At 65.7% G+C, this 50,752-nt stretch carries 43 protein-coding genes and 2 pseudogenes; 20 read left to right on the top strand and 25 right to left on the bottom strand.

The window, feature by feature from the left end:
- Positions 1-54 precede the first annotated feature (54 nt).
- Both QZH52_RS34865 and QZH52_RS34870 read right to left on the bottom strand, forming a co-directional pair.
- Complete coding sequence (locus QZH52_RS34865; protein WP_301815845.1) at positions 55-2,856, bottom strand: hypothetical protein; 2,802 nt, start codon at positions 2,854-2,856, stop codon at positions 55-57.
- Between the two features lie 425 nt (positions 2,857-3,281).
- A complete protein-coding gene (locus QZH52_RS34870) occupies positions 3,282-4,457 on the bottom strand; it encodes a DNA-binding protein (RefSeq protein ID WP_301815846.1) in 1,176 nt (391 codons plus the stop codon).
- 323 nt (positions 4,458-4,780) lie between these two features.
- Between QZH52_RS34870 and QZH52_RS34875 the strand changes: the two genes are divergently transcribed.
- Together QZH52_RS34875 and QZH52_RS34880 are read left to right on the top strand one after the other, a co-directional pair.
- A complete protein-coding gene (locus tag QZH52_RS34875; RefSeq protein WP_436411664.1) occupies positions 4,781-5,914 on the top strand; it encodes a site-specific integrase in 1,134 nt (377 codons plus the stop codon).
- Between the two features lie 179 nt (positions 5,915-6,093).
- Entirely contained in the window at positions 6,094-6,498 is a 405-nt protein-coding gene (locus QZH52_RS34880; protein ID WP_301815847.1) for a hypothetical protein, read from the top strand.
- Between the two features lie 309 nt (positions 6,499-6,807).
- On the opposite strand, the gene QZH52_RS34885 is transcribed toward QZH52_RS34880, so the two are convergent.
- On the bottom strand, positions 6,808-7,551 hold the full coding sequence (locus tag QZH52_RS34885) for a VOC family protein (RefSeq protein ID WP_301815848.1): 744 nt from the start codon (positions 7,549-7,551) through the stop codon (positions 6,808-6,810).
- A gap of 511 nt (positions 7,552-8,062) precedes the next feature.
- On the opposite strand from QZH52_RS34885, the gene QZH52_RS34890 reads away from it, so the two are divergent.
- Entirely contained in the window at positions 8,063-9,421 is a 1,359-nt protein-coding gene (locus tag QZH52_RS34890; RefSeq protein ID WP_301815910.1) for a class II 3-deoxy-7-phosphoheptulonate synthase, read from the top strand.
- A 36-nt stretch (positions 9,422-9,457) separates the two neighbouring features.
- Here the strand turns inward: QZH52_RS34890 and QZH52_RS34895 are convergent, their stop codons facing one another.
- The 6 genes and pseudogenes from QZH52_RS34895 to hppD form a co-directional block, all read right to left on the bottom strand.
- Positions 9,458-10,444 carry a Bug family tripartite tricarboxylate transporter substrate binding protein gene (locus QZH52_RS34895; protein ID WP_301815849.1) on the bottom strand — a complete coding sequence of 329 codons (987 nt, stop codon included), beginning with the start codon at positions 10,442-10,444 and terminating at the stop codon, positions 9,458-9,460.
- Between the two features lie 28 nt (positions 10,445-10,472).
- Entirely contained in the window at positions 10,473-11,573 is a 1,101-nt protein-coding gene (locus tag QZH52_RS34900) for an alkene reductase (RefSeq protein WP_301815850.1), read from the bottom strand.
- A gap of 148 nt (positions 11,574-11,721) precedes the next feature.
- Positions 11,722-12,381, bottom strand: a pseudogene (locus QZH52_RS34905) (LysR substrate-binding domain-containing protein); the annotation flags it as partial.
- A 295-nt stretch (positions 12,382-12,676) separates the two neighbouring features.
- Positions 12,677-13,609: a phenylalanine 4-monooxygenase gene (phhA, locus tag QZH52_RS34910; protein WP_301815851.1), complete on the bottom strand. Its 933-nt coding sequence runs from the start codon at positions 13,607-13,609 to the stop codon at positions 12,677-12,679.
- A gap of 22 nt (positions 13,610-13,631) precedes the next feature.
- Complete coding sequence (locus QZH52_RS34915; protein WP_301815853.1) at positions 13,632-13,937, bottom strand: 4a-hydroxytetrahydrobiopterin dehydratase; 306 nt, start codon at positions 13,935-13,937, stop codon at positions 13,632-13,634.
- Positions 13,938-13,966: 29 nt separating this feature from the next.
- Positions 13,967-15,055 (bottom strand): 4-hydroxyphenylpyruvate dioxygenase, encoded by a 1,089-nt coding sequence (gene hppD, locus QZH52_RS34920; protein ID WP_301815855.1) that lies wholly within the window; start codon positions 15,053-15,055, stop codon positions 13,967-13,969.
- A 148-nt stretch (positions 15,056-15,203) separates the two neighbouring features.
- On the opposite strand from hppD, the gene QZH52_RS34925 reads away from it, so the two are divergent.
- Positions 15,204-15,683 (top strand): Lrp/AsnC family transcriptional regulator, encoded by a 480-nt coding sequence (locus tag QZH52_RS34925; protein WP_301815856.1) that lies wholly within the window; start codon positions 15,204-15,206, stop codon positions 15,681-15,683.
- 204 nt (positions 15,684-15,887) lie between these two features.
- Here the strand turns inward: QZH52_RS34925 and QZH52_RS34930 are convergent, their stop codons facing one another.
- The 9 genes and pseudogenes from QZH52_RS34930 to acs form a co-directional block, all read right to left on the bottom strand.
- Positions 15,888-16,271 carry a LysR substrate-binding domain-containing protein gene (locus tag QZH52_RS34930; protein WP_436411665.1) on the bottom strand — a complete coding sequence of 128 codons (384 nt, stop codon included), beginning with the start codon at positions 16,269-16,271 and terminating at the stop codon, positions 15,888-15,890.
- A 280-nt stretch (positions 16,272-16,551) separates the two neighbouring features.
- Entirely contained in the window at positions 16,552-17,682 is a 1,131-nt protein-coding gene (locus tag QZH52_RS34935; protein ID WP_301815859.1) for a transporter substrate-binding domain-containing protein, read from the bottom strand.
- Positions 17,679-17,969, bottom strand: a complete 291-nt coding sequence (locus tag QZH52_RS34940) for a hypothetical protein (protein ID WP_301815914.1) — start codon at positions 17,967-17,969, stop codon at positions 17,679-17,681. The genes QZH52_RS34935 and QZH52_RS34940 overlap by 4 nt, the downstream gene beginning before the upstream one ends.
- Before the next feature lie 1,244 nt (positions 17,970-19,213).
- Positions 19,214-19,552 carry a PRC-barrel domain-containing protein gene (locus QZH52_RS34950; RefSeq protein ID WP_301815861.1) on the bottom strand — a complete coding sequence of 113 codons (339 nt, stop codon included), beginning with the start codon at positions 19,550-19,552 and terminating at the stop codon, positions 19,214-19,216.
- 624 nt (positions 19,553-20,176) lie between these two features.
- A complete protein-coding gene (locus QZH52_RS34955) occupies positions 20,177-20,458 on the bottom strand; it encodes a hypothetical protein (RefSeq protein ID WP_301815864.1) in 282 nt (93 codons plus the stop codon).
- 93 nt (positions 20,459-20,551) lie between these two features.
- On the bottom strand, positions 20,552-20,788 hold the full coding sequence (locus QZH52_RS34960; protein WP_436411666.1) for a hypothetical protein: 237 nt from the start codon (positions 20,786-20,788) through the stop codon (positions 20,552-20,554).
- A gap of 90 nt (positions 20,789-20,878) precedes the next feature.
- A pseudogene (locus QZH52_RS34965) lies at positions 20,879-21,334 on the bottom strand (helix-turn-helix domain-containing protein); the annotation flags it as partial.
- A gap of 91 nt (positions 21,335-21,425) precedes the next feature.
- Positions 21,426-21,827, bottom strand: coding sequence for a hypothetical protein (locus tag QZH52_RS34970; protein WP_301815866.1), 402 nt, complete (start codon positions 21,825-21,827; stop codon positions 21,426-21,428).
- 806 nt (positions 21,828-22,633) lie between these two features.
- Positions 22,634-24,637, bottom strand: coding sequence for an acetate--CoA ligase (gene acs, locus QZH52_RS34980; RefSeq protein WP_301815868.1), 2,004 nt, complete (start codon positions 24,635-24,637; stop codon positions 22,634-22,636).
- A gap of 264 nt (positions 24,638-24,901) precedes the next feature.
- Here acs and adh point away from each other — a divergent pair, with 264 nt between their 5' ends.
- Together adh and QZH52_RS34990 are read left to right on the top strand one after the other, a co-directional pair.
- Positions 24,902-26,422, top strand: coding sequence for an aldehyde dehydrogenase (gene adh / locus QZH52_RS34985; protein WP_301815870.1), 1,521 nt, complete (start codon positions 24,902-24,904; stop codon positions 26,420-26,422).
- A gap of 11 nt (positions 26,423-26,433) precedes the next feature.
- Positions 26,434-26,841 (top strand): DUF779 domain-containing protein, encoded by a 408-nt coding sequence (locus QZH52_RS34990; protein ID WP_301815872.1) that lies wholly within the window; start codon positions 26,434-26,436, stop codon positions 26,839-26,841.
- A 21-nt stretch (positions 26,842-26,862) separates the two neighbouring features.
- On the opposite strand, the gene QZH52_RS34995 is transcribed toward QZH52_RS34990, so the two are convergent.
- Positions 26,863-27,705: a type 2 periplasmic-binding domain-containing protein gene (locus tag QZH52_RS34995; protein ID WP_301815875.1), complete on the bottom strand. Its 843-nt coding sequence runs from the start codon at positions 27,703-27,705 to the stop codon at positions 26,863-26,865.
- Positions 27,706-27,714: 9 nt separating this feature from the next.
- Positions 27,715-28,140, bottom strand: a complete 426-nt coding sequence (gene pedF / locus QZH52_RS35000) for a cytochrome c-550 PedF (protein WP_436411667.1) — start codon at positions 28,138-28,140, stop codon at positions 27,715-27,717.
- Positions 28,141-28,496: 356 nt separating this feature from the next.
- On the opposite strand from pedF, the gene QZH52_RS35005 reads away from it, so the two are divergent.
- The 13 genes from QZH52_RS35005 (at position 28,497) to QZH52_RS35060 (ending at position 41,988) form a co-directional block, all read left to right on the top strand.
- Positions 28,497-30,623: a sigma-54-dependent Fis family transcriptional regulator gene (locus tag QZH52_RS35005; protein WP_301815879.1), complete on the top strand. Its 2,127-nt coding sequence runs from the start codon at positions 28,497-28,499 to the stop codon at positions 30,621-30,623.
- Positions 30,624-30,888: 265 nt separating this feature from the next.
- Positions 30,889-30,963: a pyrroloquinoline quinone precursor peptide PqqA gene (gene pqqA / locus QZH52_RS38835; RefSeq protein WP_081781751.1), complete on the top strand. Its 75-nt coding sequence runs from the start codon at positions 30,889-30,891 to the stop codon at positions 30,961-30,963.
- Between the two features lie 72 nt (positions 30,964-31,035).
- A complete protein-coding gene (gene pqqB / locus QZH52_RS35010) occupies positions 31,036-31,968 on the top strand; it encodes a pyrroloquinoline quinone biosynthesis protein PqqB (RefSeq protein ID WP_301815881.1) in 933 nt (310 codons plus the stop codon).
- Entirely contained in the window at positions 31,965-32,744 is a 780-nt protein-coding gene (gene pqqC, locus QZH52_RS35015; protein WP_301815884.1) for a pyrroloquinoline-quinone synthase PqqC, read from the top strand. Before pqqB ends, pqqC begins: the two co-directional genes overlap by 4 nt.
- A complete protein-coding gene (gene pqqD, locus QZH52_RS35020) occupies positions 32,741-33,016 on the top strand; it encodes a pyrroloquinoline quinone biosynthesis peptide chaperone PqqD (RefSeq protein ID WP_301815886.1) in 276 nt (91 codons plus the stop codon). The genes pqqC and pqqD overlap by 4 nt, the downstream gene beginning before the upstream one ends.
- Positions 33,013-34,200, top strand: coding sequence for a pyrroloquinoline quinone biosynthesis protein PqqE (pqqE, locus tag QZH52_RS35025; RefSeq protein ID WP_301815887.1), 1,188 nt, complete (start codon positions 33,013-33,015; stop codon positions 34,198-34,200). The genes pqqD and pqqE overlap by 4 nt, the downstream gene beginning before the upstream one ends.
- Positions 34,194-34,907, top strand: a complete 714-nt coding sequence (locus QZH52_RS35030) for an ATP-binding cassette domain-containing protein (protein WP_301815889.1) — start codon at positions 34,194-34,196, stop codon at positions 34,905-34,907. The genes pqqE and QZH52_RS35030 overlap by 7 nt, the downstream gene beginning before the upstream one ends.
- Positions 34,908-34,932: 25 nt before the next feature.
- Entirely contained in the window at positions 34,933-35,910 is a 978-nt protein-coding gene (locus QZH52_RS35035) for a PQQ-dependent catabolism-associated beta-propeller protein (RefSeq protein WP_301815891.1), read from the top strand.
- Positions 35,903-37,084, top strand: coding sequence for a type 1 periplasmic-binding domain-containing protein (locus tag QZH52_RS35040; protein WP_301815893.1), 1,182 nt, complete (start codon positions 35,903-35,905; stop codon positions 37,082-37,084). The genes QZH52_RS35035 and QZH52_RS35040 overlap by 8 nt, the downstream gene beginning before the upstream one ends.
- Positions 37,081-37,920: an ABC transporter permease gene (locus tag QZH52_RS35045; RefSeq protein WP_301815894.1), complete on the top strand. Its 840-nt coding sequence runs from the start codon at positions 37,081-37,083 to the stop codon at positions 37,918-37,920. The genes QZH52_RS35040 and QZH52_RS35045 overlap by 4 nt, the downstream gene beginning before the upstream one ends.
- On the top strand, positions 37,917-38,894 hold the full coding sequence (locus QZH52_RS35050; protein WP_301815896.1) for a Bug family tripartite tricarboxylate transporter substrate binding protein: 978 nt from the start codon (positions 37,917-37,919) through the stop codon (positions 38,892-38,894). The genes QZH52_RS35045 and QZH52_RS35050 overlap by 4 nt, the downstream gene beginning before the upstream one ends.
- Positions 38,895-38,899: 5 nt before the next feature.
- Complete coding sequence (locus QZH52_RS35055) at positions 38,900-41,002, top strand: 4Fe-4S binding protein (protein WP_301815898.1); 2,103 nt, start codon at positions 38,900-38,902, stop codon at positions 41,000-41,002.
- A complete protein-coding gene (locus tag QZH52_RS35060; RefSeq protein ID WP_301815899.1) occupies positions 40,999-41,988 on the top strand; it encodes an FAD:protein FMN transferase in 990 nt (329 codons plus the stop codon). Before QZH52_RS35055 ends, QZH52_RS35060 begins: the two co-directional genes overlap by 4 nt.
- A 10-nt stretch (positions 41,989-41,998) precedes the next feature.
- Here QZH52_RS35060 and QZH52_RS35065 read toward each other — a convergent pair whose 3' ends face one another.
- The 5 genes from QZH52_RS35065 to QZH52_RS35085 form a co-directional block, all read right to left on the bottom strand.
- Positions 41,999-44,533 carry a TonB-dependent receptor gene (locus tag QZH52_RS35065; RefSeq protein WP_301815900.1) on the bottom strand — a complete coding sequence of 845 codons (2,535 nt, stop codon included), beginning with the start codon at positions 44,531-44,533 and terminating at the stop codon, positions 41,999-42,001.
- 107 nt (positions 44,534-44,640) lie between these two features.
- Positions 44,641-45,276 carry a response regulator gene (locus tag QZH52_RS35070; RefSeq protein ID WP_301815901.1) on the bottom strand — a complete coding sequence of 212 codons (636 nt, stop codon included), beginning with the start codon at positions 45,274-45,276 and terminating at the stop codon, positions 44,641-44,643.
- Positions 45,273-46,166: a sensor histidine kinase gene (locus QZH52_RS35075; protein ID WP_301815902.1), complete on the bottom strand. Its 894-nt coding sequence runs from the start codon at positions 46,164-46,166 to the stop codon at positions 45,273-45,275. Before QZH52_RS35075 ends, QZH52_RS35070 begins: the two co-directional genes overlap by 4 nt.
- A gap of 8 nt (positions 46,167-46,174) precedes the next feature.
- Entirely contained in the window at positions 46,175-46,516 is a 342-nt protein-coding gene (locus QZH52_RS35080; RefSeq protein WP_301815903.1) for a high-potential iron-sulfur protein, read from the bottom strand.
- Between the two features lie 14 nt (positions 46,517-46,530).
- On the bottom strand, positions 46,531-48,324 hold the full coding sequence (locus tag QZH52_RS35085) for a PQQ-dependent methanol/ethanol family dehydrogenase (RefSeq protein WP_301815905.1): 1,794 nt from the start codon (positions 48,322-48,324) through the stop codon (positions 46,531-46,533).
- A gap of 253 nt (positions 48,325-48,577) precedes the next feature.
- Between QZH52_RS35085 and QZH52_RS35090 the strand changes: the two genes are divergently transcribed.
- Entirely contained in the window at positions 48,578-50,617 is a 2,040-nt protein-coding gene (locus tag QZH52_RS35090; protein WP_301815907.1) for a S9 family peptidase, read from the top strand.
- The last annotated feature ends 135 nt before the right edge of the window (positions 50,618-50,752 follow it).

A 50,752-nucleotide genomic window follows, 5' to 3' on the forward strand; every position in this document is an offset into this window, starting at 1 on the left:
AATCCTCATACCCCCACCGCTTAAAAAAGCAGCAGGGTAGGCTGAACACCCGGGTCAAATTTGAACCGGCACAACCCTCACAGGTGGGTCAAATTTCGGCCGGCGCCAACACCTGTGGGCGATGTCAGCCACCTGAGTGGCCTCCTTGGACACCTTGCCGGGCCTTGCGACGGCCGCTTTCGCCGCCTCACGCGTTCTCGTGTGCAGGTATGCTTCGACCCAGTCCTCGCCCGGAGAGCGGATCAGCTGACGGGTCTTCCTCAGCCGATTGATGAGCTTGCGCATTTGCCGAGAGTGACGGATCCGGCTCCATCCGGACTGGGCCATCAGAATGCCCAGCGGTTGTCCATCCGGCAGGAACGCCTTGACGTGCCGCATGTCGTCGCTGTCGATGTGGACCGTCACGGGCCGGCCTATCAGCGAAGGGCAGTTGGCCAACATCTGGTTTGTGTACATGACGTCGTCGACCCGCACGTACGGGCGACGACCTTGCGCCAGATCGCCACGCACGGGCCTCGATTCGGTGTCGACGTGCATATCCGCCTTCGAGCAGGCGAGGGGAGGCAGGTAGCGGGGCAAGTAGCCGCAGTTCGGGCTCTGGGTTCGTTCACGCAGCAGTTGGAGCGGGCTGCGATAGCCAAGCGACTCCAGCGCCGTGGCGTTGTAGGTTGCGAGGGCGACATCGATGAGGTAGATCAGCTCGCTGTAGTCGATTTCATCCTTGATCGCGCGTTGTTCTGGCTGTCGACGACGGGGATCCTTGGGGCCGCAGCCTGTGGTGCTCGGCAGTCTTTGGAAACCCGCTTTCTCCAGCACGCTGAACACGCCCTCCACCACAAAGCGGCGCGTCCAATCGCCAACGGGTCCCCAGTTCACCGCGCAGCCGATGCGATTGCGAATGCGCTCGGCGATCAACGCGCTGGTATACGCGGTGTCGTTGTCCAGGTAGTGGGTGGCCCAGGCCGCACCGGCAAGTTCGGGGATCACTCCGGATGGGAATCCCGCGCCGTCTGGATAGGAGATCAAGGGCGCGTCCAACTCGAGCGGCTTCCACTTGCTCAATGCGTGTTGGACCGCAACCAGCGCGTCTTGCGCAGAAATGCGACCCAACAGGCACACGCTGTAGCCCAGGATCGCCTTTGTTTCCACTTCGATGACGACCTGCAGGGCCAAGCGGCAGATGGGGATGCGTCGACTGCCCTTGGGATGCGGGATGCGAATCGATCCGATGACGTCGAGGGAGTGCGCATCCTGCTGGACCGCATCGTAGGGTTCGGTGTGACGCAACAGGGGTTCATAGCCACTGTGAAGCTTTGAGCGCTTGGCGGCGCCTCGGCCTCCGAGGAGGGCGGCGCTGCGAGTGAAGTGTGACTCGCGCACGGCCTTGAAGAACCGGTAGATGCTCCGGAGTGCTTGGGTCGAGCTGTTGAACGGGTACTGATCTCGCGCCAGTCCACGGGCGGCGCACAGCTTCAGAAACGCGGAATGCGCGCGCCGCACGGAGACGTGTGACTCCTTCGTGTCGTCGGGGCCGCTCTGTTGGAGGATGACCGCGACAAGGCTGTCGTGGATGTCCGCATGCCGAGCGAAGAGCTGCTGCAATGCGCCGGCGAATCCGCCGCCGCGCGGGCCTCGAAGGACGGGGGCAGATCTTTGGTATCCGTGGTGGTGATACCCGTACAGGAGTGCTCGCCATCCAACGATGCCGCCTGCGGGATGAGGCTCGAGCGCGCGATTGAGGAGGCGCAGAACTTCGGAGCGCGAGATCCGGTGGGCCTGTTCCAAAAGCCGAACAGGCGCACCCGCCAGGTAGCCGCAAAGCGCTGCGCGCAAGCGCAGGGCCCGTTCGCGCGCTTCGGCGTTCTCGTGCGCGTCCAGGTCGGCCGAAGGCCAGGACGCGGGATCGCCGTATTCAGGTGGAATGTTCTTGCGGGTGTACCAGTCGGGCACCTGTCCTCGTTGAGCGCGCTCCAGGGTGGACGCCATGGCCGCGCGGGCGTCCGCCGTGCGTTCGATGCGGCGCTTGGCGCTCGAGCCTTCCGTCCGAGGCGTGGCTACACCCCTGTCGCGATCGTTGCCCTCGGCGACGGTTGCCAAGGAGCCCGCGGCCGGCGTGGCATCGCCGTTGTCGACCCAAAGGCGCGTGCGCTTGCCCCAGCGGTGCTGATGGAGGTCTGAGCTCAGCTCGCCGCGGCCGACTGCGCGGAAGACTGCCGCGAGGAAGAGGGCATGCTCTTCGGATCCAACGTGCGCAAGCAGGTCCTCGACGGTCCACACCGGGCTGCGTCTCATGAGAGCCAGGAGGCTGGCGTGCTGGCTCTCGGTGGAATGATCTCTCGCGGCTGCGAGCGTTGCCGTGGCGACCTTGGCGTTGGCAACCAGGAGGTCGTTGGCCCTGAGCTGAGCAGGGCCGACTCGGCAATAGGAGCAGCCCAGGGAAGATGCAACCTTCTCATGCACGTCGGCTTCCTTGCGGGCCTTCTCGCCGCCCGTACCCGAGAGGTCCAAGTCGTCTGACCGGACATCTCGCAGCTGGGTCGTTTCATCGGACAGCTTCACCGTTGCGGTGAACGAGATATCCGGGAGGGAGTCCACCTTGCTCTTCGGCACGGGGCAAGCCAGCGAGTACTGTCGCACGCTCGGATCCAGCTCTCTCCACCAGACGTCCATCGCCTGTGCATCGCTTGAAACGACCAAGTCGCTGCCGGCCTTCGGGCCGTAGAGATACCAGAGGTTGTACGCGCGCTTGCCCCGTTTCAGCGCCTCATCAGCCAGAGGCCCAAGCGGCCGAAATCCCTTGGTGCGTGAGCGAGGCGACCCACTGTCAGTGCGGCCACCAGATCGAATCTTGGGCATGGCGAAGCTCCGTGAATCGTGGAGGCTCCGGCGAGGCGTTGGTGTGCGAGTCCCTCAGCGAGCCAGCCCCGAGCAGCCGCATTCGCTGTGTTGCCGGGGGAAGCTGACGGCGTGCCGGTGCAGAACGTCAGCAACGATTTTCCGTGGGAACGATCGCCGGTCATCGACGAAGTGTTTCGGTCATTCGGATGGAAACCCACCGAGGAAGTGTTGTTTGCCCAAGATTTGCCGAACAGCGGCATTGCGATATTCGGCGCGATGCAGCGCGCGTTTGCTCACGCCAACCTCGTCCTGAGCAAGCGCGTCACCGGGGATCGCTGTGCTCCACGATCGCCTCGCGACCGGATCGTGGATGCTTCAAATCGAGCGCTTTGTTACGCGGGGCACCTCCTGCGTGCTCTGCGCGCAGACGTGCCGTCCCTCGATCAGCCAGAAGGCTTTTTTCCTCGCGGTGGCCGGCCGGACGACTTTTTCCCGGTATCGACTTCATCACGCGGCTCTCGCGGCTCTCGCGCCTCAAGCTGCCGCAGCGCGGCGGTTGTCGCTGCGTGGCTATCGCGCAGCTGTGCCATCTCGCGCTCGACCTGCGCCTGCTGGTGCATCAGCTGCGAAGCAAGGTCGCCCGCTCGTTGCTCGGCTGCGCCGGCGCGCTCTCGAAGCGTGGCCAACTCGATCTGGGTCGCCTGCTCTTGACGCGACCAGGACGCGGCGGCATCGGTGCGCGCGGCCTTCTCAGCCTGGAGTGCCTGTCGTGCTGCCTCCAGCGCCGCGCGCGAGGCGTCCTGTTCGGCAGAACGCGCACTCTGCTCCTTCTTCAGGTCGGCCACGGCCTGGCGCGCCGCCACCCGCTCGCGATCGATGTCAGCAAGGAGCCGGCGCGCGCGTGCGTCGTGGCGTTGCTCCGCTTCCTTCGCGTCGCGTTGCGCAGCGCCGAGCGCCATCTCGGACTTCTCGCGCAGGGCTTCCTTGCTGGCCAAAGCTTCTTCCTGCGCTTTGCGCAGGCGCCGCACTTCGGCTGCTGTTTCGCTCAAGATGCGTGCGGACTCCTGCTGCTGCGCATGCAACTCCGCCTCCTTCGCGGCAAGGCGCTGCTCGGCGACGGCCAGCGCCTTGTCGAGGTGGGTGCGGGCTTGCTCGAACGTGGCCTCGCGTTGCTGCAATTGCGCTTGCTGGTGGGCGAGGGCGTCGCGCTGGAGTTCGATCTCGCGCCGGTCGGCCTCGCCCTTCTGGACCTGGACCTGCTCGGCTTCGCGCCGGGCGACGTCCCAGAACTGCTCGGCGGCCTGAAGCACGGCGAGCGGTGGGCCGTCGAGCTGGGGGCGCGCCTGCGGCGCGGCCAGACCCGCCAGACGCTGCGGGAGCCGCTCGAACCAGACATCGAGCATGGGACTCACGGTGTTGGGCGAGCCGCTGCCCAGGTGTTGGCGCACGCGCTCGATCGTGGGCTTCTGGCCCTTGGCCACGATCTCGTCGGCCGCGGTGAGCACGTCCTCGAGCTGAACGCCACGCGTGCTGGGCCGACGCGTGAAGCGGTTCGTCGAACTTGGCGCCGCCGGCAAAGACGGTGAAACGGAAACCGGGGTGTTGTCAGTCGTGGTCATTTGGGCTCACACCTTCCAAGCTCGGGGGAATCTGTGACCTAAACGGCCAACATTTCTGCAGGCGTGGCCGAGATCCGCGGATGTTGGACGTTCACGTCGCAGATGTTGGAACTTCATGTCACCCAGGTGTTGTTGCTCGAACTTTTCGGATCCATGCCGGCTTTTCTTGCAATCTATTACTTGCGATAATAATAGATTATCGGAAGTGATGTAGAATGTACGTAAGACATCATACATGCCACGTGTGATACATAACAAAAAGACGACTGCGGACTGACTGCGCGCGCCGTCGTCCCGTCAACCCATGCTGCTGGAGCTCGCCCATGAAATCTGCTGAAAAAGTGTCGCCATCCAAGGTGTCCAAGGCCTTGGTGCCTCTGAAAAGCGACCACGCGCTGCTCGACCCCAGCCAGTTGTCCGACATGGCGGAGGAAGCCGCGCACGACCTGATGGCCGAGGGCGACTCGGACAACACCCGGCTGGCGTACCGCGCCGCCATGCGCTACTGGGCCGCCTGGTTCGGCGCGCGCTATGGCCAGCAGATGGCGCTGCCGGTGGCCGTCCCCGTGGTCGTGCAGTTCATCGTCGACCACGCGCAGCGCTCGACCAAGGCGGGCCTCGAGCACCAGTTGCCGCCCGAGATCGACCAGGCGCTGGTCGAGGCCGGCTTTAAAGGCAAGCTCGGGGCGCCGGCGCTGAACACCTTGATGCACCGGATCTCCGTGCTCTCGATGGCCCACCACGTTTCCAAGCAGCCCAATCCGTGCGTCGACCCTGCCGTGAAGGCGCTGCTGAGCAAGACCCGAAAAGCCTACGCGAAGCGCAACGCCCTGCCCCACAAACAGCGCGCGCTGACCAAGGAGCCGCTGGAGGCGGTTTTGCAGACCTGCGACGACTCGCTGAAGGGAAAGCGCGACCGCGCCCTCCTCCTCTTCGCCTGGGCGTCGGGCGGGCGCCGGCGCTCGGAAGTCTCAGAGGCTGTGTTCGATAACCTGCACCGCGGGGATGAAGGCGCCTATCTGTACACCTTGGCCAGTTCGAAGACGAACCACAACGGGAAGATCCGCCCGGAAGACGTGAAGCCGGTGGTGGGATCGGCCGCCGTGGCGCTCGAGGACTGGCTCCAGGCCAGCGGCATCAGCTCGGGCCCCCTCTTCCGGCGGATTCTCAAGAACGGGAAACTGGGCACTGACGGGCTCTCGGGGACGGCGGTGCGGGACATCGTGAAGGCGCGGTGTGCGCTCGCGGGGGTGGGAGAGGATTTCTCGGCGCATTCGCTGCGATCGGGGTTTGTCACCGAGGCCGGACGGCAGAACATGCCGCTGCAGGAGACGATGGCCATGACGGGGCATCGGAGCACGGATACCGTCGCGGGATACTTCCGCACTGGAGCCGCCCAGGTGAGCGCGGTGGCGAGGATGATGGACTCGGGCAAGCAGAAGTCCGACAAAGCTTGAGTGGCGCTATGTGCCCGGAGATGTCCGGTGTTCAACGCCGAAGCTGGCGGAGCCAGGCGTCGACAGAGACGTTAGACCGATAATCGAATCAGTCCATTTGTGCGCGCCATCGGGCCTCGCCGGGTCGAGGCCGGGAAGCAAGAGCCGTTCGGCGCGAACGCCAACCGATGGTGACAAAGATGAGCATTCCAGTCGAATTGCAAAACCTGGCGGAGGTCATGACGCGGTACCGCTTTGCCTACCTGCTGACGGCCAGCGCGCATGGCGCCCCGCATGCGGTCGCAGTGGTGCCGATGCTCGAAGGTAGCGTATTGGTGATTGACGGCATCGGCCGCCGCACACGCAACAACCTGATCCAGCAGCCCGCCGTCGGGCTCATCTGGCCGCCACGGGAAGAGTCCGATTACTCCCTGATCGTCGACGGGCAAGCAGTCCCGGATGGCGAAATGCTGCGGATCACGCCGAGCCGAGCGGTGCTGCATCGACCCGCGCGCCGACCCGACCCGATCGAACAGGGGGCCTGCGGTTCGGATTGCGTAGAACTGAAGGTGCCAACCGTTGCTACAGACGTCGGCCTCCCCTGATTCCGGCGCCGCCGCAGCGCCGTGCGCCGCGGGCACGGTCCATCGATGCAACTCCAGCCGCGACGGCCATGCCTACCAACGGGATCACGATGCGCCAGATACGCCAGGCTTTGCGCGTGCTGCCTGAGGTCGGCCTGAGTTACGCCCAGGTCGCCCGCGCCGTCGGAATCGGCAAGTGAACCGTTGGCAAGCTCATGCTGCTGGCGCGCGCCGCCGGCGTGGACTCGGGCGTTGCCTAGACCCTCTCGGACCTCGAGGCCCGCCTGCACTGGCCGACCGTGCCGCGTTCGAGTCGCCAGTTCGAACCCCTCACCCCTTCGCCCTGGCGGTCGTCCAACGCTGCAGCGCGTCGCGCGCGCCATTGGTCGCCGGGTCCATCAAAGCATCGTGACGGTCACGCTTGGCGCACAACTCGATCACGTAGCCGTTGGGATCGCGGAAGTAGATGGAGTCGATGAAGCCGTGGTTCGAAACACCGCGCGTCTCGATGCCCTGCGACTTGCCCTTTGCCAACATGTCGGCCAGCACCGGCGCGTCGACCTCCAGTGCAATGTGCAGATCGAAGTCATGCTGGGGCTTGAAGTCGAAGGGCATGTCGGGCGCCTCGAAGAAGGCCAGGTGTGAGCCGTCATCGAGCCGATAGAAGGTATGCAGCACCTGGGTCGCGCGGCCGGTCTTGGTCTCGCGGATCTCCAGGCAGCCGACCAGGGGCAGGCCCATGAAATTCTCATAGAAGGCGCGAGTCTGTTCGGAATCGCGGCAGCGGTAGGCGCTGTGGTGCAGTTTGCGGATCATGGCAAGCGCTCCTCGGGTCTGGGGGGTCTCGTCGGCGGAAAACCTGCGGCAGCGGGCGGACACGATGAGCTTCAGGCCCGCCACCTGCAAGAGGGTCAACCCGGCCCATTGAACCAAATTGGCGTACTCGAGGCCGCGACAAGCGGCGTCGAAGTGTTCCGAAAGCTCGGCGAGTCCATGCAGCGCCCGAAAAGAAGGGCATCGATAAGCTCCACGACGCGTACACCAAGGGGATCTGCCGCGCCGCGTGGAGTCCATGAAGGGCCTGGCCGGAGTAATCGTAGCTTCGGTGGAGTTTGATACGGTCGGAGCCAGCACCCCAAGGCACGACAACCACTTAGTCGCGGCTCACGTCTGCGCCAAAACTGCGCGGGTAAGTTGTTGATATTCAAAGGGAAGTTTCTCGCAACCGTATCAAATCGCACGTTAAGTACGATTACCCCAATGAGAAGTTGTCTCACGCGTCTACCTTGCGCATCGCATTCGAAGCGTGGCCAGCGCTCGAGCTGGACGCGGCGGTCGCTGCCAAAGGGCACCATCGTGGAAATACTTTTTCCCCCCAAGGGTAGGAGGGGTTGGTGAACACCCTGCCCTGCGGTGCGAACCCTTCCATACCGCTGCTCTCGAGGTGGGACGAACGTCGTTGCCGTGACAAGAAGATCTATCGCGATAGGCGTGATCGAAGTAGAAGAGCAGAGCACCTCGTTCGCCTCACACCATGCCGTCAGCAGCCAGCCCTGATCTAATCGACCGCAACTGGAGCCAGATGATGCCCTTCCAAAACGTTTGGAGCCCCGACGCCTGGCGCGCCCGACCCGCGATGCAACTGCCGACCTACGCTGACCCGGTTGCGCTGCGCGAGGCGGAAGGCCGGCTTTCGGGCCTGCCCTCACTGATCTTCCCGGGCGAAGTCTCGCAGTTGCGCTCAAGGCTCGCCGCCGTCGCCGGCAGCAAGGCCTTCCTGCTGCAGGGCGGGGATTGCGCCGAGAGCTTCGACGAGTTTGGACAGCAACCCGTGGAATCGACGTTCCGGGTGATTCTTCAGATGGCCGTGGTGCTGACCTATGCCGCGGCATGCCCCGTCGTGAAGGTCGGGCGCATCGCAGGCCAGTTCGCCAAACCGCGATCCTCCGAGATCGAGGTTCAGGATGGCAAGTCGCTTCCCTCCTACCGGGGAGACATCATCAATGGCAGTGCCTTCGATGCGAAGGATCGCCAGCCCGACCCCTCGCGCCTGCTCAGCGCCTATTCGCATTCCGCAACCACCTTGAACCTGCTGCGAGCGCTTTCGCAGGGCGGGTTCGCTGACCTGCATGAGGTGCATCGATGGACTGCAGATTTCGTTCGCTCGAGCCCCCAAGGCGAGCGATTTGAGGAACTGGCGGACCGCATCACGCAATCCCTCGCCTTCATGGCGGCCTGTGGGTTCGACGCCGAGCGTGCGCCGCAGTTGCACGCGGTGGAGTTCTACACCTCGCACGAGGCCTTGCACCTTCACTATGAGGAGGCGCTGACACGACTCAACGAGCGGACCGGTCGCTGGTACGGCGGCTCCGCCCACATGCTGTGGCTGGGCGAGCGGACTCGCCAGCTCGACGGTGCGCATGTGGAATACCTGCGCGGCATCGAGAACCCGATCGGGGTAAAGTTGGGCCCAACGGCCAGCCCGGACGACGTCCTGCGATTGATCGATGTGCTGGACCCCGATGCCGGCGACGGCCGTCTGGTGTTGATCACTCGCATGGGGAGCGACGCTGTGGCCGAGCGTCTGCCGCCGTTGTTGCGTGCCGTGCGTCGTGCCGGGCGAACGCCCGTGTGGTGCTGTGATCCCATGCACGGCAACACCGTGACCTCGTCCAATGGCTACAAGACCCGAGACTTCGGGCGTATCCTTCTGGAACTGCGAGGCTTCTTCGCCGCCCACGCGCAGGAAGGCACCTATCCGGGGGGTCTTCATTTTGAAATGACGGGTCAGGACGTCACGGAATGCCGTGGAGGCGCGCAAGCGTTGACTGACGAGGCGCTGTCCGCGCGCTACCGCAGCGCCTGCGATCCCCGATTGAACGGCTCGCAGAGCCTGGAGCTCGCATTCATGATCGCCGACGTTCTCAAGGCTGCGCGGCAATAGCGTAGGGCATGGCGGCGATGCGCCTTTGGCATTCGTCTAGTCGGAGGTCACGCCCGCCTCGCGGATCATCACTTCACGTTCCGATCGGGCGACTCGCATCCTCTTGATGTACTCGTCCGTGCTTCCTGGCAGCGCCACCATGCCGTTCTGCTGGATCACCTTCTGCACGCCAGGATCGGCCAAGGATCGCTGAACCTCGTCATGAAGTCGTCGCACGATGGCCACCGGCGTGCCGCGCGGGACCGCGAGGCCCATGTCCACCGTCGCCATGCCCACCTTGGGATAGGTCTGCGCAACGGTTGGGGTGCCGGGCAACAGCGGGAACGACTCGAACGAGGTCAGGGCGAGAATCCTCAGTTTGCCGGCCTCCGCCATCGGCGTCACGCTGGACGGCATTCCGAACAGTACGTCGACCTGGCCGCCGATCAGGTCTGTCATGGCGTTCGCGGTGCCCTTGTAGGGAACGTGTGTCCATGTGATGCCGGTGGCCTTCCCAAGCGCTTCGGCGATCAACTGGTGCGGCGTTCCGATCCCGGGCGATGCGTAGCTCAGAGGTGTCTTGCTTTGCTTCGCGAACGTGATCAAGTCCTTCAAGGTCTTGGCCTGCATGCGATTACTCGCACTCACGGCCACGACCACCGGTGCACCCACGATGTTCGCGACCGGGCTCAAATTGGCCAACGCATCCTCGGCCGGCTTGCCCTTCAGCGCGGGATTGATTGTGTAGATGCTGTCGGCATTGAGCAGTAGCGTGTACCCGTCCGGCGGCGCTTTCGCGACGAAGGCAGCGGCGATCTGGCCAGCGCCGCCCGGCTTGTTGTCGATCACCACGGGCTGGCGGAGCGATTCGCTCAGGGTCTTGGCGACTGCCCGAGCGATCACGTCGGCACCGCCACCAGGGCTGTAGGGGACCACAAACGTGATGGCGCGCGTCGGATACTCCGGCGCTGCGCTCTGAGCCATCGTCGAGACGCCCGTTGCGCACAGCACCACGGACAACGCAAGTTGATGCAGAAATTTCATGATGTCTCTCCTACTTGTTGGGTCGTTGCTAGGCGGCGGTTGCCGGCTCGTCCGCCAAGGCGGGATAGTCGGTATAGCCGCGGTGGTCCGATGTATAGATACTGTCCGCGTTCAAGGGATTGAGAGGCGCATTCAATGTGAAGCGGCGGACCAGATCGGGATTGGCGATGTAGAGGCGACCGAACGAGATCAGATCGGCGCGACGTTCCTGGAGTGCCTGTTCGGCTCGCGCTTGAGTGAACGCGTTGTTGGCGATGTACAGGCCGGTGAAGTGCTTTCGCAGCCTGCCGTAGTCCAGTTCGTGCGTCGCAGGCATGGCGTTCGACGATCCTTCAACCATTGCGACATAGCAGATGCCCAGGCGACTCAGCTCCGTCAACGCCGTGACCATGAGCAACTCGGGATCGGAATCGACCAACTGGTAGTTCGAGGGGCTGACGGGAGAGAGTCGCACGCCGACGCGTTCGGCCCCCCAGATTTCCGCCACTGCGGTCACCACCTCGATCATGAGCCGGCATCGGTTCAGCGGCGCCCCCCCGTATCGATCGGCGCGCAGGTTGGAAGAATCCTTGAGGAACTGGTCGAGCAGATAGCCGTTTGCGGCATGAACCTCCACGCCGTCGAAGCCCGCTGCCATGGCGCGCCGCGCAGCGGCCCGATAGTCGTCGATCAAGCGACCGACCTCATTGGCTGGCAGTTCCCGTGGCACGTGCAGCGGCAGTCGACCTTCGCGCGTGCGCACGGTCCCCGTCGGCTGCACCGCCGACGGTCCGATGGGAGCCTGTCCATGGGGCTGTGTCAGTGGATGCGAGTTGCGGCCGCAATGCCAGAGCTGGAGGAACATGCGTCCACCACGCTGATGCACGCCGTCCGTAACGCGCTTCCAGCCCGCTTCCTGTGCGTCCGTGAAGATTCCAGGCGTCTCGGGCCATCCGAGACCTTCCGCGGAGATCGCAGTCGATTCCGAGATGATGAGCCCAGCGGTTGCGCGTTGTGCGTAGTACTCGGCGTTCAACGCATTCGGTAATTCGTTGGGCGAACGGTTGCGCGTCATGGGTGACATGACGATTCGGTTGGACAGTCGGTAGGGGCCGAACTCGATCGGTTCGAGCAGTATTGACTTGGTCATTGGCTGGTCATTGGCTGGTCTGCGGGCTGGCGCAGCGTGTCTCCTTGCAGCGGCCACTCTAGCCGCCATCAACAGGAGCTACCAGCGATGCTTTGGCACCGGAACGGTTCCAATTGGGAATGTCTGTGCGGCGCCCGCACTCGACTGGCTACGTCGGTTCGCTGCGGGCCGCTCTGACACGCTTAGGCGCCAATGCCTGCAGATGCGCAGCCAACGCCTTGGCTGCAGGTGACAGTCGCTTTTCGTCGTAGAAGCAAATGGCAAAGCTGCGCTGCGCCCAGGGATCAGTCAGCGGCAGCACCTTGAGCCCGTAGGTCGAAGCCAAGGGCTCGGCGACCTCGCGCGGATCGACCGCGATGCCGAGGTTGGCCCGAACACAGTGCAACGACGCATCGAAGGTCGAGACGACCGCCCGGTAGCTGATCGGCTTGCCGATGATCGCGGCAGCGCGCGCCAACATCGTGTGCACGGCAGTGGGCGCGGGCAGGCCCACATGGTCGTGGTCGAGTGTCTCCTCGAACGAGCACCGCTTCTTGCTCGCGATCGGGTGTGAGGGGCCGGCGATGATCGAGAGATGGTCGTTGCGATAGGGCCGTGTCTGCAATCCCTCGAGGTCCGCGGCGTCCCAGCAGACCGCCAGAGGCGCCAGGCCTTCCCGCAAGCCGCTGACCACGTCTCGACGGAGCGCCACCTCGATGTCGATCCGGATCTCCCGGTGTTCCGGGACCTGCAGGAACGAGGCGATGTCGTCAGGCAGGTACTCGGCAATGGAGGAGACCGTGGCGAGAACGCGCACCTGGCCCTTGAGCTCGTCGCGGTTGGAGACGGCGCCGATCGCGGCCGAAAGGTCTTAAGCGCCCCACGTCACACCGGCAAGGCGAGGTGTGGGCTCGAAGTCGTGCATCCTCAGCACCGCCTGGGGCGTTTGCCGAGAGGACTTCGCCAGCCTGCAGCAGGTTCGCTCCGACAACAAGATGCGCTCCCCTGACTGGGAATTCGCTGTCCCAGCTGACGGATTGCTGGTCCACCAACACCAGCTGTGCGCCCCTGTCAGCAAAGCTCTTCGCCACGACGTGGCCCCAGGTTGCCCGCGGCGCCCGTGATCAGGACTGTCTTGTCGCGGAAGTTCCTCCTTGCTCGATTTCCTGCTTTTGTCGGTGATAGCGCCCGGATCCTCGGGACAGGATTCGATCGGTCGCCAGTACCGTTCCCGGCTGGTGCTCGGGAAGGCCTTTGATGTGCTCGTAGACTGGAGCGAAGTCGATGCGTGCGAGCGCAAGAAGCTCATCAAGGTTGTCGATCACAAAATAGCTCTCCTGGAAATCGTCGATGCGGTAGTGCGTGCGCATCACGCGTTCGAGGTCGAAGCCGATGCGATTGGGTGACAGATCGTCAAGCGCGAATACGCTTTCGGTGAAGGACGACGCAATGCCCGCGCCATAGATCCGCATGCCATCGGCCTGCTTGACCAGTCCGAATTCGACCGTGTACCAATAGACGCGCGCCAGCTTGTCGAGCACTCCCAGTTCCTTCGCGCGAAGGCCGCCCAGACCATAGGCCTGAATGTAGTCACCGATGACAGGATTCATGAGCATCGGGACATGACCGAACACGTCATGGAAAACATCTGGCTCTTCAAGGTAGTCCAGTTCGTGGGGCTTGCGGATAAAGTGTCCAGCGGGAAATCGCCGGTTCGCCAAGTGGTCGAAAAACACATCGTCCGGGACGAGACCAGGGACGGCAACCACTTGCCACCCGGTCTTCTTCATGAGCACTTCGCTCAATGCCTCAAAGTTCGGGATCTGTTCCGGGCCAATTGGCAAATTCTTCATGCCCTCCACGAACTCGTCGCAAGCGCGCCCTGGCAGCAGTTTGCTTTGACGGTCGAAGAGCGTCCTCCAGACGGCATGTTCTTCGACCGAGTAGTTCGACCACCCCTGATCGATGGTCCAGTCGGGCCGGTGAGGCTGTACGTCGTCAGCGGCGAGGCCATGCTTCTTTGCCTCGCCAGACTGTTCATTGAGTTGTCGCTGCATGAGAGTTCTCCGGTTTCTGTCTTCAGGACGCCGCGATGGCTTCGTAAAGCCGTGCTGCCAGGCGGGCCATCTCGATGTCTCGCATCGAGATGCCGCTGACGTCGTGTGTGGTCAAGGTGATGTCCACGCGGTTGTATACGTTGAACCATTCGGGATGGTGGTTGACCCTTTCCGCCGCGAGGGCCAAGCAGGTCATGAAGCCGAACGCCTGGCTGAAGTCGGCAAAAACAAGCTCGCGCTTGATCAGGCCCCCACGGGTGTCCTCGCAGCGCCACCCCGGAAGATCTGCAAGCAGTTCAGTGGCATGGGAAATCTCGAGTCTGTTCATGACATGCTTCGAAGATCAGGCGAAGACGCTCAACTTGTAGCAAGAACGCCGCGGCGCACCTGGTCGCGCTCGATCGACTGGAAGAGGGCCTTGAAGTTGCCTTCGCCGAAGCCCTCGCTGTAGTCGCCCTTGCGCTGGATGAACTCGAAGAAGACCGGACCCCCGAAGGCCGTCTCGGAGAAGATCTGGAGCAGCAGGCGCGGCGTGCCGCCCTCGGTGGTGCCGTCCAGCAAGATGCCGCGCGCCTGCAGTTCGCCGACCGGCTCGCCGTGGCCCGGCAGCCGCGTCTCGAGCATCTCGTAGTAGACGTCGTTGGGTGCGGTCATCAGCGGCACGCCGGCCAGCCCCAGCTGGTCGATGGTGTCGATCAGGTTGTCGGTGAGCAGCGCGATGTGCTGGATGCCCTCGCCGTTGAACTTCATCAGGTACTCCTCGATCTGGCCCGAGCCCTTGGCCGACTCTTCGTTCAGCGGGATGCGGATCTTGCCGTCGGGCGCCGTGAGCGCTTTCGGGGTGAGGCCCGTGTATTCGCCCTGGATGTCGAAATAGCGGATCTCGCGGAAGTTGAAGAGCTTCTCGTAGAAGTTGGCCCAGAACGCCATGCGGCCGCGGTAGACGTTGTGGGTCAGGTGGTCGATCACCTTCAGGCCGTGGCCGGCCGGATGCCGCTCGACGCCTTCGACGAACTCGAAGTCGATGTCGTAGATCGACTTGCCATCCTCGAAGCGATCGATCAGGTAGAGCGGTGCGCCGCCGATGCCCTTGATCGCAGGCAGACGCAGCTCCATCGGGCCGGTGGCGATCTCGATCGGCTGGGCGCCGAGTTCCAGTGCCCGCGCGTAGGCCTTGTGCGAATCCCGGACGCGAAACGCCATGCCGCAGGCCGAAGGGCCGTGCTCGGCGGCGAAGTAGGCCGCCGGGCTGTTGGGTTCGCGGTTGACGATGAAGTTGATGTCGCCCTGCCGGTACAGCACCACGTCCTTGGAGCGGTGCCTGGCCACGAGCTGGAAGCCGAGCTTCTCGAAGAAGGGCTCCAGCGTGTCGGGCGTGGGCGAGGCGAACTCGACGAACTCGAAGCCCATCAGGCCCATTGGGTTTTCAAAGAGGTCGGTGGTCATGGTGGATGCTCCAGGGCGGTTGATAGGGGTTCGGGACCGCATGCGGGCCCCGTCGTGGTTCATCACTGTAGGCAAATTCGCCCGCAGGGATTGTGCGTATCGAGGCGGATTCGCGCCATCTACGCACGATTCATGTGACAATCTGCCTATGTCGATAGAAACGACGCTCGATTCGATAGATCAGCGCATTATTTCGGTCCTGCAGCTAAACGGCAGGCTGTCGTACGAAGAACTTGGAACGCAGGTGGGGCTCTCCGCCTCGGCGGCGCTGCGGAGGGTGAAGCGACTCGAGGAAACGGGAGTCATTGCGGGCTACGTGGCCTTAGTGAGGGCCAAGAGGATTGGGCTGGGCCTGACCGCCTACATCAACGTCCGGATGGAGAAGCACACGGGCGGCGACAAGCGCAGCCCCATGGATCTCTTCGCGGCCGCCGTGCAGACCTGGCCGGAAGTCATCGACTGTGTCTCCCTGACGGGAGAGATGGACTATCTGATGCGCATCGTCGTGGCGGACATGGACCACTACACACGCTTCGTGATGGACACGCTGCTCAAGCATCCGAGCGTTCAGGACTGCAAGACTAGCTTCGTGATGCGGCCAGTCAAAGCAACGATGACACTCGTGTGACTGACGCACGAATGTCTCCCGGATAGGGCACGCTAGACCCCGTCAATCGGAAGCACCAGTAGTGTGTTTCGGCCACATGAAGATGCCAATCTGGAATGGCAGAATGCCATCGTCGCAGCGCTCGCCGCTGTACGCGTGTCGATGTCGAAAGGGCGAGAAATCGGTGCTCGAGTGCGCTCCGAGAACGCACCTCTACCCTCGGCGTCACGTGGCGTCCCGGCGAGTCGTCGCCAACGCCTGCAGATGCGCAGCCAACGCCATGGCCGCAGGTGACAGGCGCTTCTCGTCGTAGAAGCAGATGGCGAAACTGCGCTGCGCCCATGGATCGGTCAGCGGCAGCACCTTCAGTCCATAGGTCGAAGCCACCGGCTCCGCGACCTCGCGCGGAACGACCGCGATCCCGAGGTTGGCGCGGACACAGCGCAACGAGGCATCGAAGGTCGAAACGACGGCGCGATAGCTGATCGGCTTGCCGATGATGGCGGCGGCGCGCGCCAGCATCGTGTGCACGGCCGTCGACGCGGGGAGACCGACATGGGGTAGTCGTACCTTCGGTGGAGATTGATACGCTCGGAGCCGGAAATCCAATGCACGACAACCACTTATGGGCGACGCACCTCTGCGCGAAAACCGTCTGGCGTAAGTTGTTGATATTCAAAGGGAAATTTCTCGCAACCGTATCAAACCGCACGATAAGAATGACTACCCCGACCCGTGGGACAACGCCATCTCCGGCACCATCCGAACGGTGACGATCAAGCACAAGGACTAGCTGAAAACGGTATGCCAACGCAGGCGGCTTCGCTGTATGAGATCTTTCGCGGTGGCATGCGTGCTTTGGTACCGCGAACCTCGCGCCGTTCGCCGCTCACCTCTGCTTCAAGAACCACTTGGCGCGCAATCGTTCGTAGGTGCCGTCGTCATAGATCTTCAGCAATGCTTCATTGATCGGCTTGCGCAGCGCGCTGCCTTCGGCAACGGCGATGCCGTACTTCTGGGGCCGAAAGATCGGCCCCACCACCTGCACGGCGCCGCTCGCCTGAGTCGCGGCCAAATACTGCAGCGTCGGTGAATCGTAGACAACAGCCACCACGTCACCGTGCGACAGCATGCGCACGGCATCGCCCAGGTCGCTTGCGGCCACGAAAGGCAGGCCCCGCTGCGTCAGTTCGTCGCCCGCCACTGTTCCGGCGACGCTTGCAATCTTCTTGCCCGGAAGGTCGTTGACATCCCGGATGCTCGACTCCAACCGCTCGACAGTTTGGGTCGCGGTGACGGTGGCCGTCATCTGCGCGACCAGCAAGACGCCCAGGAACCACATGGCGGCCACAGCGATTCGCTTCCACACGCGCGGGGTATCGCGGTCTCCGTGCTCGCCCGTGGAAAAGATCAGCATGATTCCCCAGATTCCTTCTCCGACGGCCCTCCAGTAGGGTTTGCGAAAGCTCGGGTTGGCTTGACGCTTCTCGATCACCATGAGCACGTTGGCCAGCACGAATATCAGGACGCTCGCGAAGGCAAACAGCTCGCCGAGCGCGAGCCAGGGAAAGGAACGCAATGAGGCCAGGATGGCGCCTTGGTGCGCAGCGCCAATCATGATCTGCAGCCCGGAGTCGAAGTATGGAAATGAAAAATCCAGAAGCTCCTCTCGCTCCGGTGTGATCGAGATCGCGGCGACAGCCACGTCCGCGTCGCCTGTGCGCACGGCTTGCAGCAACTCGGGCACCGTGGGGACGACGAGCCATTGGTATTGCACATTGATGCGCCGCGCGACCTCGGCCCAGAGATCGATGCTGAATCCGGCTGGCGGATCCGTGTCCGGCAGAACGAAGGGCGCGATGACCTTGGTGACAACGCGCAGAGGTCTGTCAGGAAGCCTCGAAGTGGTCTCGCACAGTGCCGGCGATGCCAGCATTGCCGAAATCGCCAGCGCAACGGCCATGGCAAGCGCAAAAGGCTTCGCGCGAACTTGTCCTGAGCAGCCAGCAAGACGATTCATGGCCAGGAAATCATCGTGCAATCGTCGTGCAGAGACAAGCGTGGCGTCGCCGCGTCCATGCAGGCCCGTCGCCGAACAGAGCTGAAAGACTTGGGGCCTAGGAAGTAGGCGTCGACATCGAGACCCCCGCACGAGGCAGGCGGCATCCAGCGCGCGAGCAATTCCACGTCGAGGCGGCCGATTGCATGCCCGACATGCGAGGGCAATGCTTCGTCATAGCAGTAGTAGCGCGCGAACTGCGGATGCATATCGGCGAGCGCATCGATCGATTCCCGGAGAGCATCCATTTCCTGGGGGTGTGCGTTGCAACAAAAGTCCAGGGTAGGACGACTTGCCCTGCCACTTCGCAGCCGCCCGACCGTGAGTGGTTCTATGCTGCACCGCACACCCCCAACTTCTGGATGCTCTCCATCCTCAAGAACGGCAAGGTCGGCACCGACGGACTCTCGGGGACGGCGGTGCGGGACATCGTGAAGGCACGGTGTGCGCTGGGGGGGTGGGAGAGGATTTCTCGGCGCATTCGCTGCGGTCGGGGTTCGTCACCGAAGCCGGGCGGCAGAACATGCCGCTTCAGGAAACGATGGCGATGACGGGGCATCGGAGCACGGATACCGTCGCGGGGTATTTCAGATCGGGTGCGGCTCAGGTGAGCGCGGTTGCAAGGATGATGGATTCAACGAAGGGCAAGCGCGAAGACGAGGCAGGTTAAATGTGGCACCCCAAACCGTATCAAACCCGACGTCGAGGTGCTGGCCGATGACGGACAGCCGGCGCCGGCCGCTCACCCTCGTCGAAGTCGGACGACGTCGCCGTGATCTCGAAAGCGCTGGGCGCGCTTGAGGCCCGGAGAGCGACAGGCGCTGCGCCGGCTGGATGCGCTCGCTCGCCTAAAGGCTGGGGTCTGAAGCCCCTGTTCGCTCGACTGTCCGACCAGTCATTTTGGGATCATAGGGCATAGCAACCTCTTTTGAGGGCGGATCGCTGCGCTTCTCTTCGTGAAGAGGTGAGAGAGATTTGTCCCCCTGGACATACCGGAGAGATTCGTCCCATTCTTGTCTCGTTGTCATGAGTTTCACCTCCTGAGCGTTGCCCTGGCGTGCGACTTCCCGGATTGTCAACCGTACTTCAATCACTAGAGAAGGTCTGTCGGACAAGAGCGCAACGGCAAAGGCCCGTTCGCCTGCCGCCGCCCAGCAGGACCGCTGGAGCTGGATGCGCTGAACGTTGAAAGCCAGCATCCAACGGTGTTCGCTAGCCTGTCCGACTACAGTCCGAGACGGACGGCCGCCGGCATCGAGGAGCCGCGTTTCCGGGTGGATGCCGAAGCCTCCTCTACCAGCGCCGGAGGCCGACGGTGTCGCCGTGACGGAGCCCTACAGATCCGAGAACCGCGTTCCGCCGATCTCGTTGCGGGACATCCAGTCGTCAATGAAGTCTTTCGTGCCCAGGGCAGGTCTTGCGGCGGTTGCGTCGGACAGCACAAATGCCGCTCGGTGCTGTCTACTACGCGGCTCTGAGCCAACGCCCCTATTCAGAAGTCGTAATACTTGTCCACACTCGTCCGGTAGGCGTCGTCATACTCGGGCACTGCGTCCTGACCATAGCGAGGCGCGGCTTCGAGTTGGGTCTTGTCGAGCGGGACCACATAGCCGTCTTGAGCGGTGTCGTACTTGAGCATGTTCCACGGGATGGGGTAGCGGTCGGTACCCATGCCCAAGAAGCCGCCGAACTCCAGCACCGCGTAGCGCACTTGCCCGGAGACCTTGTCGATCATCAGATCGTCGATGGTTCCAAGCTTGTCGCCTGCAACGTTGTACACGGAAGTGCCTTCGACCCGTTCAGAGGAAATGACAGAGGACGAGATCGCCATGAGAAGCTCCCAAGCCGGCGCCGCTGGGAGGCGACGACTACCGTTCCAATGCCCAGCAAATTGTTTGTCGCTCCCCGTGGTCCGCTGCGCGATCAGGCCGAACCGAATCTGATGTAGGCCATGTTCCAGGGGTGCCTGTTTGCAATGGTTCCATGCTCATCAGCGCCGCGGGGAGCGGGCCCCCCACCCATCATTCGATCGGGTCTGAGCGGCTGTCATCTTTCGGCACATAGGAGCCAGTTCGTTTTCCGGCGTATTGGAGCCAGTGGATTTCCGCCGTAATGGAGCCACTGCGTTTTCGGCATTTTGGAGCCACTTGAGTTGAAGGACACCTCGATCTGATGGGGTAGTTGCGTGCTGAAGTGGGCGACTTGATGAAGTCCCCACGGAGGCCGCGATGAGCGAAGGAGAATCGAGATATTTCAGTACCGAATCGCCCTTGCGCAGATGCGTCGGGGCGCCTCCGAGCGAGAGATCGCGCGAAGTCATTGCATGGGCCGGCATAAGCTGGCGGACCTGCGCGCGTTGGCCGAGCAGCACGGCTGGCTCGATGCGCAGCCATTCTGTGAGCAGCCCCGCCATCTAATGTCCGCATCTACGGCGCGCGGCGCTTAGCAGCGGTGCTCAGAAAACGGCGCCCCTCAGCAGGCTCGCCTTGCCGTCAAAACTCAGTTCGCGACGATCCTTGAAGTCGAGTATCCGCGTCCTCCGGCCTGCGGCCAAGCTGACCAGGTAGTTCACCACATCCTTTCGGTTCGGCCATGTCGTCGCCACGAGTTTGGGCGGCGAGGACTCATCGTCGATCGCCACGTAGCGGCCGGCCGCGTGGCGGCCGAAACCGACAGGGACTTCGATGCCAGCTTCCTCGCAGTAGCTTTGAATCCTGGCCTTGTATCCTTCGAACATGGCGTCTCCTCGACGGATCTGTTATCTGATTCTTGTCGCACGAGGAGTTGCCGAATGTCAGAAGAAGTGCCGCGAATCGATCGGCAAGAGCGGTCACGACGGCGCCTCCGTCTTGAACAGCCCCCGCACATTGAGCCCAGCCAGGCAAAGCTGCAGGGCGACGAGGGCCCAGGCGTCGGTGTGAAAGCCCCAGGCCACCCAAAGGACGTTGCTGAGCAGGAATATCCAGAAGCCCGCATTGCGTTTGCCCTTTGCGCTGGAGCCCACGAGGTAGGCCGCTGCGATCGAGGCTGCGAATGCAGGCCATTGCACGAGGTCCAGAGGTTCCACGATTGCTGTTGCCGCTGCCCGGGGCGCGGGCGGCGATCGCCTGTTGAAATGTGAAGGCTGCAGTGTTTGTTGCCGGGCAAGGGGGCGTGGTCATCCCGCCAGCGCAGGTGGCGTAGGCGATGGGCTTGCATGCCCTGGGTTCAGATACAACCCGTTCACGTCGGCGGCTTTGGTTTCAAAGTCCGGATCGTTGGAGGCGAGATAGCCTTCCAGGCGATGCGGCTTGATGCCGTGCTTGGCCCAGATGCGCGCCACCGTCATGGGCGAGATGTCGCCACCGAGTTCGGCCGCAAGCTTGCGCGTGGACCAGTGCGTGGAGCCGTCCGCGGGCGTGTGCTTGGTCGTGCGTGCCAGCACAAGCGCCTCGATGCGATCGGTCACTTTGTAGCGTTCGCGCCCGGCATGACGAGCAAACAAACCTCCCAAGCGATCTGCTGCAAAGCGCTTGCTCCAGCGGTCGATATAGCTGTCGCTGCAATCGAGCTTGCCTCTGATCTCGGCCCAGGTCAGGTCATTTGCGAGCAGCAAGATCAGGCGCGCTCGACGCGCCGAGTCCGCTCGCTCGGTCCTCCCACTGGCTCGCGTGTACTGGTCATGACTGACGTTTCCCTGAGAGTGAGAACGCGCATTTCAGACGTTAGTACTTCTCGCGCTTGATCGAGGCTTTTGCGGCACTGTAATCAGCCTTGGCCTGTTTAACGCATGCCCCTTTTGCGTCGCCGGCCAGGTCGTCGCACTTTTCCTTGGCGACTTCGTGTTTCATTTCCGCCTTCTCTTCCGCTACCTTCTTCGAACGACTGACTGAAGGCTTGTACTGCTGTTCAAGCTCAGCCTTGGCGACGTTTTCCGCCCCCTTCGCTTCCTTCATGCAGACATCCTTGGCGTTGTCCTTCAGGGTGTCACACTTTGCCTTCGCGACGTTGTAGTCAGCGGAGATCTTTTCCTTGGCTACGTTGTACTCGTCTCTGGTCATTGCATGAGCGCTGCTCAGGGCCAGGGCGCAGGAGGCGAAGGCGAGTGCCAGAAGATGCTTTTTCATGGAAGTACCCTGTGAGTTCGACGGCAGGTCACGCCAGGCAGCGCCCACTCGGACAGTCGGCGTTCCTCTGGCTGAGAACCACGATAGAGACGCCGCTGGCTGATGCAGTAGGACATTTACCCTGCGACATAGATGAATCCTCCGATGTGGTCGGCGCTCTTGGGAGTTTTCGCATTAGGCCCGGAGGAGCGATTGCATGGGTTTGTGCGGCCCTCCGGGCCGTGTGCGTTAGGGATTTGTGACCTGGCAGGGGCGCGATCGGCACGAGTCCGATGCGCAGCACTGAAAGCCCGAGACCGGCTACGTCGATCGACGCCCTTGCGAGGGCGGGGCGACACGCGGAGCATTCAGTGCTCGCCTCGAACGACTCGTTTCCGAGTACGTCCGCTCCGACCGCGGCGGGCGCGGTTCGGGAGCGTCGGCCCTCCGAATTCGCCATGCTCCTGGAGCGCGACAAGGCCTGGTTCGAGGAGCGCCTGCCCCGTCCTCGAGCAGCGCGTCCCGGTCCGGCTGGGTGAACTCTCCCAGCGGCTGGACGCCGCGGATTGGTTCGACGCTGCATTCAGCGCCGGCGACCTGCTGATGGTGACGATGCTGCGCAGGCTGAGCGACTCGAGTCTGCTGGACGCATACCCGTATCTCCTCGCCTATGTCGCCCGCGGCGAGGCACGGCCGGCCTACCAGCGCGCCTTCGCCGACCAGCTGGGGTGTTCAGGGCCGGTCAGCCACCGCACGGAGCGAATGAGATCTGAGATACCGCTTCAACGCCCGGTGGTTGTTTCCGCTCACTACCCGACAGGCGGTCATCAGTGTGCTCGTCCCAGCTGTTCGAGGATGGCCGGGTTCTCCAGAGTCGAGGTGTCCTGGGTGATGGCCTCGCCCTTGGCGAGGCTGCGAAGCAGGCGCCGCATGATCTTACCGCTGCGCGTCTTCGGAAGATTCTCTCCGAAGCGGATGTCTTTCGGTTTTGCGATCGGACCGATCTCCTTCGCCACCCAGTTGCGCAGTTCGGTCGCGATCTTGCGCGCTTCCTCGTCGCTCGCCGGCCGGCCGCGCTTGAGCACCACGAAGGCGCAGACCGCTTCGCCCGTCACGTCGTCGGGCCGCCCCACCACGGCCGCCTCGGCCACCAGGTCGGTCTTGGCCACCAGCGCCGATTCGATCTCCATCGTGCCGAGCCGGTGGCCCGAGACATTGAGCACGTCGTCGATGCGTCCCGTGATGCGGAAGTAGCCGCGGTCGGCGCTGCGCACCGCGCCGTCGCCGGCGAGGTAGATCGTGCCGCCCATCTCCTCGGGGAAATAGCTCTTCTTGAAACGCTCGGGGTCGTTCCAGATGGTGCGGATCATCGACGGCCAGGGGCGCTTGATGACCAGCATGCCGCCGGCCCCGTTGGGGATGTCCTTGCCGGTCTCGTCGACGATCGCGGCCATGATGCCCGGCAGCGGCAGCGTGCATGAACCCGGCACCAGTGGCGTGGCGCCCGGCAGCGGCGTGATCACGTGGCCGCCGGTCTCGGTCTGCCAGAAGGTGTCGACGATCGGGCACTTCTCGGCGCCGATGTTCCGGTGGTACCACATCCAGGCCTCCGGATTGATCGGCTCGCCGACGGCGCCGAGGATGCGCAAGGTCGACAGGTTCCAGTTCTTCGGGTGCACCTTCTCGTCGCTGTCGGCCGCCTTGATCAGCGAGCGGATCGCGGTCGGCGCGGTGTAGAAGATCGTGACCTTGTGCTTCTCGATCATCTGCCAGAAGCGCCCGGCGTGCGGGAAGGTCGGGATCCCTTCGAACACCACCTGGGTCGCACCGGCGGCCAGTGGGCCGTAGGCGACATAGGTGTGGCCGGTGATCCAGCCGATGTCGGCGGTGCACCAGAAGACGTCCTCGGGACGGACGTCGAAGGTCCAGTCCATCGTGAGCTTGGCCCACAGCAGGTAGCCGCCGGTGGCGTGCTGCACGCCCTTGGGCTTGCCGGTCGAGCCCGAGGTGTAGAGGATGAACAGCGGATGCTCGGCGCCGACCGGCACCGGCGGGCATTCGCTGGGCTGGCCCTGGAGCACCTCGGCGAAGGTCTTGTCGCGCCCGGCCACCATCGCGCAGGCGGTCGCGGTGCGCTGGTAGACCAGCACGCTCTTGATCGACTCGCAGCCGCCGAGCGCGATGCCGTCGTCGACGATCGCCTTCAGCGGCAGTTCCTTGCCCCCGCGCAGCTGATAGTTGGCGGTGATGACGGCGACCGCGCCGGCGTCGATGATGCGTTCCTGCAGCGCCTTGGCCGAGAAGCCGCCGAAGACCACGCTGTGGGTGGCGCCGATGCGGGCGCAGGCCTGCATCGCGATCACGCCTTCGATGGTCATCGGCATGTAGATGATGACCCGGTCGCCCTTGCGGATGCCCTCGGCCTTGAGCGCGTTGGCGAACTGCGAGACACGTGCCAGCAGTTCCTTGTAAGTGACCTTGGTGACCGCGCCGTCATCGGCCTCGAAGATGATCGCGGTCTTGTTCTCGACCGGGGTGCCGATGTGCTTGTCGAGGCAGTTGGCGGAGGCGTTGAGCTCGCCGTCGTCGAACCACTTGTAGAACGGCGCGTTCGACTCGTCGAGCGTGCGCGTGAAGGGCTTGGTCCAGGTCACGTTGGCTTTCGCCTGGCGGGCCCAGAAGCCGTCGAAGTCGTCCGCGGCCTCCTTGCAGAGCGCGTCGTAGGCCGCCATGCTGGCGATGCGCGCGCCCGCGCTGGCGGTGGCATCAGGGGCAAACACGCGGGTCTCGATCAAGACGGACTCGATGCGCGTCGATGTGTTCTTCGTCATTGCTTCGTCTCTCTTCCTTCAGTCGATTGAATACGAACGAAGCGCGCAAGTTCGATGCCCATGCGCCAAGGCGCGGCATTGGTTCAATCTGCAACACCTTGCTCCGCTTCGGCACAGCGCCCGGCGCAATGCGGTCACGCCGCCGTGGAGCAATCCGGTCCAAATCCATTGCCTGACAACGACTTGCATCTGCTGGCACGCGCTGGCCCGACGATTGCGAAGCACTCCACGCGTTCCTTCCTCAACTTCAACGGAGATGATTTCATGGACATGGCAGAAATGCGCAATCTCGGCATTGCGAACCCCTACAAGAAGCAATACGGCAACTACATCGGCGGCCAGTGGGTGGCACCGATCGACAGCCAGTACTTCGACAACCTGACCCCGGTGACCGGCCAGCCCTTCACGAGCATCCCGCGCTCGAACGCCAAGGACATCGAGGCGGCGCTGGATGCCGCCCACAAGGCCAAGGCCCCCTGGGGCCGCACGTCGCCGACCGAGCGCGCCAACATCCTGCTGAAGATCGCCGACCGCATGGAGCAGAACCTGCGGACGCTGGCCGTGGCCGAGACGCTCGACAACGGCAAGCCGCTGCGCGAAACCATGGCCGCCGACATGCCGCTGGCCATCGACCACTTCCGCTACTTCGCGTCGTGCGTGCGAGCACAGGAAGGCGGCATCAGCGAGATTGACCACGAGACCTACGCGTACCATTTCCATGAGCCGCTGGGCGTGGTGGGCCAGATCATTCCGTGGAACTTCCCGATCCTGATGGCGGTGTGGAAGCTGGCACCGGCACTCGCCGCGGGCAACTGCATCGTCCTGAAGCCGGCCGAGCAGACGCCCGCGTCGATTCTGGTGCTGATGGAGATCATCGGCGACCTGCTGCCCCCGGGCGTGCTCAACGTCGTCAACGGCTTTGGCCTGGAGGCCGGCAAGCCACTCGCGTCGAGTCCGCGCATCGCCAAGATCGCCTTCACCGGAGAGACGACCACCGGTCGGCTGATCTCGCAGTACGCGAGCCAGAACCTGATCCCGGTCACGCTAGAACTCGGTGGCAAGTCGCCCAACATCTTCTTCGAAGACGTGCTCGCGGCCGACGACGCCTTTTTCGACAAGGCCCTGGAAGGGTTCGCGATGTTCGCGCTGAACCAGGGCGAGGTCTGCACCTGCCCGAGCCGCGCGCTGATCCAGGAATCGATCTACGACCGGTTCATGGAGCGCGCAATCAAGCGCGTCGAGGCGATCACGCAGGGCCACCCGCTGGACACCGCCACCATGCTGGGCGCGCAGGCCTCGCAGGAGCAGATGGAAAAGATCCTCACGTACATCGACCTCGGCAAGCAGGAAGGCGCACAGTGCCTGACCGGCGGCGAGCGCAACGTGAAGAGCGGCGAGCTGGCGGCGGGCTACTACATCAAGCCGACCGTGTTCAAGGGCCACAACAAGATGCGAATCTTCCAGGAGGAGATCTTCGGGCCGGTGGTGTCGGTGACGACCTTCAAGACCGAGGAGGAGGCACTCGAGATCGCGAACGACACGCTGTATGGCCTGGGCGCCGGCGTGTGGAGCCGCGACGGCGCACGTGCCTTCCGCATGGGCCGCGGCATCCAGGCCGGCCGTGTGTGGACCAACTGCTATCACCAGTACCCGGCCCATGCGGCCTTCGGCGGCTACAAGCAGTCGGGCATCGGCCGCGAGAACCACAAGATGATGCTCGACCACTACCAGCAGACCAAGAACCTGCTGGTGAGCTACAGCCCGAACAAGCTGGGCTTCTTCTGAGCGGGCAGCAGATGTCGTCCGGCACGCCACCGCACGAACCGTCCACGGCCCGGGTGGGACGCGTGTCCGTGACGCCGGCCGCGCAGGCGCTCATCGAGCGTCTGCGCGCGCAACATGGCCCATTGATGTTCCACCAGTCGGGGGGCTGCTGCGATGGCAGCGCGCCGATGTGTTTCGCGCTGGGCGAGTTCATCACCGGCGATGCCGACATCTGCCTCGGCGAGATCGCGGGCACGCCCTTCTACATGAGTCGCTCCCAGTTCGAGTACTGGGAGCACACGCACCTGATCATCGATGCGGTGCCTGGCAATGGCGGGATGTTCTCGCTGGAACGCCCGACCGGACTGCGCTTCCTGACGCGCTCGCGGCTGTACGAAGACGCCGAGTGGCAAGCGCTGGAGGCGCAGGGGCGGCCATAGCCGGACCCTGGCCCTGTCGCATCAAGGCGCCAGCCAGGCGACGTTGGCGCGTTCGAACATCCTGCGCAGCCGCCCGCTGCCGGCGAGCTCGTCAAGCCCGGCTTGCAGTGCCTGCGCCAGGTCTGCCGCGTCTTTCTTCACCGCCATTCCGACCGCCCAGCCATTGCGTTGGGCGCGCGGCGATGGCAGGGGCGCGATCGCGAAGCGCGCGTCGCCACGCAGCACCGACTCCATCTCCGACGCCAGACCCGCGGCAGCGGCCACCTCGCCACGCTGCAGGGCGCGCGCGGCCTCGGCACCGTCCTTCCATTGCGTGCTGAGCTGGTTGCGATAGGCTCCGCCATCGGCGCCGATCATCAACCAGCCAGCCAGCGTCTGCCCGGGCACCGCCACCTTCGCATCGCCCAGGCCCGACAGGCTGTCGAGCTGCGGCAGGCGGTCGAGCTGCCGGGCCAGCACGACGCGCTCGCGCCAGTACGGCGCAAGGATGCGGGCCTGGGGCGTCTCATCGATCAGCGGCTTGTCGACCGGCACGTGCATGAGCACGTCGGCCGGACCGAAGCCCAGGTAGTGCCCGCGCCAGACCATGTTGCGCAGGTCGTCGCCCATGTTCTCGTCGGCGTTGAAAGGCAGCATCGACAGCTTGACGCCAAGCGCGTCCGCCAGCGCCTGCGCCAGGTCCACGTCGATGCCCCTGCCGTCGATGTGGAATGGCGGCATGTCCTTGTAGAGCGCCACGGTGAGCGTCCCGCGCTCGCGGATGCGATCCAGCGGCGCGGCGCTCGAGATCAGCGGCGCGCCCGCCAGGCCGGCCGCACCGAGCCAACGCAGGCAGTCGCGGCGCGACGGCAGAGAGGCGTGCATGGTCGGCTCCTACATCGGCTTGTCGCGACGGGTCTCGAGGTAGGTCTTGATCGACCAGATCGCCTCCTGGTTCATCATGCCTTCGAACGGCGGCATGTAGACCGCGCCGTTGCGCGTGCGGCCGTGGCGCACGGTGTTCAGGAAGTAGTCGTCGATCTCCTTGATGCAGGCGGCCTTCTTCGCGGCATCCTTCAGCGCCGCGCAGTCGTTGTCGATCTTGCGCAGATCGGGAGCGATGCCGCCGGAGATCGCCTCGATGCCATGGCAGCGCGCGCAGTTCTGGTTGTAGGCGGAGGTGCCGATCTTGATGGCGGTCCCATTTCCGCGATAGGGGTTCTCCGGGCGCCAATCCTTGCCCAGTTCAGGCAGGCCGGTGGTGTCCACGGCTTGCGGCGTCACGTCGCCATGCGACCAGGCCAGGGTGGCGCCGGTCATCCACGCCGCTGCAGCCAACAGCGCCCCGGCCTTGCGGGCCGCCTGGCCCCACGCATTCTGGCGACGCAGGCTGCTCAGGGGCCGCCCTTCCTTCCGATCGAAACTCGTCATGTCAGTCTCCGTTCATCAAAATGTAGAAACATGGCCGAATCCGCAAACGCCGTGCCATGCCGAGCTGTTGCAGGCAGGTACACAAATTGCGTGGAAAGTCCCGGCATGTGGCATCCTCGTCGCCTGGCAGCCGGCGTGTACAGCGGAGGTCGGCTTGCGATGTATCAAAGCGGGACACATTGGCCGCTGACACAATGTTTTTCGAACGAGACAAGCTGCTCGCATAGAAGCAGAGGAGACAGACAATGGTTGACACCCACCGTGCGCTGGCCACGAGTGCCAGGACCTGGACCACGCCCGCAGTGCTACCCGTCCCCCAGCAGCCGGCGCGTACGGAATTGATCGAGCAATGGCACCAACGCTGCTCGGCGCTCGGCCTGACGCGCATCGAGCGGCCCGACTTCGAGCCCTTGACGCGCTGCGATCTCACCGTGGCGCGGGAACGAAACCAGCGCCTGTTCACGCACGCCGCGCCGGTGATGGAAATGCTGTTCGAGCAGATCGTCAACACCGAAAGCATGATCGTGCTGGCCGACGTGACAGGCACCATCCTTCATTCCGTCGGCGACGACAGATTCCTGCAGCGCGCCGACAAGGTCGCCCTGACGCCGGGCGTGAACTGGGCGGAACACTCCAAGGGCACCAACGCCATCGGCACCGCGCTGTTCGAGGAGACTCCCACCGTGGTCCACGGCGGCGAGCATTTCATCCACGCCAACCACTTCCTGACCTGCTCGGCGGCGCCCATCTTCGATCCGCGCGGCAACATGCTCGGCGTCCTGGATGTCACCGGCGACCAGCGCTCCTACCACCAGCACACGATGGGCCTGGTGCGCATGTCGGCGCGCATGATCGAAAACCAGTGGTTGTCCGACGACTATGGCAACCGACTTCGCTTGCACTTCCACAGCCGTGTGGAGTTCATCGGCACGCTGCTCGAGGGGATCATCGTGGTCGGCGCCGACGGCAAGATCCTCGGCGCCAATCGCAGCGCGCTCGACCAGCTCGACATGAGCAGCGCGGCGCTGCGCATGCACAGCCTCACCAGCCTGTTCGGCACCACCGCTTCGGCGGTGTTCGACCATTTCCGCACGCCCTTGCCCGTGCCGATGACGCTGAGCCTTGCCGGCGGGCGGGAGTTTCATGTCAACGCACGGTTCAACGGGCCCCAGCGTTCGATGGTCATGGAGCCGGGCTTTTCCCAGGCTGCCGCCGAGGTCGTCGACCACCGGGCGGCCGCGGGCAACAGCAGCAGGCGCTCCGGCGCGCTGGCGGGCGACACGGCGAACTCCGCGGACGGCACGCTGTTCTCGGGCCTGCACTATCTGAACACCGGCGATCCGCAGATCGGTGCGCTGGTGCAGAAGGTGCAACGCGTCATCAACCGCGACATCCCGCTGCTGATTCTCGGTGAGACAGGCACGGGCAAGGAGCTGCTGGCGCGCGCCGTCCACCAGGATTCGAACCGCGCCAAGCAGCCCTTCGTGGCCGTCAACTGTGCGTCGATCCCCGAGTCGCTGATCGAGGCCGAACTGTTCGGCTACGAAGACGGCGCCTTCACCGGCGCACGCCGCAAGGGAGCGGTCGGCCGAATCGTCCAGGCCAATGGCGGCACCCTGTTCCTCGACGAGATCGGCGACATGCCGCTGCCCCTGCAGGCCCGTCTGCTGCGCGTGCTGCAGGAGCGCAACGTGACGCCACTGGGCAGTCTCAAGTCGATTCCAGTGGACATCGCGGTGATCGGCGCGACGCACCGCAAGCTGCGCGACATGATCGAGGCGGGCTCGTTCCGCGAAGACCTCTATTACCGCCTGAACGGCCTCGTCGTGAAGCTGCCAGCACTGCGCGAGCGTTGCGACCTCGACGTGGTGGCGCGCCGCATCCTGCTGGCCGAGTGCCCGCATGGCACGCCGGACATCAGCGCGCCGGTGATGTCGCTTTTCAAGGCCTACGCGTGGCCGGGCAACGTGCGCCAGCTCGCCAATGTCCTGCGCACGGCGTCCGTCATGGCCGCCGGCGAAGGCCAGATCGCCGAGCACCATCTGTCGGATGACTTCCTGGAGGATGTGCGGTGCTTGCGACAGGGGCGGGAGCCCGCAGCGCCGGTGGCGATGCCTGCCGCGCCACCCGCGGCCTACGCTGTCCCCGTGCATTCCCCGGCCCTGCCCCAGGGGCGCGCGGCGGAGCCGATCATCGCGCCGGCGCGACCAGCCGCCATGGCCGAGGTCGCCGCGCCCCGCACGCTCAGCGAGGCCGAGGTCGAGCTGATCCGAAACGCCCTTGCCGCCGCCAATGGGAACATCTCGGTGGCTTCGAAGCAACTAGGCATCAGCCGCAACACCATCTATCGCAAGCTTCGCTGGGCCAAGTGAAGCGCGCCGGCGCACATCGACCCTAGGGGATTTCCCTGTACCGCCGTCGCACGGCGCTGTACCAGCCTGGAACACCATTCGTCGGCGCCTGCCATCGGCGGCCTGCCGAGGCCCCAATCACGCCCTCCGAAGCCTTCGGCATCAGGGCAATCCCGAGTCTTTTCGCGCGCGTTGCGCCATTCCGCCGCGGGCACGCGATTTGCGGAACAGCAGAGGCACCACAAGGCAATTCCGCCTGGGCCTGTTCCGCAACGAAGGAGACTCCATGCAATGGTCGCAACCCGCGTTTGAAGACATGCGCTTCGGCTTCGAGATCACGATGTACATCTCGCACCGCTGAGCTGTTCAAGCCGGCGGCGGTACGGCCTCCGGCCGCCCTGCCGCCGGCCCGAATCTTCTCTCTCCCTTCATCATGAAAATACTCGTGCTCGGATCCGGCGCCGGCGGCGGATTTCCGCAATGGAACTGCAACTGCCGGCAATGCGCCGGCCAGCGCCTTGGCGGACTCACCGCCCATGCGCGCACCCAGAGCTCGATCGCCGTGTCGAGCGACGGCGAATCGTGGGTGCTGCTCAATGCCTCGCCCGACATCGGCCAGCAGTTGCGCAGCCATCCGCAACTGCATCCGCGCCAGGGCCTTCGCAACACGCCGATCAAGGCGGTGGTGTTGATGGATGCGCAGATCGACCATGTCACCGGCCTGCTCGGCATGCGCGAAGGCCCGTGCATCGACATCTATGCGACGCCCTGCGTCTTCGAGGACCTGACCACCGTCTTCCCGGTGCTCAGCGTGCTCGAACACTATTGCGGCACCCGCTGGCACATGCTGCCGGTGGCCGGCACCGAGACCAGCGCCGCCTTCACGGTCGACGGGTTTGCGTCGCTGCGCTTTACCGCGGTGGCCATTCCGGGCAAGGCCCCACCCTACTCGCCACACCGCCGCGAGCAAACGGTCGGAGACAACATCGCGCTGCTGATCGAAGACCTCGATGAGGGCGCGCGCCTGTTCTATTCGCCGGGCCTGGCGGAGGTCGGCGCGCACGAACTGGAGTGGATGCATGGGGCCGACTGCCTGCTCGTCGACGGCACCTTCTGGGTCGAGGACGAGATGCAGCACGCCGGCCTCAGCAGCAAGACGGCCAGCGAGATGGGCCATCTGCCGCAGATCGGCAACGACGCGCGCATCGGCATGGTCGATGTGATGCTGGCCACCGCCGCGCGGCGCAAGGTGCTCATTCACATCAACAACAGCAATCCGATCCTGGACGAGGCGAGCGTGCAGCGCCGCATGCTCGACAGCCATGGCATCGAAGTGGCCTACGACGGCATGGAGATCACGCTATGACGGCAACCCTGGCGACCCGCCTGAACCCGCGCGAGGCGGCACGAAACGAATTACAGCGCCTGTGGGCCTTCGACGAGTTCGAGGCCCGCCTGCGCGCCTGCGAGTCGGGCTACCACATCCACCATCGCTTCAACCAGCGGCTCAATCGCGGCGAACTGCAGCCCTTCCAGGTGCGCGCCTGGGTGGCCAACCGCTTCTACTACCAGGTCAACATTCCGCGCAAGGACGCGGCGGTGATGGCCAACTGCGACGACCGGGCCGAGCGTCGCCGCTGGATCCTGCGCATGCTCGACCACGACGGCCGCGGCGACTACACGGGCGATGACGCCGGCGGCATCGAGGCCTGGGTTCGCCTCGGCGAGGCCGTGGGCCTGGACCCGACCGACCTCTGGTCGCATCGCCACGTGCAGCCGGCGGTGCGCTTTGCAGTCGACGCCTATGTCAACTTTGCGCGGCAGCGCCCGTGGGAGGAAGCCGCCATCTCGTCGCTGACCGAGATGTTCGCGCCGAAGATCCATGCCGACCGCCTGGCCGGCTGGCCTGCGCTGTACCCGTGGATCGACGACAAGGGCCTGGCCTACTTCCGCAGCCGCATCCCGCTCGCCACGCGCGATGTCGAACACGGACTCGACATCGCGCGGCGCTGGTGCACCACGCGCGCGCGCCAGGAGCGCGCGCTGGCCATCCTGCACTTCAAGCTCGACATCCTCTGGTCGATGCTCGACGCCATCGAGCGCGCTTTTCCCGACGACATGCCCGAGGCCCAACGACCATGATCACGCCCGACGCCCACCCCCGCATGTCGGCGCTGTACCGGATGCAGTTCGAGCCGACGCAGGACAGCTGGGTCCTGCTCTATCCCGAGGGGATGGTGCGCCTCAACGCCCCGGCCGCCGAGATCCTGCAGCGTTGCGACGGTCGGCGCAGCGTGGACGAGATCGTCACCGAGCTCGAGATCGCCTTCGCGCCAACACCGCTGCGCGACGACGTGGTCGACTTCCTGAGCCAGGCGCTGCAACGCGGCTGGCTGCAGGAGGCGCGACCGTGACATCCCCGGGCCACGGCACGGTACGGCCGCCGCTCTGGCTGCTGGCGGAGCTGACCTATCGCTGCCCGCTGCACTGCGCGTTCTGCTCGAACCCGGTCGACTATGCGCGTCACGATGAAGAACTCGACACCGCGAGCTGGCGGCGCGTGCTGGCCGAAGCACGCGCACTCGGCGCCGTGCAACTCGGCTTCTCGGGCGGCGAGCCGCTGCTGCGCGACGACCTCGAGGAACTCGTGGCGCACGCCCGCGGGCTCGGCTTCTACACCAACCTCATCACGTCCGGCGTGGGACTCACCAGCGCGCGCGCCAGGGCCCTGAAGGCGGCCGGTCTCGACCACATCCAGCTCTCGTTCCAGGACTCGACGCGCGAGCTCAACGACTTCCTCAGCTCCACGAGAACCTTCGAACTGAAATCGAAAGTAGCCGGCATCATCAAGGCCGAGGGCTATCCGATGGTGCTGAACTGCGTGATGCACCGCTTCAACCTGCAGCATGTCGGCCGCATCATCGAGATGGCCGAGCGCATGGGCGCGGACTTCCTCGAACTGGCCAACACCCAGTACTACGGCTGGGCCTGGCTCAACCGCGCCGCGCTGATGCCGACGGCGGAAGAACTGCGCGATGCGGAGGCCATCGTCCAGACGCACCGCGCAAGGCTGGCCAGCCGGATGAAGGTCATCTGGGTCTCGCCCGACTATGCGGACGCCAAGCCCAAGCCCTGCATGGCCGGCTGGGGAACGGTGTTCATGGTCGTCGCGCCGGATGGTGTTGCGATGCCATGCCACAGCGCCCGCATGCTGCCCGGTCCGGCGCTGCCGAATCTGCAAGCCATGTCCGTGCGCGAAGCCTGGCACGACAGCGAAGCCTTCAACCGCTACCGCGGCCAGGCCTGGATGGACCCGACCTGCAGCGGCTGCGATGAACGGGATCATGACTTCGGCGGCTGCCGCTGCCAGGCCTTTCTGGTCACGGGCGACGCGGCGGCGACCGACCCCGTATGCCCGAAGAGCGCGCATCGCGGCCGCATCGACGACATGCTCGACGCGGCCGCCGCGGCGCGCGCCGACGGCGCGTCCACGCACACGCTGCGCTTCGTGCCGGGGGCAAGGCGCGGCGCGGGCCTGGTGTTCCGCAGCGACGAGAACTCACTTGCCTGCAGCGCCGCGGGGGCCCTCGCATGCTGAAGATCCACGGCCTCACGCAACGCTACGGGACGCGCATCGCGCTCGATGCGCTGAGCCTGTCGATCGCACGCGGCGGCTTCGTCGTGCTTCTGGGGCCCAATGGGGCGGGCAAGTCGACGCTGTTCCAGGTGCTGACCGGCTTGTTCGCGGCCGACGAGGGTGATGTCAAAGTGGCCGGCCTGTCGATGCGCACCGACGCCCGCCGCGCGCTGGCGCACATCGGCGTCGTGTTCCAGCAGCAGTCGCTGGACCTCGACCTGAGCATTGCACGCAACCTGCAATTCCATGCCGAGCTGCAAGGCCTGCCGTCGCATGTGTCGCGCGAGCGCATTGCCTTCGAGGCGGCGCGCTTCGGACTCATGGCGGACATGCAGCGCAGCGTGCGGGAACTGTCGGGCGGCAACCGGCGCAAGGTCGAGCTGGTGCGCGCCCTGCTGCACCGGCCCGATCTGCTGCTGATGGACGAAGCCACGGTCGGACTCGACCCCCGATCGCGCCGCGAACTGTTGGACGGCTTGCAGGACGAGGTTCGCCAACGCGGCGTGACCGTGCTGTGGGCGACGCATCGGGTGTCGGAAGCCGAGCATGCCGACCGCGTGCTGGTCCTGCACCGCGGCCGCCTGCTCGCCAATGGCAGCCCCGCCGAAGTCAAGGCCGCCCTGGGCGGCGCGACGCTGGAGGCGGCGTTCCTGAACGCCACGCGATAGCCCTCCCCCTCGGAGACAAGACAGCATGATCAAGTACATCCTCGCCCTGCTGGCGCTCGCTGCCGCGCTCGTCGCACTGCCTGCGGCAGCCAGAGACAGCCAGCTCGCCTTCGTCTCCAGCGAGAAGGACCACGCGATCACCCTGGTGGACCTGAAGACGCTGGCCGTCGTCGGCGTCATCCCGACCTGCAAGCGTCCGCGCCACATGCAAAGGCTGAACGGCGACACGCAGCTGATGGTGGCCTGCAGCGACTCGGGCCGCGCCGACATCATCGACCTGGCGACGCGCAAGTCGGTCGCGAGCGCGCCGCTCGGCGACGATCCGGAGGTGTTCGACCTCTCGGCCGACGGCAGGACCGCCTATGTGTCGGCCGAGGACGACGGCACGCTCAACGTGTTCGACCTCACGACGAAGAAGCTGGTCAAGGGCGTGCCCGTCGGCAAGGAACCCGAAGGTGTCAAGGTGTCGCCAGACGGCAAGCGCGTGTACGTGAGCTCGGAGGTCGCGAACATGGTGCATGTCATCGACGCCGGCACGCTCAAGGTGATCAAGAACATCCCGGTCGGCCAACGCCCGCGCCGCTTCGCCTTTTCGGCCGACGGCAGCGAGCTGTGGGTGACCAACGAGCTGGGCAGCAGCGTGAGCGTGATCTCGACCGGCGAGCTCAGGGTGCTGGCCACCCTCCCCTTCGCGGTCAAGGGCATGCGGCCGGACGACATCACGCCGGTCGGCATCGCCTTGTCGCGCGATGGCAAGACGATGTACGTCGGGCTGGGCCGTGCCAACCAGGTGGCCTTCGTCGACGTGGCGTCGCGCACGACGAGGGCCCTGGCGCTGGTGGGCAAGCGAGCCTGGGGCGTGGCGGTCAATCGCGATGGTTCAAGGCTCTTCGTGGTCAACGGCATGTCGGATGACATGACGGTGGTCGATGCCGCCACCGCGAAGCCGATCAAGACCATCGCCGTCGGGCGCGTGCCGCACACGGTGGTCGTCGATGACTGAGTTCGCCCGGCTCGCGATCGCGGCACTGGCGCTGGCCGGCGCCTCGGCCTGTGCCGCAACCTTGACGCTCGGCATCGTGCAGCGCGCCGACGACGATCGCCTGGAGCCGGCGCGCGTCGCGCTCGCCTACCCGGGCCAGCCCGGCGGGCGCGCACGCGACGGCGTCGACCTAGCCGTCCAGGAGCGCCAGTTCGAGCTGGAGACAGCGGGCTTGCAGGTGGCCGTCGTCGTGCGCGCGGCCAGTTCGGCGGACGACGCCGCCATGCAATTGCGCCAGTTCGAAGCGACCGGCACGGCGGCTGCCCTGCTCGACCTTCCTGCCGCATGGATCGCCGGTGCGTCGGCCGCGACCGCCGTGCCCCTGCTCAATGTCGGCGACAGCGCCGATGCGTCGCGCCAGCAAAACTGTCGCGCCAACCTGTTCCACACGCTGCCGAGCGAGCGCATGCGCGCGGATGCCCTGGCGCAGGCCTTGCTCGCCCGCAAATGGATGCATGTGCTCCTGATCTCCGGCCCGCGACCCGAAGATGCCAGCCGCCTTGTCCTGGCGCAGGCCGCGCTGAAGCGCTACGGCCTGAAGCAGGTGGCGAACAGGAACTTCACGCTCTCCGCCGACCCGCGCGAGCGCGAGTCGGCCAACCCCTTGCTGCTGACCGGCACCGCGGCTGTGGGCGGCGACTATGACGTCGCCTGGGTGGTCGACAGCGATGGCGAGTTCGCGCGCACATTGCCCTGGCGCATCGCACTGCCGCGCCCCGTGGTCGGAGATGCCGGCATGACTGCGCTCGCCTGGGCGCCGCATTTCGAGCGCTATGGCGCGCCGCAGCTCGCGCGCCGCTTCGCCCGCATGACGCAACGCCCGATGACCAGCCACGACTGGGCGGCCTACATCGCCACCAAGGCCCTGTTGAATGCCGCGCTGGAACAGCCCGCGGCACCCACGGCCGCGAGGCTGAAGGCTTCGCTCAACCAGCCTGGCTTCACGCTCGACGGCTTCAAGGGCGTTCGTCTGAGCTTCCGTGCCTGGGACCACCAGTTGCGCCAGCCGATGCTGCTGAGCGACGGCGTCGCCTTGATCGGCACCGCACCGGTCGACGGCGTCATGCACGCGAAGAACGTGCTCGACACGCTCGGCACCGACGCACCGGAATCGCCTTGCAAGGGCGCGCCATGACGCGCGCCGGGCGCCACGGCGACATCGGCCATGCGATCCAGGCGCTGCGTGCCATCGTCACGCGCGAGCTGCTCAAGTTCTGGCAGCAGAAGGCTCGCCTCGTCTCGGCGCTGGTGCGGCCGGTGCTGTGGCTCGCGGTGTTCGCGGCCGGGTTTCGCAATGTGTTCGGCGTGGCGATCATCGAGCCCTACGACACCTATATCCCCTACGACGTCTACATCGCCCCGGGGCTGATCGGCATGGTGCTGCTGTTCAACGGCATGCAGTCATCGCTGGCCATGGTGTACGACCGCGAGATGGGCCTGATGCGGCTGCTGCTGACTGCGCCGCTGCCGCGCTGGTGGCTTCTGCTGTCGAAGATGTTCGCCACCGCGCTGCTCAGCCTGGTGCAGGTGCTGGCCTTCGTCGCGGTGGCCGCGATGCTCGGCACCACGCTGCCGATGGCGCCGCTCGCGTTGCTGCATGCCCTGTTCGCCACGCTCGCCTCGGCGCTGATGCTGGCTTCGCTCGGCCTGCTGCTCTCCGTCTACGTCAGGCAGCTGGAGAACTTCGCCGGCACGATGAACTTCGTGATCTTTCCGATGTACTTCCTCTCCACCGCGCTCTACCCGCTGTGGAAGCTCGAGGAGTCGGGCGCGACCTGGGTGTATCGGGTGGCGCAGTTCAATCCGTTCACCCATGCGGTCGAGTGGATCCGCTTTGCGCTCTACGACAAGGACCCGGGCAGCGCGCCGATGGTCGTGCTGGGCACGCTGCTCGTGTGCTTCATGCTGGCCTGCCGGGGCTACGACCCGCAGCGCGGCTTCGGCGGGCTGACGCAGCGGGGCGCCGCATGACGACACGGCGCAGCCTGCTGCGCCTCGGCGCATCGTTGGCAGCAGTCACTGCCTCTGCGTGGGTTCGTACGCAGCCGGCTGACGTCGCGTTCCCGCAGCGCCCCGTGTTCCTGTGGGTGCCATGGTCCGCCGGCGGCGGCACGGACCTCAGCTTGCGCGTGCTGGCCGAACTGGCGGGTCGCCGACTGGGCCAGCCCATCGTCATCGAGAACCGCGGGGGTGCCGGCGGCACGCTCGCGATGCCGATCCTGCAGCAGTCCCTGCCCGACGGCTACACGCTGGCGCAGATGCCGCAGCCGGTATTTCGCGCGCCCTGGACGCAGAAGGTGGCCTGGGATCCGATCCGCGACACCACGCCGATCATCCAGGTGAGCGGCGTGACCTTCGGCCTGCTTGTTCCCGCCGCCAGCCCGCTGCGCAGCGTGGCCGACCTGCTGGCCCATGCCGCGGCGGACCCGGGCCGGCTGACCATTGCGACCAACGGCGTCGGCACCACGCCCCATGTCGTGCTCGACGCGCTGTTCGCGGCACGCGGGCTGAGCTTCATTCACGTGCCGTACAAGGGCGCGGCCGAGCAGTTGATCGCGCTCTCGTCCGGCCAGGTCATGGCCGGCGTCAACGCCAACGGCTTCGCGCCTTTCGTCGACTCGGGCCGCCTGCGCCTGCTGGCGACCTTCGGCGCGGCCCGCTCCCGGCGCTGGCCCGATGTGCCGACCATGAGCGAACTGGGCCACGGCATCGTCGCGATGTCGCCCTATGGCCTGGCCGGGCCGCGTGGCATGCCCGACCCCATCGTGCGGCGGCTGCACGACGCCTTCAAGAGCGCGCTGTTCGACCCGCGGCACATCGCCGAACTGGCCAAGTACGACCAGGAGGTCGTCTACCTCGACAGCGCCGACTACGGCCTCAGCATGCGCGAGGCCTATGCCGCCGAGAAACGCACCGTGGAGCGCCTGGGTCTCGGCCCGGCGTGACGACGATGTCGCGACTGTGGGTCGTCTGGCTGATCGCGTTCCTGCACGGCCTCGCGAGCGATGCACAGGCCGGGGTGATGACGCGCGCCAGCCTGCAGCAACGCCTTCCCGCGCCGCTGGTGGTCGGCGAGCGGGACGCGCAGCTCCCGGTCTGGCCCATTTTCAGGCAGGATGCGACCGCGACGGCGCTGGCAGGCTATGTGTTCGAGTCGATCGACTTCGCGGCCATCCCCGGCTTCTCCGGCACGCCGTTCAACCTGCTCGTCGCGCTCGACCCCAAGGGCGGTTTCCTCGACGTGCAGGTGCTGTCGCAGCACGAGCCGGTCTTCCTCGAAGGGCTGGGCGAAGCGCCGCTCATTCGCTTTGCCGGCCAGTACCAGGGGCTCTCGCTGCGGCAGAACATCAAGATCGGCTCGAACGCCAATCGCGGCGAAGAGCGCGGCAGCGCCAATGTCTATATCGACGGCGTGGCCAAGGCGACGGCCTCGGTGCGGATCCTCAACCAGAGCCTGCTGTCGGCCGCGCTGCACGTGGCGCGCGCCAGGCTCGGCTTTGCGCCCGGGCGCGACCCGGCGCTGGTTGCGCGGCTGCGGCGCGACACCTATGCACCGATGCATTGGGACGCGCTGCTGAAGGCCGGCCTGATCCGGCACGCGCGAATCACCCTGGGTACGGTCGAGAAGGCCTTCGAAGGCAGCGGCGTCGAGCAGCCCATGGCCGGCGCGGCGGGCGAGACCTTCTGCGACCTCTACGTCGCCTACCTCAACGCGCCGCCGGTGGGCCGCAACCTGCTGTCGGATGCCGGCTGGCAGCACTTGCTCGGGCGCATCGACGACGGCGACCATGCCCTGCTGGTGATCGCCTCCGGCCCCTACACCTTCGTCGGCGACAAGTTCGTGCGCGGCGCGGTGCCCGACCGGCTGACGCTGAAGCAAGGCGAGCTGCCCCTGGAGTTGCGCGACCTCGACCTGGACGACCCGCTCGCGTTGCCGGCCAGTTTGCGCGGTGCCGATGCGAAAGTCTTCCGCGTGATCGGCCCGGCCGGCCTCGACCCGGCGCAGACACTGGATTTCTCGCTGCGCGTGACGCGCGACAAGGTCATGGTCTACCCCGAGCGCATCAGCCGCAGCTTTGCGCTGCCCTACACGCTGCCCGCCAGCCAGCTGACCCCGCCTGACACCGACAGCAAGGGCTGGCACGGGGTCTGGCGCTCGCGCGCCTGGGAGCTGGCGGTGCTGACCGGTGCACTGGCATTGCTGGCGGTGGTCCTGGCCCGGCCGCGATGGATCGTCGCCACGCCGACACGGCTGGCGCGCTTCCGCACCGGCTACCTCGTCTTCACGCTCGGCTTCATCGGCTGGTTTGCGCAGGGGCAGCTGTCGATCGTCAACCTCACGGCGCTGATCCAGTCGGCCCGGGCCGGGCGCGACCTGGCCTTCTTCCTGCACGACCCGATGACGGTGGCGTTGTGGGCGTTCGTCGCGGCGACGCTGGTGGTGTGGGGGCGCGGCACCTTCTGCGGCTGGCTCTGCCCGTTCGGCGCCATGCAGGAACTGGTGGGCCAGGCCGCGCGGCGCGCCGGCATCCAGCGCTTCAAGCTGCACCGTGCGCTCGATGCGAAGCTCAAGGGGGTCAAGTACGCGGTGCTGGCGGCTATCATCGGGCTGGCCGTGGTGTCGCCGACATGGACCGACCGGGCGGTGGAGATCGAACCCTTCAAGACCGCGATCACGCTGAACTTCGTGCGTTCGTGGCCGTTCGTGGCGTGGGCGCTTGGCTTGTTGCTCATGAACGCCGTCCTCTACAAGGGATTTTGCCGCTACCTGTGCCCGCTGGGTGCAGGGTTGGGCCTGCTCGGCCGCATGCGCCTGCTGCGCTGGATTCCACGCCGCAGCGAATGCGGCACGCCATGTCAGACCTGCCGCCATCGCTGCGAGTACCAGGCCATCCAGCCCGGCGGCGCGATCGTCTACGAAGAGTGCTTCCAGTGCCTGGACTGCGTGGCGATCCACGACAGCCCCGAGCGCTGCGCGCCGCTGATCGCCCTTCGACGCGACCGGGTCATCACGATTCGCCCGTTGCCGGCATCGATCCGGAGCGACGCATGAAGCGGCGCCAGTGGCTGCGCGCCACGCTGGGGCTGGGTGCGTTGGCCGGCGTCACGGGCCTGGCACCTGCGCTGAGCGCGCTACACTGGGGCCGGCGTTCGATGCTGGGCTTCGGCACCACGCTCTCGTTGCAAGCCGGGCATGAAGATCCGGAGGTGGTGGGACTTGCGCTCGATGCGGGCACGCAGGCGCTGCGCCGCATCGAGCGCCAGATGAGCCTCTTCGACCCCGGCAGCGCACTCTCTCGGCTCAATCGCGATGGCCGGCTGCACTCGCCGCCCGCCGAGTTGGTCGACATCCTCGACATCGCCCATGCCGTCTCCCGCGACAGCGACGGCGCCTTCGACGTCACGGTGCAGCCGCTGTGGCTCGCCTTCGACGGGGCGCGGCGCGCAGGACGCCTGCCTGCGTCACGCGAGGTCGAGGCGGCGCGCGCCAAGGTGGACTGGCGCGCACTCGACGTCACGCGGCGTCTGATCCGTTTCGACATGCCCGGCATGGGCGCAACGCTCAACGGCATCGCGCAGGGCTATGCGGCCGATCATGTGCGCGCCGTGCTCGCTGCGCACGGCATTCGCCATGCGCTGGTGGATGCGGGTGAGTTCGCACCGCTGGGCCGCAGCAGCGAGGCAAGGCCCTGGACGCTCGGCATCGCCGACCCGCATGAAGAGTCTGCGTGGATCGCGCGGCTGATGACGGATGGTCGATGCATCGCCACCTCGGCCGACGCCCTCACGAGCTTCAGCGCCGACCGCCGCCATCACCACATCTTCGACCCGCACACCGGCTATTCGCCGCCCGAGCTCTCGGCCGTGACTGTCGCGGCCGACACCGGCGCCATGGCCGACGCCCTGACCAAGGTGTTCTTCGTGGCCGGCCCGTCGCAGGCGCGGGCACTCGCGCGCCGCTGGAAGGTCGACGCCCTGTGGGTCGACAAGGCCGGCCGCTGGGAAGCCACGCCCGGCCTTCGGCTCGACCGGGCTTGAGCTTCGGCTTTCACGCGCCGAAGGTGTAGCGCACGCCCAGCCAGGCCGCGCGCGGTGCGGCGGGCGACACCAGGCTGGCCCGGCTCACCGGGTAATCGCCGTTGGCGTTGCGCGGCAGCCCGCGCGCAATGTAGGCCCCGCCGGCCGTGAAAGCATCGGTGCCAAGCTGGCCGCCGGTGCTGTACTTGCGGTCGAACAGGTTGGCGACCTGCACGAAGAACTTCAGCCCGGGCCGCGGCTTGTAGTCGATGCCGAGGTTGAACACCGCATAGCCCGAAGTGCGCCCCGGCCCGGTGTAGTACACGCCGTCGGGCGTGTGCAGGCCGTTCTCGTTGCCGCGCACGTTGGCGCCGCTCGACGCGACCATGTCCAGGCCGATGCGCCATTGCGCGTTCGGTTCGAGGTCGGCGGACAGCTTGAGCACTTGCCGCGGCAGCATCGGGATGCGGTCGCCCGGCCGGATCTGGATATTGCCGGTGGTGCCCGGGAAGCCGGCCAGTGCCTGGTCGTTGCTGCTGTTGCCCGACCCACCGACCGTTTCCACGCTGCGGTAGGTCGCGTCGAGCAGCATGAAGTTGCCGCCCAATGTCAGGCCCCGGGCGGGCTGCGCGTTCAAGCCCAGTTCGATGCCCTGCCGGCGCGTCTTGCCGAAGTTCTTGAAGTAGCCGAAGCCGCTCGAATCATCGGCCACGAACAACAGGTCATCGCGGTTGTCGGAACGGAACACGCCGAAATTCCATGTCGTATTCGGCTGCACCACCCCGCGAAGGCCGGCCTCGAAGGTCGTCGTCACCACCTGCTTGAGCGGGGGGTCGCCGGCAAAGGAATTGGGCAGCTTGCACGGGCTCGCCGGATCGGCGCAACCCAGTTCGATCGCCGTCGGCGCGCGGCTGCCCTGGTTGGCCCCGGCATACAGCGTGACGGCTTCGTTCGGTGCGAAGGTCAGCCCGATCGCGGGGTTGAGGCGGCTGAAGGTGTAGCGGCCATCCAGCGAGCCCGGGCCGCCACCGGGCGCGAGGCCATCGGTGTTGTTGACCGAAGTACTGTTGTAGCGGCCCGAGAGCGTGAGGTGCGTCTTCGCATCGAGCGCCATGGTGTCGGTGGCATACACGCTGTAGGTGCTCGACCGGCTCGACAGGGCGACGCGCGCATCGAAGGCGTTCTCCGAATCCTGCGTGCCATCGGCAAAGGCGCCGGGGCCGAACACCGGCGTCACGCTGCGGTCGGGGTTGATGTAGCCGAACTGCGTGCTCTGGCCGAAGCGCACGCGGCTCGCATCGTAGGCTGCGCCCAGCACGGCCAGGTGCTCGACGCTCCCCGTCTTCGCTTGCGCGGAAAACTGCCCCGCGAGGCCCTGGTTCTGTTGCTTCGTCTCGGTGCGGTTGATCAGGCCGTTGCACTTCTCGTTGGGCTCGGTGTTGAGCAGCGCGTTGGCGATGCAGCGCCACTTCGGAAACGGCGTATTGGACGCGTTGGCGCCGCTCGTCGGCACGCCCGTGAAGCCCGCGGCGGCGAGTGCCGCGCGCTCGGCCGGGCTCGGTTGGTAGACCGATTCGCTCAAGGCATCGTCGTTGACGTCGCCGTTGAAAGTGTTCGTCCTGATGTTGCGGTAGTAGGCGTTGCCCGACAGCGTCCAGGTGTCGTTCAAGGCCTGTGTCATCGCGAGATTGAGGAAGGTCGACTTGTTCCTGGTGTTGTCGGGAATCGTGCGCACGCTGGCCCAGTCGCGCTGCAGTGCGCCCAGCGCCTGCGTGCCGTTGCCGGTGAGGTCGTTGTTGGCGAAGGCCGCGGTGAGCGAGATGCTGCCGTCGCGCGTCACCCGTCCGACCTTGGTGAAGAGCTGGCGCACATCGGTGGGCGAAGCGACGCGCCAGCCATTCTCGTGAAAGCGGTTGCCGGCGACGAACCAGTTCCAGCCGCTGTCCTTGTCGCTGCCGCCGGTCTCGAACTCGGCGGCGGCGCGGCCCCACGAGCCGCCCACCACCTGGACCGAAGTGCCGGGGTCGTGCAAGCCGTCCTTGGTCTGGATGGCCAGCGCGCCGCCGAGCGTGTTGAGGCCGAACAGCGGGTTGCTGCCGGGCATCAGGGCGATCGTCGAGATGACCGAGCGCGGAATCAGGTCCCAGCTCACGACGTCGCCGAAGGGTTGATTCAGGCGCACGCCATCCATGAACACCGACAAGCCCTGCGGCGTGCCCAGCAGCGGCGACGCAGTGAAGCCGCGGTAGTTGATGTCGGGCTGGAACGGGTTGCCTTGGGTCTCGTTCACCGTCACGCCGCCGACGGCGCGCAAGAGATAGTTCGTCAGGTCGGGCGCATGAAGGCGCTCGAGGTCGGCACCGGTGGCCGTGTGCACATTGGACGGCAGGTCGTCGCGCGGCACGTCGAGTCCGGGCAGCGGCGTCGGCGCGACGACCTCGATGGTGGCCAGCTCGCCCGATGCGGCCGCCTCTTGCGCGACGGCGCCGGTCGATTGGCACAGCAGCAGGCCGGCGGTGGCGAGCGCCGTCATGGAAGAGGCGGGAAGACGATCGCGACGGTTCATGGGTTGGGCTTCCTCGGGCGAGAATTTCGTTTCGGAGCGCGTGTGCGCCCATCGCCCAAGGTATGCGGAACCGCTGCGCCGCGACAGGGAAGACTTCCCGCTGTGGCTCAGCAGGCTTCCGGCTGGATGAGGCCGTGTCGAATCGCGAGGTGCGCCATCGCCGCCGTGGTGGCGATGCCAAGCTTGTCCTTGATCAGGCTCTGGTGGTTCGACACGGTCTTGGGACTCAGGTGCAGCGAGCGAGCGCAATCGGCGAGCGATTCGCCTCGCGACAGCAGGCGGAAGATCTCGAACTCGCGCTGCGTGAGCGATTCGACGCCCGGCGCTTCGCCGGCACCTTGAAGCAGACGCTGCGGCAGGCCCGGGCTCAGGTAGCGCCGCCCTTCGATCGCGGCATGCACCGCATCGATAAGGCATTCGGGTGCACTGCTCTTCGACACGAAGCCGAGCGCGCCGAGTTCCAACGCACGGCGCACCAGCATCTCGCCGTCGTGCATGCTGAAGACCAGCGTGCGCGCACACGGGTTGCGCTCGCGCAAGCGACGCACCAGTTCGAGCCCGCTGCTGCCAGGCATCGACACGTCGGTCACGGTGATGTCGGGCTCATGCTTCACGTACAGCGCACAGCCTTCATCGACATGGCCGGCCTGCGCGACCACGGTCATGTCGCCGTCCTGCTCGAGCAGATGCCCGTAGCCGGCGCGCACCACGGGATGGTCATCGACGAGCAGCAGGCGGATCACACGCGGCTCCCGGCCTGCAGGACGCGCACATCGGGCAACTCCAATTGCACGCGCGTTCCGTGACCCGGCGTGCTGAAGGCGCGGAACACGCCGCCGAGTGCCGCCGCGCGCTCGGCCGCGCCCATCAAGCCGAGGCCGCGCGTCTTCCGGGTCGACGCGAAGCCATTGCCATCATCCTCCACGCGCAACGTGAGGCCGCTCGGCGTCGATGCCAGCGCGACCCGCACGTGGGTCGCATCCGCATGCCGGAACACGTTGGCCAGCGCCTCCTGCGTCACGCGGAAGACCGCGGTGTCCACCGCCTCGCCGAAGCCGCCGAGATCACCTGCGCACTGAAACTCGCATGCGGTGCCGGTGCGCATCGACCAGTCCTTGCACAGCGATTCCAGCGCCGCGGCGAGCCCCAGCGCATCGAGCTCGGCCGGCCGCAACCGGCGCAGCAGCCGGCGCACGCCGTCTTGCAGCAACTCGGCCGACGACGCCACGCGCCGCGCGGCCAGCCCGGCCTCGCCGAGCGAGCGCGAGCGCTGGATGCAGGTGGCCTCGACGCGGATGGCGGTGCAATGCTGGGCCAGTTCGTCGTGCAGTTCGCGCGCCAGGGCCAGGCGTTCGCCTTCCTGCACGGTCATGAGTTGCTGGGTCAACTCGCGGTTGTGCAGCAGCAGCCCTGCGACCTCGCCCAGGCGCCGCCAGGCGTACCACGCCAACCCGAGCGACAGGGCCACCAGCGTCAGCGGCAGTTCGTCGGCCTGCCATGCCTCGTGGCGCGCGAACATCGCGGCCAGCCGTTCATGCAGCTCGAGCGCGCTCGACAGCGCAAACGTCCCCCCGGTGATCGCCAGCACCCAGGCCAGGTCGCCGCGCCATGCGGTGTCGCCGGCTCGCTTCATCGCCACGCTCAGCCCGGCTTGTTCACCCAGGCCGTGCACCACCCGTCGGCCGCAATCTGCTTGCGCCCGAACATCGCACAGCCAGCCCATGGGTCCGTCGCCGCGCCCTGCCACATGGCGCAGTTCACGCAGCGCTGCGTCGCCGCATGCTTCGGATACTTCTTGGCGTCGACGCTCTTGGTGTCGTGCTTGTAGCCCAGGGCCGCAGCGGTCTCATCGGACTCCTCGACGTGCGTGGCGGCCGATACCACGACGGGCATCAGCGTCGCGACGCAGGTGCCGCCCACCAGGCAGCCGGCGAAGGCCCTCCGGGTGACGCCGACGGCCATGTCTTTGTTGATCTCGTTCATGATCTTGTCCTCAGTCAGTTGGATGCGACCTTGGCCGCGCCACTGCCCTGGGCCGTGCGCGGCGCGCCCGAGGCGCCGGGAATCTTGAAGACCCAGACCATGCCGCCCTGCTCGAGCAGGTTGACCTTCTTGGCAACCTCGCCGCCCCACAGCGGCACCGCTCCGCCCCAACCCGAAACAACGCCGACGTATTGCTCGCCGCCCTGCATCCAGGTGATGGGCGGCGCAACGATGCCGGAGCCGGTCTGGAACTGCCAGACCACCTTGCCGGTCTTGGCGTCGGCCGCCTTCAGGTAGCCCTCCGGCGTGCCCCAGAAGACGAGGTTGCCGCCGGTGGTCAACACGCCACCCCAGAGCGGCGCGCCGTTCTTGACTTCCCAGGCCATCTTGCCGGTCTTCGGGTCGAAGGCGCGCAGCGAACCGATGTAGTCCTCGTTGAGCGGCTTGATCGTGAAGCCGGCGCCGAGGTAGGCCGCGCCCTTCTTGTACGCGACCGGCTCGTTCCAGATGTCCATCCCCCATTCGTTGGCTGGCACGTAGAACATCTTCGTGTCGGGGCTGTAGGCCATCGGCATCTGGTTCTTGCCGCCGAGGAAGCCGGGCGCGGCGAACACGGGGCTGCCCTTCTTGCCATCGGACGCAGCGGTCGGGTCGCCGGGACGGTTGTCCGGGATGAAATTGGGCCGCCCGGTCTTCAGGTCGATGCCGCTGGCCCAGGTGATCTTCTTGACGAACGGAAAGGCATTGATGAGCTGGCCGGTGCTGGCGTCATTGACGTAGAAGAAGCCATTGCGGTCGGCCTTGCCGCCGACGCGCTTGCCGTCCATGTCGAAGGTGACGAATTCGTTGACGCCGTCGAAGTCCCAGCTGTCATTGGGCGTGCTCTGGTAGCTCCACTTGATCTGGCCGGTCTTCACGTCGATGGCCACGGTCGAACACGAATAGAGGTTGTCGCCCTCTCGCAGGTGACTGTTCCAGGGCGCCGGGTTGCCGGTGCCGAAATAGGCCAGGCCGGTCTTGGCGTCGTAGGTGCCGCCGAGCCAGGTGGCCGCACCGCCGGTCTTCCACAGGTCGCCGGGCCAGCTCTTGTTGATGGTGCCGGAGATGCCGTTCTCCTTCTTGTTTCCGTCCTTGTCGTAGGTGTAGCCCATGTGGCCCTCGACGGTGGGTCGCACCCACAGCAACTTGCCGGTCTTCGGGTCGCGCGCCTCGACGCGGCCGACCACGCCGAACTCGCCGCCCGATACGCCGGTCAGCATCACGCCGTCGGCAATGATCGGCGCCGCGGTGGCCGAGTAGCCGGCGGCGTAGTCGTCGAACTTCTCCTTCCAGACCACGTCGCCGGTGTTCTGGTCGAGCGCAACGAGTTGCGCGTCGAGGGTCGCGAAGATCACGAGGTTGTCGTAAAGCGCGGCACCCCGGTTGACCACGTCGCAGCAGGGCATGATGCCCTCGGGCAGCCGGTGCTCGTACTTCCACAGCTTCTTGCCGGTGGTCGCGTCGAGCGCAAAGATGCGCGAGTAGGACGCGGTGACGAACATCTTGCCATTCATGATCACCGGCTGCGACTCCTGCCCGCGCTGCTTCTCGCCGCCGAACGAGAAGGCCCACACCGGCAGAAGCTTGGCGGCGTTGGTCGCATTGACCTGTTTCAGCGGCGAATAGCGCTGGCCCTGGGTGTTGATGCCCCAGGTGAGGACGTTGCCTGTGGCCGTGGCTTCCGACTGGATCATCTTGTCCGTGACCTGCGCGTGGGCCGCAGCGGCCAGGCCGGCCGCGATGAGTGCGGCTAAGAGCTTCAATTGCATGGTGTCTCCTGAGGGTGGAACATGGGTCGAGGAAGCGCGCGACGAGCGCGCCCTCCACGCTCCAGAGGGGCAAGTGCCATGCCATGCATCCAGACCCGGCGCCGTCGCCAAACGGGTCGATCCGCGGGCCTTGGCATACGGGTTTTCCCGTTGGACTGCTACAAGGTTGAACAGTCGAGGCGCGCAAGAGCGTGACATCGCGTCACAGTGGCCCGATGCTGCGTCGCGCCACGGCAGGTGGAACAATCAGCGCATGTCCGATCCCATCACTGCACCGTTCGGCACCTGGGTGTCGCCGATCACCCCCGAACGCGTGGCTGCGGCCCAGACCACGCTGGTCGACGTCTTGCTCGATCACGGCGAGGTGTACTGGATCGAAGGAAGGCCCCTGGAGGCCGGCCGCCACGTGCTGGTGCGGCTGGGACCGGACGGCGTGGGGGTCGACGTCACGCCGACGCCCTTCTCGGCGCGCACGCGGGTCCATGAATACGGCGGTGGTGCGGTCCTGGCGGCGGCGGGCACGGTCTGCTTTTCGAACTTCTCCGACCAGCGCCTCTACCGCATCGACGGCGCCGCCGCCGCAGTCGCCCTGACCCCGCCGTCCGATGGGGCCGCGCTGCGCTACGCCGACGGGCTGCTCGACGCCCGCCGCCGGCTCTGGATCGGCGTTCGCGAAGACCACCGCGCCGCAGGCACGGAAGCGGTTAACGCCATCGTCGCCGTGGGTCTGAGCGGAGGCGACACCGGCAAGGTGCTCGTGCAGGGCAATGACTTCTATGCCTCTCCGCGCCTTAGCCACGATGGAACGAGGCTCGCATGGCTGACATGGAACCATCCCGACATGCCGTGGACCGCCGCAGCGCTATGGGTCGGCGATTTCGACGGCACTGCGGTCACCCACGCGGCGCACATTGCGGGCGGCCCGGGTGAATCCGTGTTCCAGCCCGAGTGGTCCGCCGACGGCCTGCTGCACTACGTGTCGGATCGATCGGGCTGGTGGAACATCTACCGGTGCGATGCGAGTGGCTCCAGCACCAACCTGTGCCCGATCGCCGCGGAGTTCGGCCGCGCGCAATGGGCTTTCGGCATGTCGACGTATGCCTTCCTGTCGCCGCATCTGCTGGTGTGCGCGTACATCGAAAACGGGATGGGCAAGCTCGCGCGGCTGGACCTGCGCGACAGCACGCTCGCACCCTTCGATCTGCCGTACACGGACTTCTCCGCGGTGCGGGCGAACGGCGGCAAGGTGGTGTTCAAGGCCGGCGGGCCGGGTGTTGCGAGCGCGGTCGTCGTGCTCGACGCGAGCTCCGGCTACGCGACCGCCGTCAAGAGCGTTTCGAACGTGCAGAGCGATCCCGCGATCCGCGACCACATCTCGGTGCCCCGACGCTTCGAGTTCCCCACGCCACGAGGCGAAGTCGCGTTCGCATGGTTCTATCCGCCGGCCAATGCGAACTACCAGGGCCCGGCCGGAGCGCTGCCACCGCTGGTGGTCAAGTGCCATGGCGGCCCCACCTCCTCAGCCTCCAGAAGCCTCGACCTGCGCACACAGTTCTGGACCAGTCGCGGCATCGCCGTCGTCGACGTGGACTACGGTGGCAGCACCGGCTACGGCCGCGCCTACCGCGATCGTCTGCATTGGATGTGGGGCCTCATCGACGCCGAAGACTGCGCGGCCGCCGCGTCGTACCTGGCTGCGGATCAGCGGGTCGATTCGACGCGGATGGTCATCACCGGCGGCAGTGCCGGGGGCTTCACGGCACTCCGTTGCCTCACGCATGCGGACCCGGCGATCCGGACGCTCTTCAAAGCAGGCGCAAGCCACTACGGCGTGAGCGATCTCCTGGCGCTGGCGCGCGAAACGCACAAGTTCGAGTCACGCTATCTGGACTGGCTGGTCGGACCGCTCTCCGACCGGCAGGCCTACTTCGACCGCACGCCGGTGCGCCACGCGGACCGATTGAGCGTGCCGGTGGCGTTCTTCCAGGGAGCGGAAGACAAGATCGTGCCGCCCAGCCAGACCGAGGAGATGGTGGCGGCCCTGCGTGCACGAGGCATCCCGGCCCTCTACCTGCTCTTTGCCGGGGAGCAGCATGGCTTTCGACAAGCCTCGAATATCCAACAAGCGCTACAGGCTGAAGCCGCCTTCTTTGATGCACTGGCGTTTGGTGTCGGCACCGATGGCATTCCAGTCTTGCTATTCGCAGGGGCGCGTGGCACAGGGGTCGATTTGTTTTCGGTGTCAAAACTGACGGTTCGCAACTCCAGCAACGGCGCGGGGTCGGTTCGCTAAGTTGTTGATTTCGCGAGCATTGCTGAGAGCCGGCCGCGCAAATCTGAACACGCCGCAAAGTGGATAGGCTGCTCCCATGGGCGAGGACAGAGCCCGGATGACAGGAGCAGACGACATGAGCAAAAGACCCCGCCG

The sequence above is a fragment of the Variovorax ginsengisoli genome, from assembly GCF_030486595.1.
GTDB lineage: Bacteria > Pseudomonadota > Gammaproteobacteria > Burkholderiales > Burkholderiaceae_C > Variovorax > Variovorax ginsengisoli_B.

What these genes read in the sequence shown, in the direction of transcription:
- QZH52_RS34865 (WP_301815845.1), bottom strand. Translation starts at nt 2,856, where the DNA reads ATGCCCAAGATTCGATCTGGTGGCCGCACTGACAGTGGGTCGCCTCGC.
- QZH52_RS34870 (WP_301815846.1), bottom strand. Translation starts at nt 4,457, where the DNA reads ATGACCACGACTGACAACACCCCGGTTTCCGTTTCACCGTCTTTGCCG.
- QZH52_RS34875 (WP_436411664.1), top strand. Translation starts at nt 4,781, where the DNA reads ATGAAATCTGCTGAAAAAGTGTCGCCATCCAAGGTGTCCAAGGCCTTG.
- QZH52_RS34880 (WP_301815847.1), top strand. Translation starts at nt 6,094, where the DNA reads ATGAGCATTCCAGTCGAATTGCAAAACCTGGCGGAGGTCATGACGCGG.
- QZH52_RS34885 (WP_301815848.1), bottom strand. Translation starts at nt 7,551, where the DNA reads ATGGACTCCACGCGGCGCGGCAGATCCCCTTGGTGTACGCGTCGTGGA.
- QZH52_RS34890 (WP_301815910.1), top strand. Translation starts at nt 8,063, where the DNA reads ATGCCCTTCCAAAACGTTTGGAGCCCCGACGCCTGGCGCGCCCGACCC.
- QZH52_RS34895 (WP_301815849.1), bottom strand. Translation starts at nt 10,444, where the DNA reads ATGAAATTTCTGCATCAACTTGCGTTGTCCGTGGTGCTGTGCGCAACG.
- QZH52_RS34900 (WP_301815850.1), bottom strand. Translation starts at nt 11,573, where the DNA reads ATGACCAAGTCAATACTGCTCGAACCGATCGAGTTCGGCCCCTACCGA.
- phhA (WP_301815851.1), bottom strand. Translation starts at nt 13,609, where the DNA reads ATGCAGCGACAACTCAATGAACAGTCTGGCGAGGCAAAGAAGCATGGC.
- QZH52_RS34915 (WP_301815853.1), bottom strand. Translation starts at nt 13,937, where the DNA reads ATGAACAGACTCGAGATTTCCCATGCCACTGAACTGCTTGCAGATCTT.
- hppD (WP_301815855.1), bottom strand. Translation starts at nt 15,055, where the DNA reads ATGACCACCGACCTCTTTGAAAACCCAATGGGCCTGATGGGCTTCGAG.
- QZH52_RS34925 (WP_301815856.1), top strand. Translation starts at nt 15,204, where the DNA reads ATGTCGATAGAAACGACGCTCGATTCGATAGATCAGCGCATTATTTCG.
- QZH52_RS34935 (WP_301815859.1), bottom strand. Translation starts at nt 17,682, where the DNA reads ATGAATCGTCTTGCTGGCTGCTCAGGACAAGTTCGCGCGAAGCCTTTT.
- QZH52_RS34940 (WP_301815914.1), bottom strand. Translation starts at nt 17,969, where the DNA reads ATGGATGCTCTCCGGGAATCGATCGATGCGCTCGCCGATATGCATCCG.
- QZH52_RS34950 (WP_301815861.1), bottom strand. Translation starts at nt 19,552, where the DNA reads ATGGCGATCTCGTCCTCTGTCATTTCCTCTGAACGGGTCGAAGGCACT.
- QZH52_RS34955 (WP_301815864.1), bottom strand. Translation starts at nt 20,458, where the DNA reads ATGTTCGAAGGATACAAGGCCAGGATTCAAAGCTACTGCGAGGAAGCT.
- QZH52_RS34970 (WP_301815866.1), bottom strand. Translation starts at nt 21,827, where the DNA reads ATGAAAAAGCATCTTCTGGCACTCGCCTTCGCCTCCTGCGCCCTGGCC.
- acs (WP_301815868.1), bottom strand. Translation starts at nt 24,637, where the DNA reads ATGACGAAGAACACATCGACGCGCATCGAGTCCGTCTTGATCGAGACC.
- adh (WP_301815870.1), top strand. Translation starts at nt 24,902, where the DNA reads ATGGACATGGCAGAAATGCGCAATCTCGGCATTGCGAACCCCTACAAG.
- QZH52_RS34990 (WP_301815872.1), top strand. Translation starts at nt 26,434, where the DNA reads ATGTCGTCCGGCACGCCACCGCACGAACCGTCCACGGCCCGGGTGGGA.
- QZH52_RS34995 (WP_301815875.1), bottom strand. Translation starts at nt 27,705, where the DNA reads ATGCACGCCTCTCTGCCGTCGCGCCGCGACTGCCTGCGTTGGCTCGGT.
- pedF (WP_436411667.1), bottom strand. Translation starts at nt 28,140, where the DNA reads ATGACCGGCGCCACCCTGGCCTGGTCGCATGGCGACGTGACGCCGCAA.
- QZH52_RS35005 (WP_301815879.1), top strand. Translation starts at nt 28,497, where the DNA reads ATGGTTGACACCCACCGTGCGCTGGCCACGAGTGCCAGGACCTGGACC.
- pqqB (WP_301815881.1), top strand. Translation starts at nt 31,036, where the DNA reads ATGAAAATACTCGTGCTCGGATCCGGCGCCGGCGGCGGATTTCCGCAA.
- pqqC (WP_301815884.1), top strand. Translation starts at nt 31,965, where the DNA reads ATGACGGCAACCCTGGCGACCCGCCTGAACCCGCGCGAGGCGGCACGA.
- pqqD (WP_301815886.1), top strand. Translation starts at nt 32,741, where the DNA reads ATGATCACGCCCGACGCCCACCCCCGCATGTCGGCGCTGTACCGGATG.
- QZH52_RS35030 (WP_301815889.1), top strand. Translation starts at nt 34,194, where the DNA reads ATGCTGAAGATCCACGGCCTCACGCAACGCTACGGGACGCGCATCGCG.
- QZH52_RS35035 (WP_301815891.1), top strand. Translation starts at nt 34,933, where the DNA reads ATGATCAAGTACATCCTCGCCCTGCTGGCGCTCGCTGCCGCGCTCGTC.
- QZH52_RS35040 (WP_301815893.1), top strand. Translation starts at nt 35,903, where the DNA reads ATGACTGAGTTCGCCCGGCTCGCGATCGCGGCACTGGCGCTGGCCGGC.
- QZH52_RS35045 (WP_301815894.1), top strand. Translation starts at nt 37,081, where the DNA reads ATGACGCGCGCCGGGCGCCACGGCGACATCGGCCATGCGATCCAGGCG.
- QZH52_RS35050 (WP_301815896.1), top strand. Translation starts at nt 37,917, where the DNA reads ATGACGACACGGCGCAGCCTGCTGCGCCTCGGCGCATCGTTGGCAGCA.
- QZH52_RS35055 (WP_301815898.1), top strand. Translation starts at nt 38,900, where the DNA reads ATGTCGCGACTGTGGGTCGTCTGGCTGATCGCGTTCCTGCACGGCCTC.
- QZH52_RS35060 (WP_301815899.1), top strand. Translation starts at nt 40,999, where the DNA reads ATGAAGCGGCGCCAGTGGCTGCGCGCCACGCTGGGGCTGGGTGCGTTG.
- QZH52_RS35065 (WP_301815900.1), bottom strand. Translation starts at nt 44,533, where the DNA reads ATGAACCGTCGCGATCGTCTTCCCGCCTCTTCCATGACGGCGCTCGCC.
- QZH52_RS35075 (WP_301815902.1), bottom strand. Translation starts at nt 46,166, where the DNA reads ATGAAGCGAGCCGGCGACACCGCATGGCGCGGCGACCTGGCCTGGGTG.
- QZH52_RS35080 (WP_301815903.1), bottom strand. Translation starts at nt 46,516, where the DNA reads ATGAACGAGATCAACAAAGACATGGCCGTCGGCGTCACCCGGAGGGCC.
- QZH52_RS35085 (WP_301815905.1), bottom strand. Translation starts at nt 48,324, where the DNA reads ATGCAATTGAAGCTCTTAGCCGCACTCATCGCGGCCGGCCTGGCCGCT.
- QZH52_RS35090 (WP_301815907.1), top strand. Translation starts at nt 48,578, where the DNA reads ATGTCCGATCCCATCACTGCACCGTTCGGCACCTGGGTGTCGCCGATC.